The sequence below is a fragment of the Micromonospora sp. NPDC005254 genome, assembly GCF_042872525.1.
Lineage (GTDB): Bacteria > Actinomycetota > Actinomycetes > Mycobacteriales > Micromonosporaceae > Micromonospora.
Genome location: NZ_JBIAKM010000014.1, coordinates 1 through 57,671 on the forward strand (window position 1 = coordinate 1; position 57,671 = coordinate 57,671).

40 protein-coding genes, 1 pseudogene and 2 riboswitches (1 of these 43 running past the window's edge) are annotated in these 57,671 nt (G+C 71.7%); of the genes and pseudogenes, 23 read left to right on the forward strand and 18 right to left on the reverse strand.

The genetic code is table 11. The features are described from left to right. Nucleotides 1-154: 154 nt before the first annotated feature. Entirely contained in the window at nucleotides 155-1,081 is a 927-nt protein-coding gene (locus ACFYPR_RS30995) for an acetamidase/formamidase family protein (protein ID WP_387264115.1), read from the reverse strand. A gap of 127 nt (nucleotides 1,082-1,208) precedes the next feature. Continuing rightward, on the reverse strand, nucleotides 1,209-2,282 hold the full coding sequence (locus ACFYPR_RS31000; protein WP_355069219.1) for a hypothetical protein: 1,074 nt from the start codon (nucleotides 2,280-2,282) through the stop codon (nucleotides 1,209-1,211). A gap of 380 nt (nucleotides 2,283-2,662) precedes the next feature. Between ACFYPR_RS31000 and ACFYPR_RS31005 the strand changes: the two genes are divergently transcribed. Beyond that, complete coding sequence (locus ACFYPR_RS31005; protein ID WP_355069221.1) at nucleotides 2,663-3,403, forward strand: cellulose binding domain-containing protein; 741 nt, start codon at nucleotides 2,663-2,665, stop codon at nucleotides 3,401-3,403. 28 nt (nucleotides 3,404-3,431) lie between these two features. On the opposite strand, the gene ACFYPR_RS31010 is transcribed toward ACFYPR_RS31005, so the two are convergent. From ACFYPR_RS31010 to ACFYPR_RS31045, 8 genes are all read right to left on the reverse strand, one after another. Then, nucleotides 3,432-4,229, reverse strand: coding sequence for an SAM-dependent methyltransferase (locus tag ACFYPR_RS31010; RefSeq protein ID WP_355069223.1), 798 nt, complete (start codon nucleotides 4,227-4,229; stop codon nucleotides 3,432-3,434). Nucleotides 4,230-4,309: 80 nt separating this feature from the next. Then, a complete protein-coding gene (locus ACFYPR_RS31015) occupies nucleotides 4,310-4,690 on the reverse strand; it encodes a YccF domain-containing protein (RefSeq protein ID WP_354863332.1) in 381 nt (126 codons plus the stop codon). A 43-nt stretch (nucleotides 4,691-4,733) separates the two neighbouring features. Further along, nucleotides 4,734-5,435 (reverse strand): cellulose binding domain-containing protein, encoded by a 702-nt coding sequence (locus tag ACFYPR_RS31020; RefSeq protein ID WP_387264119.1) that lies wholly within the window; start codon nucleotides 5,433-5,435, stop codon nucleotides 4,734-4,736. A gap of 101 nt (nucleotides 5,436-5,536) precedes the next feature. After that, nucleotides 5,537-5,917, reverse strand: coding sequence for a DUF742 domain-containing protein (locus ACFYPR_RS31025; RefSeq protein ID WP_387264121.1), 381 nt, complete (start codon nucleotides 5,915-5,917; stop codon nucleotides 5,537-5,539). After that, nucleotides 5,895-6,344 carry a roadblock/LC7 domain-containing protein gene (locus tag ACFYPR_RS31030; RefSeq protein ID WP_387264123.1) on the reverse strand — a complete coding sequence of 150 codons (450 nt, stop codon included), beginning with the start codon at nucleotides 6,342-6,344 and terminating at the stop codon, nucleotides 5,895-5,897. The genes ACFYPR_RS31025 and ACFYPR_RS31030 overlap by 23 nt, the downstream gene beginning before the upstream one ends. Further along, nucleotides 6,341-8,371: a nitrate- and nitrite sensing domain-containing protein gene (locus tag ACFYPR_RS31035; protein ID WP_387264126.1), complete on the reverse strand. Its 2,031-nt coding sequence runs from the start codon at nucleotides 8,369-8,371 to the stop codon at nucleotides 6,341-6,343. The genes ACFYPR_RS31030 and ACFYPR_RS31035 overlap by 4 nt, the downstream gene beginning before the upstream one ends. Nucleotides 8,372-8,414: 43 nt before the next feature. After that, nucleotides 8,415-10,991 (reverse strand): LuxR C-terminal-related transcriptional regulator, encoded by a 2,577-nt coding sequence (locus ACFYPR_RS31040; RefSeq protein WP_387264128.1) that lies wholly within the window; start codon nucleotides 10,989-10,991, stop codon nucleotides 8,415-8,417. A 5-nt stretch (nucleotides 10,992-10,996) separates the two neighbouring features. Next, on the reverse strand, nucleotides 10,997-12,262 hold the full coding sequence (locus tag ACFYPR_RS31045) for an Hsp70 family protein (protein ID WP_387264131.1): 1,266 nt from the start codon (nucleotides 12,260-12,262) through the stop codon (nucleotides 10,997-10,999). Nucleotides 12,263-12,559: 297 nt separating this feature from the next. Here ACFYPR_RS31045 and ACFYPR_RS31050 point away from each other — a divergent pair, with 297 nt between their 5' ends. The 4 genes from ACFYPR_RS31050 to ACFYPR_RS31065 all read left to right on the forward strand — a co-directional run bounded on the left by ACFYPR_RS31050 (nucleotide 12,560) and on the right by ACFYPR_RS31065 (nucleotide 22,762). Then, nucleotides 12,560-13,447: an IniB N-terminal domain-containing protein gene (locus ACFYPR_RS31050; RefSeq protein WP_354859869.1), complete on the forward strand. Its 888-nt coding sequence runs from the start codon at nucleotides 12,560-12,562 to the stop codon at nucleotides 13,445-13,447. Nucleotides 13,448-13,562: 115 nt separating this feature from the next. After that, on the forward strand, nucleotides 13,563-15,425 hold the full coding sequence (locus ACFYPR_RS31055) for a dynamin family protein (RefSeq protein WP_387264223.1): 1,863 nt from the start codon (nucleotides 13,563-13,565) through the stop codon (nucleotides 15,423-15,425). Beyond that, nucleotides 15,422-16,882 carry a GTP-binding protein gene (locus ACFYPR_RS31060; protein ID WP_355068759.1) on the forward strand — a complete coding sequence of 487 codons (1,461 nt, stop codon included), beginning with the start codon at nucleotides 15,422-15,424 and terminating at the stop codon, nucleotides 16,880-16,882. The genes ACFYPR_RS31055 and ACFYPR_RS31060 overlap by 4 nt, the downstream gene beginning before the upstream one ends. Before the next feature lie 294 nt (nucleotides 16,883-17,176). After that, on the forward strand, nucleotides 17,177-22,762 hold the full coding sequence (locus ACFYPR_RS31065) for a GH92 family glycosyl hydrolase (RefSeq protein ID WP_387264135.1): 5,586 nt from the start codon (nucleotides 17,177-17,179) through the stop codon (nucleotides 22,760-22,762). 341 nt (nucleotides 22,763-23,103) lie between these two features. Here ACFYPR_RS31065 and ACFYPR_RS31070 read toward each other — a convergent pair whose 3' ends face one another. From ACFYPR_RS31070 to ACFYPR_RS31080, 3 genes are read right to left on the reverse strand one after another with little or no spacing between them, the layout of a single operon-like run. Next, nucleotides 23,104-23,706 carry a histidine phosphatase family protein gene (locus ACFYPR_RS31070; RefSeq protein WP_387264138.1) on the reverse strand — a complete coding sequence of 201 codons (603 nt, stop codon included), beginning with the start codon at nucleotides 23,704-23,706 and terminating at the stop codon, nucleotides 23,104-23,106. After that, a complete protein-coding gene (locus tag ACFYPR_RS31075) occupies nucleotides 23,703-24,473 on the reverse strand; it encodes a CbtA family protein (protein ID WP_387264141.1) in 771 nt (256 codons plus the stop codon). The genes ACFYPR_RS31070 and ACFYPR_RS31075 overlap by 4 nt, the downstream gene beginning before the upstream one ends. Continuing rightward, nucleotides 24,464-24,667 carry a CbtB domain-containing protein gene (locus ACFYPR_RS31080; RefSeq protein ID WP_039906051.1) on the reverse strand — a complete coding sequence of 68 codons (204 nt, stop codon included), beginning with the start codon at nucleotides 24,665-24,667 and terminating at the stop codon, nucleotides 24,464-24,466. Before ACFYPR_RS31080 ends, ACFYPR_RS31075 begins: the two co-directional genes overlap by 10 nt. Nucleotides 24,668-24,725: 58 nt before the next feature. Next, nucleotides 24,726-24,800, reverse strand: a riboswitch (cobalamin riboswitch). A 196-nt stretch (nucleotides 24,801-24,996) separates the two neighbouring features. Further along, nucleotides 24,997-25,217, forward strand: a riboswitch (cobalamin riboswitch). 178 nt (nucleotides 25,218-25,395) lie between these two features. On the opposite strand from ACFYPR_RS31080, the gene ACFYPR_RS31085 reads away from it, so the two are divergent. Both ACFYPR_RS31085 and ACFYPR_RS31090 read left to right on the forward strand, forming a co-directional pair. Continuing rightward, entirely contained in the window at nucleotides 25,396-27,744 is a 2,349-nt protein-coding gene (locus ACFYPR_RS31085) for a ribonucleoside-diphosphate reductase subunit alpha (RefSeq protein WP_387264226.1), read from the forward strand. A 38-nt stretch (nucleotides 27,745-27,782) separates the two neighbouring features. Continuing rightward, nucleotides 27,783-28,778 (forward strand): ribonucleotide-diphosphate reductase subunit beta, encoded by a 996-nt coding sequence (locus ACFYPR_RS31090; protein ID WP_354859910.1) that lies wholly within the window; start codon nucleotides 27,783-27,785, stop codon nucleotides 28,776-28,778. Nucleotides 28,779-28,924: 146 nt separating this feature from the next. Here ACFYPR_RS31090 and ACFYPR_RS31095 read toward each other — a convergent pair whose 3' ends face one another. After that, on the reverse strand, nucleotides 28,925-30,742 hold the full coding sequence (locus tag ACFYPR_RS31095) for a family 43 glycosylhydrolase (protein WP_387264144.1): 1,818 nt from the start codon (nucleotides 30,740-30,742) through the stop codon (nucleotides 28,925-28,927). A gap of 430 nt (nucleotides 30,743-31,172) precedes the next feature. After that, entirely contained in the window at nucleotides 31,173-31,943 is a 771-nt protein-coding gene (locus ACFYPR_RS31100; protein ID WP_387264147.1) for a FadR/GntR family transcriptional regulator, read from the reverse strand. 260 nt (nucleotides 31,944-32,203) lie between these two features. Between ACFYPR_RS31100 and ACFYPR_RS31105 the strand changes: the two genes are divergently transcribed. The 8 genes from ACFYPR_RS31105 (at nucleotide 32,204) to ACFYPR_RS31140 (ending at nucleotide 40,189) form a co-directional block, all read left to right on the forward strand. After that, nucleotides 32,204-33,364, forward strand: a complete 1,161-nt coding sequence (locus ACFYPR_RS31105) for an extracellular solute-binding protein (protein ID WP_355068747.1) — start codon at nucleotides 32,204-32,206, stop codon at nucleotides 33,362-33,364. A gap of 4 nt (nucleotides 33,365-33,368) precedes the next feature. Next, complete coding sequence (locus ACFYPR_RS31110; protein WP_387264150.1) at nucleotides 33,369-34,349, forward strand: carbohydrate ABC transporter permease; 981 nt, start codon at nucleotides 33,369-33,371, stop codon at nucleotides 34,347-34,349. Then, nucleotides 34,349-35,176: a carbohydrate ABC transporter permease gene (locus ACFYPR_RS31115; protein ID WP_355136680.1), complete on the forward strand. Its 828-nt coding sequence runs from the start codon at nucleotides 34,349-34,351 to the stop codon at nucleotides 35,174-35,176. Before ACFYPR_RS31110 ends, ACFYPR_RS31115 begins: the two co-directional genes overlap by 1 nt. Before the next feature lies 1 nt (nucleotide 35,177). Next, nucleotides 35,178-36,413 (forward strand): mandelate racemase/muconate lactonizing enzyme family protein, encoded by a 1,236-nt coding sequence (locus ACFYPR_RS31120; RefSeq protein WP_355136682.1) that lies wholly within the window; start codon nucleotides 35,178-35,180, stop codon nucleotides 36,411-36,413. A 218-nt stretch (nucleotides 36,414-36,631) separates the two neighbouring features. Then, a complete protein-coding gene (locus ACFYPR_RS31125; RefSeq protein ID WP_387264230.1) occupies nucleotides 36,632-37,582 on the forward strand; it encodes a zinc-binding dehydrogenase in 951 nt (316 codons plus the stop codon). Beyond that, nucleotides 37,579-38,340, forward strand: coding sequence for an SDR family NAD(P)-dependent oxidoreductase (locus ACFYPR_RS31130; protein WP_355068740.1), 762 nt, complete (start codon nucleotides 37,579-37,581; stop codon nucleotides 38,338-38,340). The genes ACFYPR_RS31125 and ACFYPR_RS31130 overlap by 4 nt, the downstream gene beginning before the upstream one ends. After that, nucleotides 38,337-39,218, forward strand: coding sequence for an amidohydrolase family protein (locus tag ACFYPR_RS31135; RefSeq protein WP_355068738.1), 882 nt, complete (start codon nucleotides 38,337-38,339; stop codon nucleotides 39,216-39,218). The genes ACFYPR_RS31130 and ACFYPR_RS31135 overlap by 4 nt, the downstream gene beginning before the upstream one ends. Next, a complete protein-coding gene (locus ACFYPR_RS31140) occupies nucleotides 39,215-40,189 on the forward strand; it encodes an aldo/keto reductase (RefSeq protein WP_354859905.1) in 975 nt (324 codons plus the stop codon). Before ACFYPR_RS31135 ends, ACFYPR_RS31140 begins: the two co-directional genes overlap by 4 nt. A gap of 87 nt (nucleotides 40,190-40,276) precedes the next feature. Here ACFYPR_RS31140 and ACFYPR_RS31145 read toward each other — a convergent pair whose 3' ends face one another. Further along, on the reverse strand, nucleotides 40,277-43,828 hold the full coding sequence (locus ACFYPR_RS31145; RefSeq protein ID WP_387264154.1) for a ThuA domain-containing protein: 3,552 nt from the start codon (nucleotides 43,826-43,828) through the stop codon (nucleotides 40,277-40,279). 523 nt (nucleotides 43,829-44,351) lie between these two features. Here ACFYPR_RS31145 and ACFYPR_RS31150 point away from each other — a divergent pair. The 8 genes and pseudogenes from ACFYPR_RS31150 (at nucleotide 44,352) to ACFYPR_RS31185 (ending at nucleotide 55,915) form a co-directional block, all read left to right on the forward strand. Further along, nucleotides 44,352-45,863, forward strand: a complete 1,512-nt coding sequence (locus tag ACFYPR_RS31150) for a sugar ABC transporter ATP-binding protein (RefSeq protein WP_387264157.1) — start codon at nucleotides 44,352-44,354, stop codon at nucleotides 45,861-45,863. 114 nt (nucleotides 45,864-45,977) lie between these two features. Next, nucleotides 45,978-46,952: an ABC transporter permease gene (locus ACFYPR_RS31155; protein ID WP_387264160.1), complete on the forward strand. Its 975-nt coding sequence runs from the start codon at nucleotides 45,978-45,980 to the stop codon at nucleotides 46,950-46,952. A gap of 2 nt (nucleotides 46,953-46,954) precedes the next feature. Further along, the gene (locus ACFYPR_RS31160; protein WP_354857244.1) at nucleotides 46,955-47,932 is read left to right on the forward strand and encodes an ABC transporter permease; all 978 of its coding nucleotides are present in this window, start codon (nucleotides 46,955-46,957) and stop codon (nucleotides 47,930-47,932) included. 10 nt (nucleotides 47,933-47,942) lie between these two features. Continuing rightward, nucleotides 47,943-49,127 carry a substrate-binding domain-containing protein gene (locus tag ACFYPR_RS31165; protein WP_354857243.1) on the forward strand — a complete coding sequence of 395 codons (1,185 nt, stop codon included), beginning with the start codon at nucleotides 47,943-47,945 and terminating at the stop codon, nucleotides 49,125-49,127. A gap of 7 nt (nucleotides 49,128-49,134) precedes the next feature. Next, the gene (locus tag ACFYPR_RS31170) at nucleotides 49,135-49,986 is read left to right on the forward strand and encodes a sugar phosphate isomerase/epimerase family protein (RefSeq protein WP_355136690.1); all 852 of its coding nucleotides are present in this window, start codon (nucleotides 49,135-49,137) and stop codon (nucleotides 49,984-49,986) included. A gap of 106 nt (nucleotides 49,987-50,092) precedes the next feature. After that, the gene (locus ACFYPR_RS31175) at nucleotides 50,093-52,489 is read left to right on the forward strand and encodes an RICIN domain-containing protein (RefSeq protein WP_355136692.1); all 2,397 of its coding nucleotides are present in this window, start codon (nucleotides 50,093-50,095) and stop codon (nucleotides 52,487-52,489) included. Nucleotides 52,490-52,661: 172 nt separating this feature from the next. Further along, a pseudogene (locus tag ACFYPR_RS31180) lies at nucleotides 52,662-54,032 on the forward strand (RICIN domain-containing protein); the annotation flags it as partial. A gap of 218 nt (nucleotides 54,033-54,250) precedes the next feature. Beyond that, the gene (locus ACFYPR_RS31185; protein WP_387264163.1) at nucleotides 54,251-55,915 is read left to right on the forward strand and encodes a glycoside hydrolase family 27 protein; all 1,665 of its coding nucleotides are present in this window, start codon (nucleotides 54,251-54,253) and stop codon (nucleotides 55,913-55,915) included. Nucleotides 55,916-56,033: 118 nt separating this feature from the next. Here ACFYPR_RS31185 and ACFYPR_RS31190 read toward each other — a convergent pair whose 3' ends face one another. After that, the gene (locus tag ACFYPR_RS31190; RefSeq protein WP_387264165.1) at nucleotides 56,034-57,134 is read right to left on the reverse strand and encodes a family 43 glycosylhydrolase; all 1,101 of its coding nucleotides are present in this window, start codon (nucleotides 57,132-57,134) and stop codon (nucleotides 56,034-56,036) included. Beyond that, nucleotides 57,061-57,671: the 3' portion of a LacI family DNA-binding transcriptional regulator gene (locus tag ACFYPR_RS31195; protein ID WP_387264168.1), read on the reverse strand. 415 nt of this gene lie beyond the right edge of the window; the window shows 611 of its 1,026 coding nt (coding positions 416-1,026); its start codon lies beyond the right edge, outside the window; its stop codon occupies nucleotides 57,061-57,063. The genes ACFYPR_RS31190 and ACFYPR_RS31195 overlap by 74 nt, the downstream gene beginning before the upstream one ends.

Here is a 57,671-nt window from a genome sequence, read left to right on the forward strand (position 1 = left end):
GGCCGGGCGGGCCGCCCGGGCGCCCCCGCGGGGGGGCCCGCCCCGGCGCCGCCGCGCGGCGGTCCGCCACGTCGCCGCCGCGCGGCGGTCCGCCACGTCGCCGCCGCGCGGCGGTCCGCCACGTCGCCGCCGCGCGGGCGGTCCGTTGTGCGGCTCAGCGCAGCGCGTCGTCGCGCAGCACCGCGTGCGCGCCGACGGTCTGGTTGACGATCTGGGTCACCCGCACGTCGACGACGACGCTGGCCAGCGCCACCGCGTCCGGTCGGCTGAGGCCGTGCAGCCGTTGCAGCAGGGTCAGCATCCCATCGAGGGCCATGAACGTCGCGTCGTCGAGGGACGCGCCCACGCCCAGCGTCAGCCAGGCGTCGGCGGTGCGGGCCACCGGGCCGGTGACCGGGAAGTCGTCGCGGACGTCGAGGGTCAGCGTCACCTCGTCCATCGGGCACTCGATCGCCGTACCGCCGACCTCACCGTCGCCCTGCGCGGCGTGCCCGTCCCCCACCGAGAACAGCGCCCCGTCGACCGGGATCGGCAGCAGCAGGGTGCTGCCGGCGGTCAGATCCTTGCAGTCCAGGTTGCCGCCCCAGGGCCGAGGCGGAATGGTGGAATGCTTTCCCGGCTCGGCGGGCGGCATGCCGAGCACCCCCATGAACGGGCGCAGCGCCACCGTGTGGCCATGCTGGTTGCGGCCGGTCAACGCCACCGGGTCCAGCTCCCAGGCGTGCACCACGCCGTCGGCCTCGACGCCGTAGCGCTGGTTGAACCCGCTCGCCCAACCGCCGGCCACCGTCGTTCCCCAGGTGGCGGGGACGATCGCGTCGATGCGTACCGCGAGGGTCTGGCCAGCCCGCGCACCGCGGACCGCGACCGGCCCGGTCAGCGCATGCCCGTGATCGGGCCGGTGCTGCGGGGCCCGGGGCCGGTCCCGGTTCGCCCCGCCGGGGTACGGGCCGGCCGACCACCAGCAGTCCAGGGTGCGGTAGGTGACGGTGTCGCCGGGGTCGATGGTGAGGGCCGGCGCGAGGTTGGGAGAGAAGTGACCGTGCAGGGTGTCGTCGCCGGGTGCGAGGGTGTGTCGCATCTGCGCAGGCTACGTGCCGACGCCGCGCGGCGCGACCGCTGCGGGGCGGCCGACCGCGCCCGACGGCGGCTCGTGAGCCGGTGCGCGGCCGGCCCGAGCCGGGCCGGCCGCGCACCTCGGCCGTCGGTCAGTCGACGGTCGGCGCTGCCGTTCTGGCTGCCTCGGCCAGCGCCGCGGCTGCGCCGGCGTACGGGTTGTAGCTGTAGCTGCGCGCCAGCCCGGCCGGGACCGTGAAGTACTCGGCGGACAGCTTCGCCGGGTCGCTGGCCAGCTCGCCGCGGGCGGGCACGTCGTTGCCGTCGTCCCAGCCCCAGGGGGCGTTCGCGGAGTTCGCCGAGCAGCTCCAGGTGCCGGAGCCGCAGTCGCCGGAGGTGTCGCCGGCGAACGTGCCGAGGCTGGCGAACAGGTTCGCGTTGGTCCGCTGCGCCCACAGCCCTCCGGCGGCGAAGATGTCGACGAGCTGGTACCGCACGTCGCGGTCGTTGCCGCTGCTCGGCGTCTCGGCGACCGTGGACGGGTAGTAGACCAGGCCGTCGCCGTTGATGACGTACTGCGGATATGCCTTCAGGCCGTGCCCCTGCGCCTCCTGCGCGGTCACCGGGTGCGTGAAGGAGTCGTGCGGTGAGGTCTGGAACTGCAGGGTGCCGTCGACGCTCTCGCGGCCGCTGGTCCAGGTGCTGCCGGCCGGCGTGTACGAGTAGAAGTCGCTGTGCGCGACAGTGACCGCGCCACGCAGGACGCCGTACGGGGAGCCGTCGCGCTCGATCGCGAAGAGGACCCCCTCGCCGTCGTTCTCGTGTTCGGTCTCGAAGAACGGGTGATCGGTCCAGTCCCGAGGGTGGAAGAACAGGTACGTGATGTACCAGTGCGTGCTCGTCTCCACGACGGAGTAGTACGCGTGCGCCGCGAGCGAGGTGCCGGACTGGCCGGCGCGGTCCCAGTTGTTGCGCCCGTTGAGGTCGCCGTCGAAGTCCACGGCGGTGACATAGTCGGACTGGCCGCCCAGGGCGTGGGCACCGGTGGCGTCGACGTCCTGGTAGTGGACGGGCGCCCAGCGCAGGGCCAACTCGGCCCGGCTGACGGCCGCGGTGGCGGGTGCCGGCGCCGTGAGCGGGGCGACGGTCAGCGCCGCTGCGGCGGCCGTCGCGGTCAGTGCCCTCGCCACCCGGGTTCGCCGGTTCGTGCTGCTTCTGTCGCGCATGGTGTGCTCCCGCATCGAATTGACAGGCCACGATGGATGATCGTCGGCGGAGGGGTCCGGCACGTGTCCCTGCGGCGAGGAGCAGGAAGCCGCTTCTCGACGGGCTCGCGTCCGACGACCCGGTGCCGCCGCCGCTCACCGGTTGGCCAGATTGTATTGATGCCCATCGAATGCGATGCTGGGGGTCGGTCGCGCTCGGGAGCCAGCGCGCCCGTTCTTCTCCGGATCCGGGGACGCGCGAGTGGCCACACCCCCCGCGCCGGGCAGTCCTCGTCAGCGGCCGCATGCCGATCGCCGTCGGGCGGCCGCCGTACGTCCGGCCCCGTAGGGTCGGTCGCCCATCCGCGATCGCGACGGCGACGGTTTCCCCGGAGGTACCGATGCTCCGCATCGTCCTGGCAGTCACGACCATGGCGCTGGCCGGCTGGGCCGGCACGACCGGCTCCGCCGAGGCAGCGCCGGCGCCGGCGGTCACGCCCACACCCACCCTGTCGCCGTCACCGACCCCGACCTGCCCGCCGGCCATCCCGATCAGCGCCTCGGTGACCGCGGTGACCACCACCAGCGTGACGTTGTCGTACTCGATCCTGTTCCGCCCGCCCTGCGGTTACGACCCGCCGATGACCGTCCGACTCTTCGCCAGCCGGGAGGACGCCCAACAGTGGCAGGCTCCGGTGGCGCAGGCCGTCACCGGGCCCGAGCGCAACGGGGTCGTGACCATCGGCCAGCTGACGCCCGACACCGAGTACTGGTACCGGTTCAGCGACGCCGAGGGCCGTCGGGACCCGTACCTGGTCGGACCGGCCCGGACCGCTCCGCTGACGGCGTGCCGGGCGACGGCCACCATCGACTCCCGCTGGGGCACCGGCTTCGTCGCCACGGTGACGGTGCGCAGCACCGGGACGCAGGCGCTGGACCGGTGGAGCGTCTCCTGGCGGTGGGCCGGCGACGAGCGTATCCAGACGGTCTGGGGCGGGGTCGTCGAGACGGTCGGCGCCGACGTCACGGTTCGCAACGCCTTCTACAACGGGACACTCGCGCCGGGCGGCGCGACGACGTTCGGCGTGCTCGTGACCACCAGCGCGGTCCCCGACGGGATGACGCTGGCCTGCGGCCGCTGACCGGTCACCCGGCCGTGGCCCGCGCCCGTCAGGGTTTGCGGGCCACGGCGCCGTAGGCGTCGATCCCCTCGGCGTCGGCGTCGTCCGGGCGCCACAGCGGGATCGGCACGAGGCCGGGCTCCACCATCGTCAGCCCGGAGAAGCAACTGGCGAGATCCTCCGGGCTGCGCAGGATGTACGGCACACCACCGTTCTCGGCCAACCGCTGCGCGCCGGAGACCACCGCCGGGCTGGTGTTGGTGCCGTCCCAGAGCACCAGGTGGCTGCCGGACGCGGTCGCGTCCATCGTCCGCCCGACGATCGAACGCACCACGTCCAGGTCCGGCTCGTACCCCAGCACACCCATGAACATGACCGCGATCGGCTGGTCGAAGTCCAGCGTCCGCGCCGCCTCGGCGAGGATCCTCTCCGGGTCGTGGTAGTCGGCCGGAACGTACCTGGTGACGCCCTGCGGGGTCGTGCTGGCCAGCAACGCGCGGGCGTGCACGAGGACCATCGGGTCGTTGTCGACGTAGACGATCCGCGAGTCGGGCGTGACGTCCTGGGCGACCGCGTGGGTGTTCTGCATGGTGGGCAGGCCCGTGCCGATGTCCAGGAACTGCCGGATGCCCGCCTCGGCGGCCAGATGCCGTACGGCCCGCACCAGGAACCGGCGGGACTGCTGCGCCATCACGACGATCTCCGGGTAGACCTCGGCGACCGCGTCACCGGCCGCCCGGTCGGACTGGAAGTTGTCCTTCCCGCCCATCCAGTAGTTCCAGATCCGCGCCGCGTGCGGCACGTCGGGCTGAAGCGTCGTGGTGAGTTCGGCATCCGGGCCGGCCATGCCAGGCTCCTATCGAGGGTTTCGTCGGGGTGGGTGGCACTCCGGATTGTCCATGATCGACGGTGCCGGCCCGGACCGGGTCACGGCGCGTCCACGACCTCCCGGCCCAGCGGCCAGAACGCCGCGGGGACGAGCTTGAAGTTGGCGACGCCGAAGGGGATTCCGATGATCGTGACGCAGAGCGCGATGCCCGCGAGGATGTGGGACAGGGCGAGCCACCAGCCTGCCAGCACCACCCACAGCACATTCGCCAGCCCGGAGCCGACGCCCGCGCCCGGCTTGGGCACCAGGGTGCGGCCGAAGGGCCACAACGAGTAGACAGCGAGGCGCAACGAGGCGACGCCGAACGGGATGGTGATGACCAGGACGAAGCAGACCAGCGCGGCGAAGCCGTAGCCGATCGCCAGCACGAGGCCACCACCGAAGACGAGCCACAGGACGTTCAGGACGAAGCGAATCACCCCTTCAGCATGAGCGACGCGCGCCACCGGGGCCCGGCCGCCGTCAGTCCGGCAGCCCGCCGCAGGCGACACCGTCGATCGTGCACGCCGTGGGCGTCGCGCCGACCGCCGCGCCGTTGACCCGGAACGTCACACGGACCGAGGCGCTGCCCGGCACCTGCCCGACGCTTCCGTCCGGCACGAACGTCCACACCGCGCCGTCCTGCGTGGCCCGCGCGCCCTGGACCGCGCTGACGCGCAGCGACTCCCGGGGCAGCGTGATGGCCAGCGTCCACTGCGTCACCGGAGCCGGCCCCGGATTGCTGACGGTCACGGCGGCGCCGTAGCTGAGCAGGGCCTGGTCCTCGATGGCGAAGTCGGCGCCGAGAGCGGCCGGGGTCGGCGACGCCGACGAGGGGGTCACGGCCGGCGCGCTGGTCGGCGGCTCGACGGGCGGCGGGGCCGCGTTGACCGAAGGCGGCGCGGACGTGGGCGGGCTGCTGGCCGCCGGCTTCGCCTGCCCCCGGGGTGTACCGGCCCCGGGGGTGCCCAACTGGTCCACCGACGGGGGCGGATCGAGGGTCACCGGCGCCAACTGCTCCGGCGTGCGCACCACACCGATGATGGAGATCACCGTCGCCACCACCACACCGAGCGCCGCGAGCACGGCGATCCAGGTGGCCCGTGACACATCGCCCCGGCCGGTGACCACCCGCCGTACGGCTGCGGCGGCGGCCACGATCCGGTCCAGCAGAATGATCGCCACAGTACGCCGTGGCTGCGGCGGTGTTGCCGGCACTGCCTCTCCCCTTCACTTCATTCCCGGACGCCAACCCGCGACCGCTGGGTCGCGGTGGCACCCGGCCGTCACAGGGCGCGCAACCCGACAAGTATCGACTCGAGCAGCTCCTGCGACGGCAGCTCCGACAGCGTCGGTGGTTCGTGCGTCTCGACCAGACCCGCTCCGAGCAGGTCACCGAGGAGGACCCGGACGGTGCCCAGGGGCAGATCCAGCTCGGCGCTGACCTCGGCCACCGACACTGGATGGTGACACAGCTCGACGATCCGCGCCTGTTCGGGGAAGAGTGCCGTGGGCGGTGTGGCCTGCCGCCGCGCGACGACCAGCGAGATGAGGTCGAAGCCGCCCCGCTCGGGTGCGGTGCGCCCACCGGTCATCGTGTACGGACGGGCCACCGGGCCGGCGTCGTCGTCGTACCACGCCTCGTCAGCGGAGCCGGCGCTGTGCACCAGAGTCCCCGCTTCTCGCTGCGGAGGCCGGGCCCAGGGTGATCGGCAGGTGCCGTTCGGCCTGCCCCACGAAGAGCGCGACCTCGTACGCCATGTCACCCACCTCGGTCTCGTCGCCGGCGATCCGGACGGTGAGGATCGTCCCGTTCGGAATGGTGGCGACGAACAGGAACGCCCGCGACATCTGCACGACGATCTGGCGCAGCCCGCCCGCGTCGCAGGTCCGGGTGGCGGCCAGCCCCAACGCCAGCAGACCGGCGACCACGCCGGAGATCTGTTCGGCCAGCTTCGGCTCCACCCGTCGGGAAGCGCCGAGCGGGAGCCCGTCCGGGGAGAGCACGACGGCGAACTCCGCCCCGCGTACCCGGTCGACCAGACGGTCCAGCGCGCCGGTCAGGCTGTCCGCGGTGACCACTGCATGCGTCATCGATGTCTCCTCGTTGCTCTCGTGACCGGCAGCTCGACGGTGTCGGGGCCGGTACTGCCGGGTTCGGGCCCGGTCGGCCCGGATTCGGGCCCGGCGGCCCGGGACTGGCGGACCCGCATCGGCAACTCGCCGGCACCGCCGGCACCGCCCGCCCGGCCCGCGTCGGGCGCGTGGGGCCCGCTGTGACCCGGCCGACGCGCGGGCCCGGGGACCGCCACGGCAGGTGCGCCGGTCACCGTGACCAGCTCCGCCGGCAGGTGCACGATCGCTGCCGTCCCGCCGCGCCGGCTGGGCCGTAACGTGACCCGGGCACCGCAGCGGGCGGCCAGCAGGGCGACGGTGTGCAACCCCGTGGCGTCGGCGGGCGGGTGGGTCGGCGGGTTCGTGAGCAGGTGGTTGGCCTCGCTCAGCGCTGTCGCGTCGAGGCCGGGACCGTCGTCGACCACCACGACCGCGCAGCCGTGCGGCCGGTGCTCACCAGCGATCCGGACGGTGGTGTCCGGGGCCGAGTAGGCCAGGGCGTTCTCGATCAGCTCGGCCAGCAGGTGTACGACGTCCGTGACGGCCGGCCCGGCGAGCGACCACGGCCAGTGCGGCGCGACCAGGACGCGGTGGTACTCCGGCACCTCGGCGACCGCGCCGCGCGTGACGTCGAGCAGGGGGACCGGGCGCCGCCAGCGGCGGGCCGGGGTCGCGCCGGCGAGGGTGATCACCTTCTCCACGTTGCGGCGGATCCGGGTGGTGAGGTGGTCGAGCTGGAACAGCTCGTCGGCCTCCTCGGCGCTGTGCTCCCGCCGCTGCATCGCGTCCAGCAGGTCGAGCTGATCGCGGAGCAGGACCTGGTTGCGCCGGGTGACCCGTAGGAACAGCTCCCCGGCGCGACGGTCCTCGACCGGCCGGCTGCCGGCCTGCCCGCTGCCGGCCTGACCGCTGCCGGTCTGGCCGGCGGGCGGCTGGTCGTCGGCGGGTGGGACCGGGACCGGCTCGGGCCGGCTCGGGTCGGTGCCCGAGCGGGCCCGCTCGTCGGTCAGGCGGCGCACGGTGGCGGCCCAGCCGAGCAGCACCGCCAGCACGGCGATCAGCCCGAGCCCCACCACCGCGCCGGTCCGCCCGACGATCACCGCGGCGCCCGGCGTGGCCCGTTCGACGCTCCCGCGGGCGGTGGTCGTCACCAGCTCGTGCAGAGCGCCGAGGGCCGCGTCCGCCGCCGCCCGCCAGTCCGCCGCGCTGATCCCGCGCAGCGCGTCGACCCGGTCCGTCCGCAGCAGCGCGTCCTCCACGGCGAGCAGACCCGCGAACTCCGGGCTCGCCGCGAGACGCTGGTGCGCGCCCCGGCCGCCGGCCGGCAGGTCGGCCGCCGCCTCGGTGCGGGCGTACCGCTGGGTGGTCACCAGCTCGACAAGCCGGCGCCGCTCCTCGGCGTTGATCCGACCGCTCAGGACGGCCGCGCTGACCAGGGTGTCCTCCCGGGCGAGCAGCTCGCGGGCGCGGGCCAGCGCGATCACCGCGCGGGTCTCGACCGCCAGCCTGCTCTCGTACGCGCCCCACTCCGGTCCGTACACGTCGAAGGCGGCGTCGACGAGTTGGTCGTACCCGTCGATCGCCCCGGTGCGGTCGAGGTACCCGGCGTCCACCTGGGACCGGACGGCGCCCAGCCCGTTCAACCGCCGGACGAGCGCCTCGGCCCGGTCGCGTACCGCCCCGGCGCTGAGCAGGCGCAGATCGCGGCCGGTCGGAAACGCCCGGACGTCCGCCGCCGCCCGATCGGTCACCTCGCGGGCGCCGGCCAGCGCGGTCCGCGCCGGCGCCGACCCGGCCAGCGACTCGGCGGTCACCCGGCGCTCGGCCTGCAGGCCGAGGATCAGCCGGTCGATGGGCTGGCCCAGGGTGTCGGCCAGGGTCCGCACCCGCAGCAGGTCGACCGCGTCCTGACCGGTCAGGTAGGCCGCGTACGACCAGAGCGTGAGCAGCACCGCCGCCGCGGCGACGAGCCGGACCCGCAGTCGCCGTTCGGGGGTGCGCGTCACGTCGCGCTCCGTCCGGTCCGCGGTGACCCGTGGCGCGTCCGGCTCATCGCGCCGACCGCTGCGGCCAGGGCTGCCCGGCGGCGTCGCTGGCCCGGTCGGCGACGACGGTCCGCAGCAGCGCCAGCAGCTCCGCACGGTTGGCGCAGTTCAGCCGGTTGCGCATGCGGGCCACGTGGTGCTCCACGGTCTTCGCCGAGATGAAGAGCCGATCACCGATCTCCCGGTAGGTCAGTCCGGCCAGCACCAACTCGGCCACCTCGTACTCCCGGTCGCTGAGCCCTTGCTGGGTGGGGGCGGCGATGGCGCCCGCCGCCGGGGTGGCGCTCTCGCCGGCCGCCGGTCGCGGCCCACCGGTGGCGGCGGCCGGCCGGCCCTGGAGCACCCGGGCGCATTCCAGCAGGGTGGTCATCGCCCGCCGGTCGGAGGTGCGGATCGCCGCCTGCCCGGCGAGGCGCGCGCCGTCCCAGCACAGTCCGGTGTCGTGCAGGCCACGGGCGGCGGCCTCCACCCGCACCGGGTCGACCACGCCCCGCAGCACCTCGACCCAGCTCTCGGCGGCCGCGGCGACCACTGCGGCGTAGCGGCTGTGGTCCGCGGCGGCCAGCAGGGCGGTGACGTGGTCGTCGGCGGCCGCCGGCTCGCCGCTCAGGATGGCCGCGTGCAACCCGCTCCAGTGCAGCGGGACGCTCCACAGTGTCGGGGCGCCGAGCCGGTCGAGCAGCGCCCGGCCCTCCCGCAGGTACGGCGCCAACCGGGCCACGTCGCCCAGCCGTGCGCCCGCGATGGCCAGTTCGCCCAGCGGCAGCAGCGTGAACAGGTCGACGGGATGGCGGACCACCGCCTCCAGGGCCTGGCCCCACCCCCGCTTGAGCGCACCGAGGTCGCTGGTGCGCCGGCCGATGCCCATCCGCAGCGCGGCGGCGAAGAGCAGGTCCCGGGACTCCAACGGCCGCTCGTCGGCGGTCACCGTGGCGAGGCGTTCGGCCGCCGCGAGCGTCTGGCCCCGGACCATGAGGATCCAGGCCTGCAACAGCCGGTGCCGGCGGGCCATCAGCGGACCGCCGACTCCGGCCGCCTGCGCCCGGTGCAGCACCTGCTCGGCGATGTCCAGCTCGCCGGAGTGCACGGCGGTCAGGGCGGCCAGCGCGGCGGGACTGTCCGGCAGGAGCGCCGCCCGGCCGTCCGGCTCCAGCAGCGCGGCGGCCTGGACGAGAGCGGAGAGCGCCGCGCTCGGCGTGCCGGTGACGCTCTCGCGTACGCCCTGGGCCATCAGCCGGGCGGCGCTGGCGTGCAGGGTGGGCGGTTCGACGGCCGACCCGTCCACCGGCGGCCCGGCGGCGGTCAGATCGCCGGTGGCGAGCCCGCCGACGGTGGCGTACGCCAGCGACGAGGCGGTGCCCGACCACCGGTACAGCTCGACGCTGCGGCCGGTGTGGCCGCGGTGCGCCAGAGCGGTCGCGGCCACCACGGCCGCCTCGGCGCGGTCCGTCGGATCGGTCGCGGCCAGCAGCCGGTCCGCCAGGCGCAGCGCGTCGTCGAGGTTGCCGGCGAGCGCGGCGGCGAGAGCCTGCCGGGCGCTCGTCGGGTGCCCGGCCGCGGTGGCGGCGGCGAACAGGTCGGCGGCGAAGGCCGGCTCGTCGGCCAGCGCCTCCTGCGCCGCCGCGGCCAGCGTCGGGGCCGGGCAGTCGCCGAGCACGCCCACCGCGAGCAGCGAGCGCACCAGCGGCAGCACCGGGCCGCCCCGGGCGAGCTGCAACTCGGTGAGGCGACGCCAGACCGCGCTGCGCTCGGTGGCCGGGCTGAGCGTGGTGACGGCCCGCCGGACGATCGGCGTGAGCCGGCCGTCGGCGCCGATCAGCCCGGCCGCCCGGGTCGTGGCGATCAGCTCGTCGACCGCCTCCGGCTCCTGGTCGAGCAGCGGGCCGAGCATGGTCACCGGCAGCGGTACGCCGGCCGCGACCGCGAGCAGCAGCCGTCGTACGGCGGTGGGCTGGATCTCCAGCTCCGGTGCGAATTCGAGGACGACGGACCGGGGTGGTTCGGCCGGGGCGCTGGTCAGGCCCGGGACTGTGCGCAGGCCACGGGTCAGCCGCTCGACGTCGCGGGGGACGCCACCGGTCTGCGTGTGCACGAAGTCGACCAGGTCGCCACGGTGGGCCAGCTCGGGCGCGGCGGCGGCGAGGTGGGCCGCGGTCTGCTCCCGAGCGTACGGGCCGAGCAGCACGGCCTGCCCTTCGCGGCGCAGCGCGTCGGTCAGCTCGGAGAGGGCCGCCGACCGGGGCCAGGGCCGGTGGGCGACGACCAGTCGGTGTCGACGGGTGGCGACCAGGCCCAGCAGCACGCCGATCCGCTCGTCGTCGAGCAGGTGCGCGTCGTCGACCAGCAGCAGCTCGGCCGGGTCGACGGGATCGCCCGGCTGCGGGACGCCCGTCCGCACGGTGACCCCGGCCCGTTGCTGGCTGCGCGTCAGCTCGGCGAGCAGCGCGGTCTTGCCGTGACCGGCGGGGCCGGCCAGCCCGACCAGGAGCGGGCCGGTCGGATCGTCGGCGACCCGGTTTAGCAGGGCCCGGGGTGCTCTGCCGAGCACCAGTCGGGACTCGACGACGTCATTCATGATCATTGTGGTCATCCTTCGCGTCCCCGGCTGAGCGTCAGTGCCAGGCGGGACGCCTTCGGCAGGTCGAGGGGGAGGATCCGGACCGGAGGGCGGGGTGGCGGCTCGCCCGGATCGGTGGCGTGGTCCCGGGGTCTCCGCAGGGCCGGGATGGTGGCCCGGCCGGAGCCGGCGACCGGTGCCGGATCGCGGACCGGAGTGGGGTGCCGGGGGCGGGGTGACACCACCTGGCAGGCCGCGCTCGCCGCCCCGGTGGCGGCGGTGAGCTGCGCGTCCGGCTCCACCTCGACCGGGACCGGAAGCGCCGCGGTGATCAGCTCGGTGACCAGCGGGATGCGGGCCGAGCCGCCGGCCAGCAGGACGCCGTCGAGCTGCGTCGGCGTCAGGCCGGCGCCGTGCACGGTGCGCAGCAGGAGGTCCACTGTGGCCTGCACGGTCGGGCGGATCATGGCCTCGAACTGCGCGCGGGTCACCGGTATCCGCGCCGGGCCGGTCGGCAGGCTCAGCACCACGTCGGCGGCCAGCTCGACGGTCAGCGCCCGCTTGACCCGGTCGCACTCGGCCGGCAGCCCGCGCAGGGCGGCGTGGTGCTCCCGACGGCCGGTGGCGGCCAGCTCCCGCGACAGCACGGTGCGTACGTGGCTGGCCAGTAGTTCGTCGAAGTCGGCCCCGCCGATCGGGTCGAGACCCTGCGGGGTGCCGAAGCTCTCGTAGGTGCCGCGCGGGGTGCGCCGCACCAGGGCCGCCTCGAAACTGGCGCCGCCCAACGCGTAGACGGCGGCCGTGGTGCCCGCGAACCCGCGGGCCGCGTGGCTCTCGGCGACCGTGACCGTACGCGGCAGCAGCGTGACGGTGCGCAGCCCGAGGTCGACGAGCGCCCGGTGCAGCAGCTCCCGCCGGTACGGCCGCCAGGCCGCCGGGTGGCTGAGCACGACCGCCTCGGCCGGGCCGCCCTCCGCGGCGTGCACCTGCTCCACCACCCACGCGGCCAGTTCCGCGGTGAGCGTCTGCGGTGCGCACGGCTCGCCGCCCAGCAGCAGGGGCACGTCGTCGCCGATGCGGCGGACGAAGTCCCTGGTGGTGCGGCTGCCGTCGTCGGTGACGGGCCCGCCGATGTGCAGGGCGCCGTCCTCGGCCAGGTGCAGCACCGACGGCACCAGGGGCGAGCCGGCGTTGAGCGGAACAGCCTCCGGGCGCGTCCAGGTCCGGCCGTCGCGCCGTGCGACGGCAGCGGCGGTGTTGGTGCTTCCGATGTCGATCCCCAGGACGTACGGCATCCGTCTCTTCTCTTTCCGCGAGTTGGCCGGCTGATGGCGATGGCGTCGGCGCTGCCCGGCGACCCACCCCCGGCGAAACCCGCGGGCTCCTACGTTCGTACCAGAGATCGCTCCCCGGTCGGGACCCTAATCTGCCCGGGACGGTTTCCCCCAGTCCCCCTAACGGTGGAGCCGATCAAGGCCCTAACGCGGCCGGATCGGATGCGGGCCGAGCCCCGATGTCCGGGATCGGCCCCCGCAATAACGTCACTGTCGACGAACGACGGTCGCCGACGCCAATCCGAGGAGAACCGGCACATGGACTCGCAACAGACCCTCCACGACTTCGTGCTCGACCTGCTGACCAACCCCGACGCGCGGTCGGCCTTCGACCTCGACCCGGAGGGCGCGCTGCACTCCGCAGGGCTCAGTGACATCACCGCCGCCGACGTGCAGGACGTGGTGCCGCTCGTGGTCGACTACGCGCCGGGACAGGGCCTCGCGCCGATGGTTCCGGCCGTCGGGCAGCTCGGGTTCGACCCGCTGGTGACCGACACCACCGACGTGGTCGGCCAGCTGCAGAGCGTGGCGCAGCAGATCAGCATCACCAGCTCGCCCGCCGGGGTGGACGTCAAGGCCGGAGTGCTCGGCGCCATCGCCGTGGACCCGACGACCGTCGCCGCCGGGGTGACCGTGCTTCCGGGTCTCGGCCTGGGCGTCGGCCCGAGCGGCCTCGACACCGACCTGACCGGCGTGGCCGACGTGGCGCACACCCTCGACGCGGACGTGGTGCAGCCGGTCGACGGCATCGCCGACCCGGTGCTGGGCGGCGTGACCGGCACCGTCGGGGACCCGACCGGTGTACTCGGCGTCACCGACCCGGTGCTCGGCGGCGACGTGACCGGCGGTGTCCTCTCCGGCGTGCACGGTCAGGTCGACGGCATCGTCGGCTCCCTCGGTGTCCACGACACCCTGGGTGGCCTGGGCCTCGGGCACGGCGCCGTCGGCGGTGTGGTGCCGCCGGTAGACGTCCCGTCCGTGGTGGGCGGCGTCACGCACCACGTGGACAGTCTCCTCCCCGGTGTCACCGGCACGGTCGGTGACGTGACCGGAGGGGTCACCGACGGTGTGACCGGCGACCTGCACGACGGGGGGCCCGCCTCGTCGGACCACGGGCTGCTGGGCATCACCGGCGGTCTGCTCTGACGGGGATTCCCGTCGGAAGCGGGAGGCCGGGTCGCCTCGGGCGGCCCGGCTCTCTCCGGTTTCCTTTCCGGTCCCTCTTGATAATTGAGCCGAAATCCGCACACTTGGTGCGGTGATGGCGGGGATCTGGTTGGACGTACTGGACGAGATCGCCCGGACGTGCAACACACACGGTCGCGGCGACCTGCTCCAGACGGTCCGACAGAAGCGTGCCCAACTGCTGGACCCGAAGCTGCGCGTCCTGGTCGTCGGCGAGCCGAACCAGGGCAAGAGTCAGCTCATCAACGCGATCATCAACGCGCCGGCCTGCCCGGTCGGTGACGGACGTACCACCGTCCTGCCGACCGTGGTGCAGCACGCCGAGGCCGCCTCCGCGGCCGTGGTCCAGGCGCCGCCGTTGTCGGGACGGCCCGCCGGCGCCGCGGGTGCCCCGGCCGCGACGCTCGTCGAGCGGACCCCCTTGGCGCTCGACCAGATCGCGGCCGGGGTGTCCGGCACGCTCGGGCGGCAGCCGGGCGGCGGTCCGGCGTACGTCGAGATCGGGTTGCCCCGCGCGTTGCTCGCCGCCGGACTGGTGCTGGTGGACACTCCCGGCACCGACCAGGTCGCGGCGCTCGGTGGGGCCGCGGAGGTCGCCGCCTCCACCCGCGCCGACGCCGTGCTGCTGGTCTCGGACTCGACCCGGGAACTCTCGGTCGCCGAGCTGGACATGCTGCTGCACGTCACGCGCTCGCAGCCGAACGTGGTGGTGGTGCAGAGCAAGACCGATCTCGTGGCGGACTGGCGTGCGGTGGCCGAGCGCAACCGGCAGCACCTCGCCGACGCCGGTGTCGCGGCGCCGCTGATTCCGGTGTCGGCGACCCTGCGGCTGCGCGCGGCGACGACCGACGATCGCGGTCTCAACGCCGAGTCCGGCTTTCCGGCGCTGATCGCCCGCCTGCAACGGGACCTGACCGGCAAGGCCGATCACCTGGCGCGGGCGTCGGTGCAGGCGGTGGCCCGTACGGTGGTGGAGCAACTGGCCGCGCCGCTGCGCGCCGAGCTGGCGACGCAGGAGGCCGAGGAGCAGTCCGGGCCGATCTCCCGGCTGCACGCCGCCCAGCGGGAGGTCGACGAGCTGCGCCGCTGCTCCACCCGGTGGCAGAACACGCTCGCCGACGAGATGACCGACCTGCTCTCCGACATCGAGTACGACCTGCGCGACCGCACCCGCCAGATCCTGCGGGCCGTGGACGAGGCGTTCGACGCGGCGGACCCCCTCGTCGCCTGGGACACCTTCGCCGAGTGGCTGGAGCGCAGTCTCGTCGAGGCCGCGGAAGCCAACCACGAGTGGCTGATCCAGCGCTGCGACTGGATCGCGCGTCGGGTGGCGGCCAACTTCAACCGGTACGGCTACGACGTGCTGCCGCCCTGGTCGATGACGATGCCGGCGGATCTCGGCGACCGGCTGCCGGACCTGGAGCGACCGAGGATCGACAAGTTCACCACCGGCCAGAAGTTGTTCACCGGCATGAAGGGCTCGTACGGCGGCATGCTGATGTTCGGCCTCGCGACGACCCTGGCCGGAATGCCGATGATCAACCCGGTCTCGGTCGGCATCGGCGCGCTCTTCGGCGGCAAGAGCATCCGCGACGAGGGCAAGCAGTTGCTGCGCCGCCGCCAGGCGACCGTCAAAACGGCCATCCAGCGGCATGTCGACGAGTTCTTCGTCCGGATGGTTCGGGACTGCCGCGACGCCACCCGCCAGGTGCAGCGGATGCTGCGCGATCACTTCACGGGGCTGACCGAGGAGTTGCAGGAGGCCATCGTGCAGTCGTTCCGCAGCGCGAAGCAGGAGGCCGACACCGATGTCGCAGTGCGCGAGCAGCGGCAACGGGAGATCCGGCTGAAGATGACCCGCCTGGCCGCGCTCTACGAGCAGTCCCAGCAGTTGACCGGCGCCCGGTCCACCCCGGTGCTGCTGGAGCCCCGGGCATGACGGTCGGGGTGCGGTTGGACGAGGCGGCGTGGGGGCTGCTGCACCAGGCCATGGACGTCTACCAGCACGACGCGCGGGCCGTCGGGCGGTTGCGGCACCAGGTGGCGCGGTTGGAGCAGCCGCTGCGGATCGCGGTGGCCGGCCCCTGGCGGGCCGGCAAGTCGACGGTGCTCAACGCGTTGATGGGGGAGGAGGTCGCGCCGGTCGAGGGCGCGGACGGCGTCTTCACCTGGTACGAGGACGGCGCTTCGCCACGCGCCACCGCCTACCCGGTGGGCCAGCCTCCCCAGGAGCTGACGGTGGTCAAGTCGGCGACCGGGATGCGGGTGGATCTCGGCTGGCGGGTCGGGGAGGTGCGCGACATCGTGGTGCGGTGGCCGACGCGGGCGTTGCGGCAGGTGACGCTGATCGACACCCCGGCGCTCGCGGCGGTCGACGAGCAGGGCCACGCGCCGGTGCTGGATCGCGTCCTGCGGGACTCGGACGCGGTGCTGTTCCTGACCCGCGACGGCCGCGACAGTGATCTGCGGGTGTTGGAGTCCGCTCGGGACAGTGTCGTCGGGCAGGCCGCCCCGGTGAACGTGATCATGGTGTTGTCCCGGGCGGACGAGGTGGGCGGCGGCCGGATCGACGGGCTGCTCACCGCCCGTCAGCTGGCCCGACGGCACCACCGGGATCCCCGGGTGGGCGCGCTGGCGGTGAACGTGGTGGCGTGCAGCGGGGCGATCGGCCTCGCGGGCCGGATGCTGAGCGAGTCCGACTTCGCCGCGCTCGCGGCGCTGGCCGGGGCGTCCCGCGCCGAGCTGGAGGCCCACCTGCTCTCCGCCGACCGTTTCGTCCGGGGCGAGCTTCCGGTGCACCTGGACTCCGAGGTGCGCGGCGGTCTGCTGGATCGGTTCGGGCTCTTCGGGATCCGGCTCGCGACGACCCTGGTGCGCGGTGGGTTCGACACCCGGGTGGCGTTGTCGGCCGAGCTGATCCGGCGCAGTGGGCTCACCGAGCTGCGGGAGTCGATGACCCGCTGTTTCGTCGATCGTCGCGACACGCTCAAGGCGCGCTCGGCACTGGCCGCGGTGGAGGCCCTGGTCCGGGCCGAGCCGGTGCGCGGGGCCGACGAGTTGGTCGGCGCCATCGAGCAGATCCTGGCGGGTGCGCACGAGTTCCGGGAGCTGCGCCTGCTGGTGGCGCTGCGCAACGCCCGTCTCGGTTTCGACGCCGAGTTGGCGGCCGAGGCGCAGCGGCTGGTGGGCGGCGAGGGGGTTGGTCTGGCCGCGCGGCTCGGTGTGGAGCACGAGGCGACAGTGCAGCGGCTCTGGGAGGTCGCCGCCGACGCCCAGTGGCGGTGGCGGGACCGGGCGGAGGATCCTTCGCTCCCGCTGGCCCAGCGCCGGGGCGCCGAGGTCGTGGTCCGCAGTTGCGAGGGGATGCTGGCCGAGCTGGCCGCGGGCGGTCGCTGAGCGCCGCCGGCCCTGGGCGCCCACCCCGGACGCCCCGGTCGGCGTGTTTCCTTCCGGTCAACCCATTGACAGGGCCGTGGTCGCGCGGAAGCATCTGCCCAACATCCACGGTTCTGCCCTCGCTTGTCACGCACGTCCGATGACAACGATGTCAGGTCCGACCCGTCCGTCCACGATCGACAGCAGCAGCCACCGTCCCCTTCCGCCCAGACGTACGACGTACTCGACCGGATCGAGTCGAAAGGCCCCGCCCCCATGCCGTATCTCCCTCGTGCGCGCACCGTGTCCCTCCGGATGGCAGCCGCGACCACCGCCGCCCTGCTGCCGCTGGGGCTGGTCGTCGCCGCGCCCCTGGCCAACGCCGCGCCCAGTGCCGCCCCACCGGGCTCCTTCAGCTCCTCGTTCGAGTCGGCCGACCCGCAACCCGCCACCAGCACCGTCGAGGTCGACAGCTCGGGCCGGCCCGTGCAGGGCAACCTGAGCGGATCGAGCAGCGCGAACCTGCCCGGCAGCCTGCTCGGCCAGGTCGATGCCGTGACCGCGAGCGCCCAGAACCCGCCGAACGAGATCGCGGCGAACCTCGCCGACGGCAACCCGTCGACCAAGTGGCTGGCGTTCGAACCGACCGGCTGGGTGACGTACCGGCTGGCGAAGCCGGCGGTCGTGGCGCGGTACGCGCTGACCTCTGCGGATGACGAACCGACCCGCGACCCCCGCGACTTCACCCTGCAGGGGTCCACCGACGGCAACACCTGGACGGACCTGGACCGGCAGACGCAGCAGCGCTTCGCCAAGCGGTTCGCCACCAACACGTACCGCGTCACCAACACGACCGCGTACGGCTGGTACCGGCTGTCCATCTCCGCGAACTCCGGTAACTCCCTGACCCAGCTCGCCGGCTGGGACATCAGCGACGGCTCGGACGTCCGCCCGCCCGCCACGCCCATGGTCACCGGCGTCGGCCCCGGGCCGGTCGGCGGCTACACGACGAAGCCGAGCGCCGGCTTCACCGGGCTGGCCGCGCTGCGCTACTCCGGCGGCGCGGAGGCCGACGGCCGCTCGTACGCGACGAACAGGCTGTTCGACGTCGACATCCCGGTCGGGCCGGACACCCGCCTGTCCTACCGGATCTTCCCCGAGTTCACCGGCCAGGACGCCCGGTACCCGTCCACCTACGCGGCCGTCGACCTGCACTTCACCGACGGCAGCTACCTGAGTGGGCGCACTCCCGTCGACCAGCACGGTTACGCGCTGACGCCGGCCGGCCAGGGCGCGTCCAAGGTGCTCTACGCCGACCAGTGGAACGCGGTGCGCGCCGACATCGGCGCCGTCGCCCGGGGCAAGACGATCGACCGCATCCTGCTCGCCTACGACAACCCGCAGGCGACCGGGGAGACCCGGTTCCAGGGCTGGCTCGACGACGTCGAGGTGACCGGTTCGCCGGCGGCGATCGACGGCTCCCGGCTGACCAACTACGTCGACACCCGGCGCGGGACCAACTCGACGGGCGGGTTCTCGCGCGGCAACAACCTGCCGATCACCGCGGTGCCGAACGGTTTCAACTTCTTCACCCCGGTGACCGACGCGACCTCCGACTCCTGGGAGTACGAGTACCACCGGGCCAACAACGCGGCCAACCTGCCCACGTTGCAGGGCCTCGCGATCTCCCACGAGCCCAGCCCGTGGATGGGTGACCGCAACCAGATGTCGGTGATGCCGGTGGCCGGCGACGGCCCCCTCACCGGGTCACCCGCCAGCCGTGCGCTCGCCTTCCGGCACGACGACGAGACGGCACAGCCGGACCTCTACCGGGTCACGACGCAGAGCGGTCTGGTGGCGGAGATGTCACCCACCGACCACGCCGGGATCATGCGGTTCACCTTCGGCCCCGGCCCGGCGACCGGAAGTCTCGTCTTCGCCAAGGGCACGTTCACCATCGGCGCCGACGGCACCTTCACCGGCTGGGTCGACAACGGAAGCGGCCTGTCCGCCGGGCGCAGCCGCATGTTCGTCTCCGGCGCCTTCGACCGCGCGCCGACGACGTCCACCGCGACGTCCGCCACCTTCGACGTCTCCGCCGAGCGGCAGGTGACGATGCGGATCGCCACCTCGTTCCTCTCCGTCGACCAGGCCCGCCGCAACCTCGACCTGGAGGTGACCGGCCGGAGCTTCGATGCGATCCGCGACGCCGCCACCGCCGCGTGGAAGGACCGCCTCGGCCGGGTCGAGCTGCGGGGCGCGACCGAGACCCAGCTGGTCACCATGTACTCGAACCTGTACCGGCTGAACCTGTACCCGAACTCCCAGTCGGAGAACACCGGCACCGCCGCCGCACCCCACTGGCAGTACGCCAGCCCGGTGTCCGCGCCGACCGGCACGTCGACCGCCACCCGGACCGGCGCGAAGATCGTCGACGGCCAGATCTACGTCAACAACGGCTTCTGGGACACCTACCGCACCGTATGGCCCGCCTACTCGCTGCTCTACCCGGACGTCGCCGCCAGGATCTCCGACGGTTTCGTCCAGCACTACCGTGACGGCGGCTGGATCGCCCGCTGGTCGTCGCCCGGTTACGCCGACCTGATGACCGGCACCAGCGCGAACGTGGCTCTCGCTCAGGCGTACCTCACCGGGGTCAAGCTGCCCGACCCGCTCGCGGCGTACGACGCGGCCGTCAAGGACGCGACCGTCGCGTCCGGGCGCGGCGCGGTCGGCCGCAAGGGCATCGAGACCTCGCTGTTCCTCGGCTACACGCCGACCTCCACGGGGGAGTCGGTGTCGTGGGCGCTGGAGGGCTACATCAACGACTACGGCATCGGCAACATGGCCGCCGCCCTGGCGAAGGACCCGGCCACGCCGAAGTCGCGGCGGGACCAGCTCAAGGAGGAGTCGCGGTACTTCCTGGAGCGTGCCCGCAACTACGTCCACCTCTTCGATGAGAAGACGAAGCTCTTCCAGGGCCGCGACGCCTCCGGCACGTTCCTCGCCGGTGACCCGCTGGACTGGGGTGGCGTCTACACCGAGACCAACGGGTGGAACTTCGCGTTCACCGCACAGCAGGACCCGCAGGGCCTGATCAACCTGTACGGCGGGCAGAAGGCCCTGCGCGACAAGCTCGACACCTTCTTCGCCACCCCGGAGAACGCCGACCGCCCCGGCGGCTACGGCGGAATCATCCACGAGATGCTCGAGGCTCGCGCGGTGCGCCTGGGTCAGCTCGGCATGAGCAACCAGCCGTCGCACCACATTCCGTACCTGTACGACATCGCCGGCGCGCCGGCGAAGACGCAGGCGATCGTGCGCGAGATCATGCAGCGCCTCTACGTCGGAAGCGAGATCGGCCAGGGCTACCTGGGCGACGAGGACAACGGGGAGATGTCGGCCTGGTACGTCCTCAGCTCGCTGGGCATCTACCCGTTGCAGGCGGGCTCGACCCACTGGGCCATCGGCTCGCCGCAGTTCACCAGGATGACCGTCCACCGCCCGACCGGCGACATCGTGGTCAACGCCGCGAACAACAGCACCCGCAACGTGTACGTGCAGAGCGTCAAGGTCAACGGCAAGAAGCAGCGCGAGGTGTCCGTCGACGTGTCCGCGCTCGCCAAGGGCGGCACGATCGACTTCCAGATGGGACCGAACCCGTCGTCCTGGGGCACCGGCCGCAACGACGGGCCGCCGTCGCTGACGAAGGGTGACGCGGCACCCGAGCCGTTGCAGGACGTCACCGGGCCCGGCCTGGGCACCGCCACCGCCAGTGGCGGCCAGGACGCGTCGAAGCTGTTCGACGACTCGTCGACCACGCAGCTGACCGCGTCGTCGGGCACGCCGCAGATCAGCTGGGCCTCCCGTGGCGGCCGCCAGAAGCCGACGTACTACACCCTCACCTCCGGCGCGGGCGCCGGTGACGCGGCGGACTGGCGGCTGCAGGGCTCCACCGACGGTCTCACCTGGAGCACCCTGGACTCCCGCGCGGGCGAGGTGTTCCGCTGGCGCAACCAGACCCGGCCGTTCCGGATCGACAAGCCGGGGCGGTACTCCCAGTTCCGCCTCGTCGTGACGAAGACCGTCGGCGCCGCGCAGCCGACCCTCGCCGAGATCGAGCTGCTCGCCGGCGGCGACCTCGACCTGGGCGGCGGCGACATCACGGTGACCGCCACGGACGGCGCGCACGCGCTCTCCGGCGCACCCGCGACGGTGGCGCTGGCCACGGTCACCGGCGGCGCCGCCGACGACTACCGGGCGACGATCGACTGGGGTGACGGCTCACCGGCCACCGAGGGCACCCTGACGCTGAACTCGCGGGCGGTCTACCGCGTCAGCGGCGAACACACCTACGCCACGCCCGGCTACCACCAGGCGAACGTGACGGTGACCGACGGCACCAGCCAGGGCTCGGTGACGGTCGGCGTCGACGCCGCGTACGCGCCACAGAGCGGTCTCGCCGCGGCGTTCGACACCGTGTGCGTCGGCGACGAGGGCACCCTCGCGGCGGACTGCGACGCGAAGTCGTGGGCGTACTCGCGGGCCGCCCTGGCCGCGGCCGGCGTGACCCAGGGTCAGCGGCAGCAGGTGCCGGGCACGGCGCTGGGCTTCACCCTGCCGCAGATCCCGGCCGGGCAACCGGACAACGCCACCGGCAACGGCGCGACGATCGCTCTGCACCTGCCGTCCGACGCCCGGAACATCTCGTTCATCGGCGCCGGCACGCAGGGCAACCAGAGCACCGCCGCCACGGTGACGTTCAGCGACGGCAGCACCGCCAGCATCCCGATCCAGTTCAGTGACTGGACGCTGGGCGGCAACGCCAACGGCACCCCGTCGTACGGCAACATCGTGGTCGCGAAATCCGCGTACCGGCTGAGCGGCACGAGCCGCGACGGCGCGCAGCCGTTCCTGTTCGCCACCACGCCGTACCAGATCCCGGCGGGTAAGACGCTGGTCTCGGTGACCCTGCCGACGCAGACCGGCGATCCCCGCTCGGCGGGCCGGATCCACGTGTTCGCCGTCGCCGACGACGGCACGCCGGCCGCCGCGCTGGCGACCACCGCCCCCGCCGACCAGAGCGTCGACGCCGGGCAGGTCCTCGCGGCGAACCTCGGGTCGGTGACCGGCGGTGTCCCCGGCGCGACCGGCTACCGCGCCCGCGTCCAGTGGGGCGACGGCACGGTTCCGGACGACGTCACGGTCGGCGCGGCCGGCGCGCTGAGCGGCCAGCACACCTACGCGCGGGAGGGCACCTACACGGTGCACGTCACGGCGTGGGACACGCTGTCGAGCAGCACCACCACCTTCACCGTTACCGTCCGGCGTGCCGGGCCGCAGCCGACGCTCGCGGTGTCCGGGGCTCAGCCGGTCGTCGCCGGTGACGCGGTCACGGTCGACGGCAGCGGGTTCGCCGCCGGCGAGCGGGTGACGGTGGTTCTGGCCGCCGGCACGACGCGGAGCGTGACGGTCTCGGCGTCCGCGACGGGCACGGTCCGCGCCTCCGTCGCGACGTCGGGGGACACGACCCCGGGCCGGTACGCCGTCAGCGCCACCGGCGCGTCCTCGGGTACGCCGGCGACGGCCACCGTCCAGGTGACCGCGCGTCCGGCGGGCCCGGCCTACCAGCCGCGGGTGTCGCTGCCCACGACGTCCGGACCGCGCGGTATGTCGATCACGGTCGACGGTTCCGGGTTCGCGCCGAACGAGGCGATCACGGTCAGCGTCGGCGACGGTCGTGCGGTCGGCACGGTACGCGCGAACGGCGACGGCGTGGTCTCCGGCGCGACCGTCACCGTTCCGGATTCGGCGCAGCCGGGCGTGACCAGTGTGACGCTGTCCGGCGCCACGTCGGCGACGGCGGTGTCCCGACCGTTCACGGTCACCGGCGCGAAGTAAGCCGGGAACAACACAGTCGGGCGGGCCGTGCTTCACGGCCCGCCCGACACCCGTTCTGGGCCCGCCCGATCTCGATCCCCAGACCCGCGCGTGCGTCACGCGTCGTGGTCGTGGGTCGCGCTTCGTGCGTCGCGGGTCATGTGGCCGCCGGTCTTGCGTGGCCTTGTCGCCCCGCGCGGCGGGCGAGGGCGTGTCGCCCGTGAGGCACATACCTCAGAGTCATATTCATACCTCTGCGGTATGTCGCTCACCGGTCTGTACGCCTGCCGGCAGCCCGACCCCACCGCTTCCATGCCGCCCCGAATCTGGGGCAGCTCTACAGGGGCCGTGGTCGACAGTCGTCACCCGCTCGCGGGTGACGGTGGCGCGCTCAGGCGGAGCCGCCACCGTGGGCCCTGGCCGGTGAGCCGGACGACCGCCAACGGCTCGACGTCCAGTTGCCGGTACGTCGCCAGCGGTAGTCCCAGGGCGTGCACGACCGCGACCCGGATCACGAGCGGATGGGTGACGGCCGTGACCCGTCGGCCGAGGCCGCGCTGTTGGTCCAGCCAGCGGCCGACGCGCTCGCGTAGGGCGGCGACGGACTCGCCCCCGTGCGGCGCGGCGTCCGGGGTGGACAGCCACTCGTGCAGCGCGTCGGGCTGCGCGGCGCCGACCTCCTCCAGCGACCGGCCGGTCCAGTCGCCGTAGTCGCAGTCGGCCAGCGCCGTCTCCACAGCGGGCGCGAGACCGAGGGCGTACGCGGTCTGGACGGCCGCCGCCGCGGGGCTGGACAGGCAGGCGTCCGTGTCGCCCGGTGATGCCCGTCGGCCCAGCACGGTGGGGGATAGGGCGAGGGCGGCGCTGCGGCCACCCTCGTCCAGTGTGTCGTCCCCGCCGAACCGGGCCCGCCGCAGGGCGGCGGTGTGACCGTGGGCGACCAGCCGCAGGCTGGTGGCGTTCACCCGGCCAGTCGTGCGTCGGTGACCGCGCGCTGCCGGTGCATCAGGGCGGCGAAGAGCAGGCCGATCCCGGTCCACAGCACCACCTGGGTGCCGAGGGAGGCGAGCCGGAAGCTCCACAGCAGCGTGGCGGGGAAGTCGCCCGGGACCTCCTGGAACGACGGCAGCACCATGTAGGCCACGCCGGTGACCAGCAGGAAACCGCCGACCGCCGCGGCGGCGCGCAGCCACACCGGCGCCCGCTCGCCGACCGACCGGTAGCCCAGCGAACCGGACCAGACCGCCACCAGGCCGAGGACCACCAGCAGCAGGTAGGTGACCGTGCGCTGGTTGATGGTGGCCGGGTCGCCGACGGCCGGCGGGTTCGGCGGGTACTTGAGGAACGGCACGATCACCGCGCCGAGCAGCGCGCCGCCGGCCAGCAGCAGGCCGGACCACCCGTCGTCAACCGTGCGCCGCCGCCGGTTCAGCAGGACGTACGCGGTGGCCAGCAGGCCACCCATCGCGGCCCCGAACAGGGCGGTGGCCAGGAACAGCCCGCCGCGCTGGCCGTTCCTGCTGACCAGAGCGTCCTCGTCGTGCTGGTGCCCCCCGGTGGCGGGTTCGGCGTGTGCCGCCGCCTCCTCGATGGCGATGGCCGCCTCGACGTGGGGTTCGCCGACGACGTAGGCGAACGTTCCGGCGAGCAGGCCGGCCACCAGGCCGGCGAGCAGCCCGCGCAGGAGAACCGTGACGAACGTGGGTGCGGTGCCGGTGCCGCTCAGTGGCACGGGACACCGAGCAGGTGCCGGCCGTCGTGCATCAGCTCGTGCAGGTACGTCCCGCTGCGCGAGACCGCGCCCTGGTCGAAGGCGACGAGATAGGCCAGCAGGGTGAGCACGGCGACGGTGGCCAGGACCGTCCACAGGAGACGGGTCGGGGCAGCGGGGTGCACCAGCGGCTGGCTGGACGTGGAACTGGACATGCGTGCACGAACCTCCTCGGGGATGACGCGTCCCCATCGCAAGGCTGCGGACGACCGAGCGTCCTGGCTCGCGGCCCCCGGGGTCGGGGACCGCTCACAGTGGCGCGACCGCGCCGGATTCTCACCGGCTTCCCTCGCGTCGCCGCAGATAGTGGGTCGACCGTATCGGTGCCGGTTCGGTCGGTCAAGCCGACGGCGGTGTCCGAACGCGACCCCGCCGGATGCTCGCGTGTCTGCCGTCGCCGACGGATCGACGACGGCCGTCAGCGGCGACCGCGACACGCCCGGACCCGACATGTGGGGTGTGACAAACCCAGTCGCCCCTATATATGGTGTCGACCGCAGCTGGTTCGGCCACACATTCCAGGATGGTCGAGGCAAGAGGGAACCCGGTGGAATTCCGGGACTGCCCCGCAGCGGTGAGTGGGAACGACAGCCGTCATCAGCACTGGGCCGCCACCTGGCCTGGGAAGCGACGGCCAGTAGGGGACCGGGTTAACCCCGGTCGTGCCCGCGAGTCCGAAGACCTGCCAGCGCGCCGCGTACCCGCATCCGGGTGGGCGGTGGTCCGAGGCCGCGTGGGACGGCCGACGCCTTTCGGATCCGCGCCGCCGGCGTGGCGTCCGCCGGTGTCGGTCTCCTCGTGCCGAGGGCCATCAGGTCCTCAAGCTCGCGAGGAGTGAGTGGTGACAGTTACCGAGGTAGCCGCGGCCGGCGGCGAGACGGCCCTGCGGCGTACGCCGGGGCAGGTCCGCGAACGCGGCGGCGCCAGCGAGCCGGTGGACGTGCGCAGGCTCGTCGCCGAGGTCGAGCGCTGGGCCGACGACCTGCCCGACGTCGACCCGCTGCGGGTGGCGACCCGCACGATCAGCGGCCTGTACGACGGCGCGACGACAGCCGAGCTGGACCGGCTGACCATCCAGACCGCTGCCGAGATGATCGGTACGGAGCCGCAGTACTCGCGCCTCGCCGCCCGGCTGCTGGCCAGCCACATCGACCGGGAGGTACGCCGACAGGGCGTCACCTCGTTCAGCGCGGCGATCCGGACCGGCCACGCGCAGGGGCTGATCGGAGACGAGACCGCCGCGTTCGTCGCCGCGCATGGCAGCACGCTCGACGACGCCGTCGACGCCGACGGCGACCGCCGCTTCGAGTACTTCGGGCTGCGTACGGTCTACGACCGGTACCTGCTGCGCCACCCCACCAGCCGGCTGGTGCTGGAGAGCCCGCAGTACTGGCTGCTGCGGGTGGCCTGCGGCCTGTCCCGTACGCCGGACGAGGCGGTCGACTTCTACCGGCTGATGTCCAGCCTGGCCTACCTGCCCAGCTCACCCACGCTGTTCAACTCCGGCACCCGGCACACGCAGATGTCCTCGTGCTACCTCGTCGACTCGCCGCGCGACGAGTTGGACTCGATCTACCAGCGCTACGCCCAGGTCGCGAACCTGTCCAAGTTCGCCGGTGGCATCGGCATCGCGTACTCCCGGGTCCGGTCCCGGGGCGCGCTGATCCGCGGCACGAACGGGCAGTCCAACGGGATCGTGCCGTGGCTGCGTACGCTCGACGCGAGCGTCGCCGCGGTCAACCAGGGCGGCCGGCGCAAGGGCGCGGCCTGCGTCTACCTGGAGCCGTGGCATCCGGACATCGAGGAGTTCCTGCAACTGCGGGACAACACCGGCGAGGATGCCCGGCGTACCCACAACCTGAACCTCGCCAACTGGATCCCGGACGAGTTCATGCGCCGGGTCGAGGCCGACGAGGTGTGGTCGCTGTTCGACCCGGACGAGGTTCCCGAGCTGCCCGACCTGTGGGGGGAGCGCTTCGACGCCGCGTACCGGGCGGCCGAGGCGCAGGGCCGCTACGTGCGGCAGGTGCCGGCGCGGGAGCTGTACGGGAAGATGATGCGCACCCTGGCCCAGACCGGCAACGGCTGGATGACCTTCAAGGACGCGGCCAACCGGCTGTGCAACCAGACGGCCGAGCCGGGCAACGTGGTGCACCTGTCCAACCTGTGCACCGAGATCATCGAGGTGTCCAGCGACGCCGAGACCGCGGTGTGCAACCTCGGCTCGGTGAACGTCGCCGCCCACCTGACCGGGAGCGGCATCGACTGGCCGCGACTGCGCGCCACGGTCCGGACCGCGGTGACGTTCCTCGACCGGGTCATCGACATCAACTACTACCCGACATCGCAGGCGGCGGCGAGCAACCCCCGTTGGCGGCCGGTCGGGCTCGGGCTGATGGGCCTGCAGGACGTGTTCTTCGCACTGCGGCTGCCGTTCGACTCGCCGGCCGCGCGGAAGCTGTCCACCCGGATCAGCGAGGAGCTGTACCTGACCGCGCTGGAGACCTCCGCCGACCTGGCGCGTGAGTTCGGCGCCCATCCGGCGTACGCCCAGACCCGGGCCGCGCGGGGCCAGCTCCAACCCGACCTGTGGGGTGTCGAGGGTACGCAGACCGCGCGCTGGGCCGCGCTGCGCAAGCGGGTCGGGGAGTACGGGCTGCGCAACTCGCTGCTGGTGGCTGTCGCGCCGACCGCGACCATCGCCTCGATCGCCGGGTGTTACGAGTGCATCGAGCCGCAGGTCTCGAACCTGTTCAAGCGCGAGACCCTGTCCGGGGAGTTCCTCCAGGTCAACACGGCCCTGGTCCGCGAGCTGAAGGCGCGTGGCCTGTGGACCGAGCAGATCCGGTCGGCGATCCGGCGCGCGGAGGGGTCGGTGCAGGACGTCGTGGAACTCCCGGCCGACGTGCGGGAGCTGTTCCGCACCGCGTGGGAGCTGCCGCAGCGGGCGCTGATCGACCTGGCCGCCGCCCGCGCCCCGTTCATCGACCAGTCCCAGTCGCTGAACCTGTTCCTGGCCTCGCCCACCATCGGCAAGCTCTCCTCGATGTACCTGTACGCCTGGAAGACCGGGCTGAAGACCACCTACTACCTGCGCTCCCGTCCCGCCACGCGCATCCAGCAGGCCACCGTCACGCCCGCCGCCGTCGCCCTCGTCACGCCGTCGACGAGTGACGCCGAGGCGCTGGCCTGCTCGCTGGAGAACCCCGAGTCGTGCGAGGCGTGCCAGTGACCGTCTCCGACACCGCCGCCGACGCGAGGACCACGCACATGCTGCTCGACCCCGGGATGGATCTCACTCTCCGCCCGATGCGCTACCCGCACTTCTTCGACCGGTTCCGCGCCGCCATCCGCAACACCTGGACGGTCGAGGAGGTCGACCTGCACGCCGACCTCGCCGATCTGGACAGGCTGTCGCCGGCCGAGCGGCACCTGGTCAGCCGCCTCGTCGCGTTCTTCGCCACCGGCGACACGATCGTCGCCAACAACCTCGTGCTCAACCTGTACCAGCACGTCAACAGCCCGGAAGGCCGCCTCTACCTGTCGCGGCAGCTGTTCGAGGAGGCCGTGCACGTCCAGTTCTACCTCAACCTGCTCGACACGTACGTGCCCGACGAGACCGAGCGGTTCGCCGCCTTCGCCGCCATCGAGAACATCCCCTCGATCCGCCGCAAGGCCGAGTTCTGCTTCCGCTGGATCGACTCGCTGGGGGAGTTGCGCGAGCTGCGGACCCGGGACGACCGGCGCGCGTTCCTGCTCAACCTCATCTGCTTCGCCGCCTGCATCGAGGGATTGTTCTTCTACGGCGCGTTCGCGTACGTCTACTTCCTGCGCTCCCGCGGCCTGCTGCACGGCCTGGCCTCCGGCACCAACTGGGTCTTCCGCGACGAGTCGATGCACATGGCGTTCGCGTTCGACGTGGTGGACACCGTGCGTGCCGAGGAGCCCGACCTGTTCGACGACGATCTCGCCGACCAGGTTCGCCAGATGCTCACCGAGGCCGTCGAGTGCGAGGTCCAGTTCGCCGAGGACCTGGTGGGTCAGGGCGTGCCCGGTCTCACCCGGGCGGACATGCGGGAGTATCTCCAGCACGTCGCCGACCGCCGTCTCGTCCAGCTCGGGATCGCCCCGCACTACGGGTCCGCCAACCCGTTCGCCTTCATGGAGTTGCAGGACGTCCAGGAGCTGTCCAACTTCTTCGAGCGGCGGGTGTCGGCGTACCAGGTGGGGGTGACCGGGACGGTGGCCTTCGACGACGACTTCTAGGACCCCCACCCCACCCCCTCCCCACCCCGTCGACCAGGAAGTTGCTGCTCCCCTATCGGCGTGTCAGGGGCACCAAATTCATGATCAACGTCGGCGGCGGGCGAGGTGGGGATGGGGTGGGGGTGTTCTTGGGGGTGGAGTGACCCTCAGGCGGGGGAGCAGGTCGGGGTGATGGTCGGCGGACTGGTGGTGGCGCTCGTGCTGAGGTAGCCCGCGGTGGTTGACGTTCCCGGCGCGAGCTGCCCGTTGTAGGCGGCGTTCGCGACGGTCACCTGGTTGCCCGTCTGGGTGAGGGTGCCGTTCCAGACCTGTGACACCGTCTGCCCACTGGGGAGGGTGAAGGTGACCCGCCACCCGGCGAGCGACGAGGCCCCGGCGTTGGTGACCGTCAGCCGTCCTTCGAATCCGCCCTGCCACGTGTTGACCACGGTGTTGGTCACCGCGCAGGACTGCCCAGCCGGGACCGTCGGCGTCGGCGTCGGCGTGGGAGTGGGCGTCGGGGTGGGGGTCGGAGTCGGCGTCGGAGTCGGCGTCGGCGTCGCGGTGGGGGTCGGGGTGGGCGTCGTGGTGCCGCCGGCCTGGAACTGCCACCAGTTGAGGTTGAACAGGTTGCCGCTGCCGCCGGTGAAGCGCAGGTACAGGTCCTGGGTCCCGGTCGCGCCGCTGACCGGGCAGGAGACGGTCTGCCAGGTCTGCCACCCGCCGGTGCCCGGCACCGCGCAGCTGCCCACCCGGGTGCCGGTGGGGCTACCGAGGCGCAGTTCGATCGTGCCACCGGACGTGGCCGAGGCGACCCGGGCGGAGAAGGACGTCGCGCCCGTACCGAAGCCCACGCCCTTGACCTTGATGTAGTCCCCGTTCTCGATCCACCCGACGTTCATCCCGCCCTCGCTGGCCGGCTCGGTCTCGATGCCGGAGCCCCAGGCGATGGTCTCGGCCTCCTGCCGCCCGTACGGGTTCAGGGTGCCGATCTGGGGTGCGCCCGTCGTGGTCATGTTGATCGTCGGGATGGTGCCGTTGGTGTTGTAGGTGAACTTCTCCACGGCCACCGAGCGGGTGTAGCCGCCGCCGCCGGGCAACGCTCCGTTGTGGTAGAAGAAGTACGAGCCGCCGTTGAAGTCGATGACTCCCGGGTGGTTGGTGAAGCTCGCGCCCTGGCGGGGCATGACCGTCCCGCGGTAGGTCCAGGGGCCGGTCGGGCCGGTCGCGGTCGAGTAACCGATGAACTCGGAGCAGCACTCCGCCGCGAACACGTTGTAGTAGATACCGTTGCGCTTGTAGACCCACGGGCCCTCTTCGTAGAGGGTCGGCCGGCTCGCGTTCCCCGTCCGGGTGCCGAACCCGGCGGTGGTGAGCGGAATCTTGGTGGCGCTGCCGCTGTAGGAGATCATGTCCGCGTTCAGCCGGACGTACCACAGGTTCGGGTTGCCCCAGTACAGGTACGCCTGGCCGTCGTCGTCGATGAAGACGGTGGGGTCGATCTCGCCGTTGCCCACCAGAGGACGGCCGATGGCGTCCCGGAACGGCCCGGTGGGGCTGTCGGCGACCGCGACGCCGATGGCCATCGAGTTGGTCGACCGGGCGGTCACCGGCACGTACCAGTAGAACTTGCCGTTGCGGGCGACGACCTGGCCGGCCCACGCGTTCGCGCTCGCCCAGCTGAAGGTGCTCAGGCTCAGGGGCGAGCCGTGGTCGGTCCAGTTGACCATGTCGGCCGACGACCACACCCGCCAGTCCTTCATGGTGAAGTACGTGGAGCCGTCCTCGTCGTGGCCGGTGTAGAGGTAGACCCGTCCGTTGTGCACCAGGGGAGCCGGGTCGGCGGTGTAGATGTGCTGGACGATGGGGTTGTCCGCGTGGGCGGCCGTGGCCGGCGTCAGCGTCGAGATGAGCAGCAGGCTCACGAGCCAGGCGACGCCGCGCCGGAGCCGGTTCTTCGTCCGTGGTGGCGGTGTGGGGTGCATCGGTACCTCCAGGATGGGTCACGACGGGCGGGCACGGTTCGCCGCTCTCGCTGGCGGGTGCCGCGTGTCGTCGCGGGTCGCTTCGGGACCTCGGTGGTGGCCGTGCCGCGAGAGCGGCAGGAGGGATCGGGGGTCCACCATGGCTCCCGCGCGCGGCGTCCCGCCGTTGTCAACGGCGGTGGTCAACGTCCCTGAGGGAGGCCCGGACACCCACCAGCGGGCGTTGGTCATGCGCGACTCCATCGACCTCGACGGATCGAGTGGAGCGGTGAAGCGTGCCCTTCGCCTCTGCGGCCCGAGGGTAGTCTGTTATCGCTAACATTCTCAAGCGATGGATGAATCTGGATTTCCGCGCCGCCGTCACGGGCGGGTCGGACCGGGGTCGCCAACGTCCGGCGACCGGGTCGTCAGCGCTGCGGCGACCGGGTCGTCAGCGCTGCAGCCGCGTCGGGCTGCCCGGCCCGCTGCGCCGGACGAGCCACGCCTCGGTGATGTGCGTGAACATCGCCTGCGCGGCGCCGTCGGGGTCGTGGGCGGCGATGCGCTCGTAGATGCGCCGGTGCCCCTGGTTCGACGCCACGCACATGGCCCGCTCCGGCTGGCCCATGTAGCGCGCGGTGTTGACGACCTGGCTCTCCAGGGACCGGACGACGCCCCGGGCGATGCGGTTGCCCGACGCCTGCATGACCGTGTCGTGGAAGGCGCGGTCGTGCTCCTGGTAGGTGACGTGGTCGTCCACCAGCTCGTCCATCCGGTCCACCAGGGCCCGCAGCCGGTCGACGGTCTCCTCGTCGGCGAGCCGCGCGGCCACGTTGGCCATGTCGGACTCCAGCACCCGCCGGGTGACCACCAGGTCGTCGAGGATCGCCAGGGTGTCGTCCTCGACGATGGTCGCCGCGAGGACGAGTTCGTCGAGCATGTCCCACGCCGAGGGCGGGGTGACCAGCGTGCCGCTGCCCTGGCGGACCTGCACGAGCCCCTTCTCCTGCAGGATCTTCACCGCTTCCCGGATGACCGTCCGGCTCACCGAGAAGGTCTCGCAGAGCACCGGCTCGGGGGGCAGCGGTGTGCCCGAGGGGTGAACGCCCTGGACGATCCGGGTCACCAGCTCGGCGGTGATCGCCTGAGCCAGGTTGGCCGGGCGACGGGCCCAGGTCGGTGCCGCCGCGCCGTTGACGGTCGACTGGTTCGATGTCGTCACGTTCACCTCCGCGTAGCCGCGGGAGCGGGCCCACGAGTCCGCCCCCAGTGTACGGGCAACCGTTGACGTCAGACGTCATACGAGTTACGTTCTCGTCAATCTTGCATCGACGGCCGGTCCCTCGGCCACTCCCCATATGAAGGTGAGCAACGATGAAGCAACGAGCAGTGTGGTCCGCGGTCCTCGTTGCAGGGCTGGCCCTGACTGGCTGTGGAAGCGCGACAGGTTCGGGTTCATCGTCCGGAGGCTCGGACAAGAAGTTGGTCGTCTGGGACTGGAAGTCCGGCGAGGCCAGCTCCGCGCAGTACGTGGAGAAGGCCAAGGCCGACTTCGCCAAGAAGCACAAGGACGTCAAGGTCGAGTTCGTGGCCCAGCCGTTCGATCAGTACTACACGCTGCTGGGCGCGGCCATCCAGTCGGGCAAGGGGCCGGACGTCATCCTGTTCAACGGTGGCGGCCAGATCCGCGACCGGGTGGACTCGCTCCAGCCGCTCGACGAGTACGTGAGCGAGGACCGGCAGCGGCTGGCCGGTTGGGAGGCGTTCGCCAAGGACGGCAAGACCTACGCCGCTCCGGTGACGCTGCAGGGTCATCCGATCTACTACAACAAGACGCTCTACGAGAAGGCCGGCCTCGACCCTGCGAAGCCGGCCACGACGTGGTCGGAGTTCATCGCCAACTGCGCCACCATCACCAAGGCCACCGGCGCCAAGTGCTTCGCCGTCGGCAACAAGGAGGGCATCGGCATCCAGTTCTTCCTGTCGGCCCTGGCGTCGGGCGTCCTCACCCCGCAGGAGTACGACAACTGGATCGCCGGCAAGCGCGACTGGAACTCGCCGAACGTGAAGCGGATCTTCGAGCTGTGGAAGGAGACCGGCACCGCGAAGCTGAACAACGACGGGGCCAACTCCACCGCGATGTTCAACGACGCCTTCGCCGTCTTCCAGTCCGGTAAGGCCGCCCACATCATCGGTCTGATGTCGGACATCGGGCACTGGAAGGACTTCAACGAGTTCATCACGCCGGAGAAGCTCGGCGTCATGATGGCCCCGACCGTGACCAGTGGCGCGACCCCGAGCCTGCCGTACGACGGCGGTATCGGTTACGCGGTCGCCAAGTGGACCAAGGACCCGAAGGTGGCCGCCGACCTGGTGCGCTCGCTGACCTCCACCGACGCCCTGAAGGCGTTCTACGCCAACGCCGGCGCGATCACGGCCGACACGACCATCGACGTGTCGCAGGCTGGGCCGGCCGTCACCACGATCGTCGGCGCGCTCAAGACCGGCAAGCCGGCGCCGCACGTGGCGCTCTCCTCGAAGGCGCTCGACCTGATGGGCAGGCTCTCCCAGCAGCTGCTCAGCGGGTCGATCAGTGTCGACGAGGTCGTGAAGCAGATGGCCGCCGTGGACACGGCGGGCTGATCTCGTGTCGATCGGTAAGTCGCTCTCGTCGGTCCGTTCGGCCTCGGCCGAGCGGGCCGGCGGGTTCCCGCCCTCCGCGCCGCCGTCTCGTGGCCGCCCCGTTTCCCGGCACGCCGCCAGCGGCCGTCGCGCCGAACAACTGGCGCCCTTCGTGCTGGTCGCCCCGGCCGTCCTGATCCTCGTGCTGCTGCGGCTGTGGCCGCTGCTACTCGGCGTCAACTTCTCCTTCACCGGCGACGGCGACCGCGACGGGGCGATGGTCGGCTTCGACAACTACGTCGACCTGCTCCACGATCCGCTGTTCCAACAGGCGCTGCGCAACGTGGGGCTGCTGGTGCTGCTCCTGCCGGTGGCGGTGGCCATCCCGGGCCTGCTCGCCACGTTCATCTACCTGCGCGTGCCGGGGCACCGGTTCTACCGCAGCGTCTACTTCTTCCCGGCCGTGCTGTCTCCGGTCATCGTCGGCGCGATCTTCAACCTGCTGCTCTCGTTTGACGGTCCTGTCAACGTTGTCCTGTCCTCGGTGGGCATCGGGCCGGTGGACTGGCTCGGTGATCCGGACGTCGCCATGTTCGCGGTCGTCGGCGTACACGTGTGGGCGACCTTCGGCATGGCCCTGGTCGTGTTCCTCGCGGGCTTCGCGACCCTGGACTCCGCGCTGCTGGACGCCGCGCGGGTGGACGGCGCGTCACTGGCCCAGGTCATCTGGCACGTGATCATCCCCAGCCTCTCCCGCACCATCCAGTTCGTCTTCGTGACCACGATGATCGGGATGCTGACGTCCATGTTCGGCCTGCTCTACGTCATGACCAGTGGCGGCCCGGAGGGCTCGACGTACCTGCCGGAGTACTACATCTGGATCCAGCAGGGGCAGATGAACCGGCCGGCGCTCGCGTCGGCCGCGTCCACCGTCCTCTTCGTCATCATGCTCGTCGTCGGGCTGGTGCAACTCAAGCTGCTCCGACGAGCGGGGAGGGAAGACTGATGTCCCGCGTCCGACTGGGCAGATGGTTGCTCGTGATCCCGATGGGGCTCCTCGCGCTCGCGACGATCTACCCGCTGCTGTTCACCGCGAACGTCGCCATGAAGACCCGCCGGGAGTACATTCTCGACCGGTTCTCCCTGGCGGACGCGCTGCGCTTCGAGAACATCACCACCGCGTGGACCAGCGTCGGCATGGGCCGCTACGCCGCCAACTCGGTCCTCGTGGTGGCCTGCTCGGTGTTCCTGCTGCTGCTGTTCGGGTCGATGGCCGGCTTCGCGCTGAGCCAACTGCGCTTCCGGGGCTCGACGGCGCTGTTCATCGGCTGCCTCGCGGCGCTCTTCATCCCCTTCCAGGTGATCATGGTGCCGCTGGCCCGGGTCATGGCGGACAGCGGTCTCGTCGACACGTACCCGGGGCTGATCCTCGCGTACGTCGCGCAGTTCCTGCCCTTCACGGTCTTCCTGATGACCAGCTACTACAAGACCATCCCGGCGGAGATCGTCGACGCGGCCCGGATCGACGGCAACACCGTGTACGGCGTCTACCGGCGGATCATGCTGCCGCTGGGCGCTCCGGCGCTGCTCTCGGTCGGCATCCTCAACACGCTGTTCTGCTGGAACGACGTGCTCATCTCGCTGCTGCTGATGCCGTCGGCCGACCACCGCACCCTCATGGTCGGGGTGACCTCGCTGCGGGGGCAGTACTCCGAGGACATTCCGACGTTCGCCTCCGGGGTGCTCATCGCCGCGATCCCCGTCCTGGCGGTCTACCTGTTCCTTCAGCGCCAGATCGCCGACGGCGTCTCCGCTGGTTCCACGAAAGGCTGACATGCGCATCACCGGGTATCGAACCCTGACGACGGTCCAGGAGTGGGGCCGGCCCGTCGGCGACGCCAACGGCGTGTTCCCCGACGGCGTCACGACGGTGCCGATCACCATCGTCGAGACCGACGGGGGGATCAGCGGCGTCGGCCTGGGCCCGCACGTGGAGATCGACAAGATCTTCCCGGCCATCGAGGGGGAAGATCCCCGCGCGGTGACCAGCCTGTACGACCGGATGCTCCGGCACACCTTCAAGGCCGGTCACGGCGGGCTGGTGTTCGGGACGATCGGCGCACTGGACACGGCCCTGTGGGACATCAAGGCGCAGCTCGCCGGTGAGCCGCTCTGGCGGCTGCTCGGCGGGCGGGACCGACGCGTCCCGGCCTACGCGTCCGGCCTCGACATCGGTCTGACCGACGACGAGCTGGTCGCGGAGTACGAGGTCTACGCGGAGTACGGCCTGCGTGCCGCGAAGCTCAAGGGCGGCCTCGACATCGAGCGGGACCGGCACCGGCTCGCGCTGGTGCGGGAGGTGCTGACCGAGGCGGGCCACGGCCGGCGGCCCGGTCTGATGCTCGACGTCAACGAGGCGTGGTCGCGCAAGCAGGCCGTCCGGCACGTGGCCGAGCTGGAACGCACCCTCGATCTGATCTGGATCGAGGAGCCGGTCCGCCGCTGGGACGCCGAGGGTCTGGCCGCCGTCGGCCGGGGCGTCCGAGCGTCGATCGCCACCGGCGAGAACCTCACCGGGCTGGAGCAGTACCGCCCGCTGATCGGGGCGGGCGCGGTCGACATCGTCCAGATGGCCGCCGTCTGGGGTGTCACCCACTTCCTGCGGGTGGCGGCCCTGGCGCATGCCCATGACCTGCCGGTCAGCCCCATCGGCAACATCCCGGTCGGGCTGCTGCACGCCGCTACCTCGGTGCCGAACCACCTGGTCAGCGAACTACAGGATCTGCGGCCGCCGGCGGGCATCGGCCTCGACCTGCACGTCGAGGACGGCGCCTTCATTCTCGGCGACACACCGGGCCTGGGCATCCGGGTCGACGAGGCGGCGATCGCGGCGGCCGGACAGCGGACCGGTAGCCCGGCCGCCGGCAGCCCGAACGTCCGACCGGAGCGGGCCGGCAAGCGCCTGTTGTCGGTGGCCGAGCAGATGCCCACCGTCGGGCCGGTCCCGGTCGAGGCCCTGCTCGCCGATGCCGTCGGGTCCCAGAACGACGTGGCACCCCTGCGGCACTGAGCCGGCCCGCCCGCAAGCGACCACTGGACCAGGATTGGTCGGATGATTACCGTGTCGATGGCGCCGACACGACGGATGCGGATCTGGCCGCCCCTGGCATACGCACCCGTACGAACCAACGACGTGGAGACGGAGCAGCAGTGAAAGCAGTTGTCTACCGGGGTGCGCGTGATCTCGGGATCGAAGACCGTGCCCCAGAACCGCCGGGCCCCGGCCAGGTGCGGATCGCGGTGGCGTACACCGGGATCTGCGGCACGGACCTGCACATCTTCCACGGCGACATGGACGCCCGGGTGGGCGCGTCGGCGGTGCTTGGACACGAGATGTCGGGCCGGGTCGCCGCGCTGGGCGACGGCGTCACCGGGCTGACCGTCGGGCAGCCCGTCACCGTGATGCCGACCCGTGCCTGCGGGCAGTGTGCGGCGTGCCGCCGCGGCAATTCGCACATCTGCCACGCGATGGACTTCCTCGGCATCGACTCGCCCGGCGCGATGCAGTCGTCGTGGACGGTGCCGGCCGAGTTGGTGCTTCCACTCCCCGACGATCTGCCGCTGGACCACGCGGCGCTCGTCGAGCCGGTCGCGGTGGCGGTGCACGACGTCGGACGGGCGAAGGTGGCGTCCGGAGAGCACGTGGTCGTCGTCGGCGGCGGTCCGGTGGGCGTCCTCATCGCGGCCGTCGCCCGGGCGCGTGGGGCCCAGGTCCTGCTCGTCGAACCGGACGGCTTCCGGCGCGGGGTCGCGTCGGGGATCGGGATCGAGGCCGTGGATCCGGGGCCGACCGATGTGGTGGCGCTCGTCAACGAGCGGACCGGGGGCGCGGGCGCGGACGTCGCGTTCGAGGTGTCCGGTTCCGCCGCCGGGGTCGGCACGGCCGTGGATGTGCTGACCACCCGGGGCCGGCTGGTGATGGTGGCGATCCACCCGCAGCCGCGTCCGGTGAACCTGCACCGGTTCTTCTGGCGCGAGCTGGAGCTGCTGGGCGCGCGGCTGTACCAGCGCGAGGACGTGGTGGAGGCGATCCGGCTGGTCGCGGCGGGCGTCATCCCGGCCCGGGAGCTGATCTCCCGGGTGCTGCCCGTGGCCGGTGTCACGGACGCGTTCACGGCCCTGGAGGGTGGCGGCGGCGTCATGAAGGTGCTGCTCGACTGGCGGGAGGAGGGCCGATGAGCGCCCTGTTCGACCTGACGGGACGTACCGCGTTGGTGACCGGCGCCCGGCGGGGGATCGGCCTGGCGATGGCGGAGGCCCTGGCGGTGGCCGGCGCGGACATCATCGGGGTGTCGGCGCAGTTGGAGTCCGAGGGCAGTGCGGTGCAGCAACGGGTCGAGGCGGCCGGTCGCCGGTTCACCGGCATCCGGACGGACCTGGGCGACCGGGCCGCGGTGTACCGGTTGGCCGAGGAGGCCGCGGCGGTGGCGCCGGTGGACATCCTGGTGAACAACGGCGGCACGATCGCCCGAGCGCCGGCCGCCGAGCACCCCGACGAGATGTGGGACCGGGTGTTGCAGGTGAACCTGTCCAGCCAGTTCGTGTTGAGCCGGGAGATCGGTCGGCGGATGGTCGACCGGGGCCGCGGAAAGATCATTTTTACCGCCTCGCTGCTGAGCTTCCAGGGCGGCATCAACGTCGCGAGCTACACCGCGGCGAAGTCCGGCCTCGCCGGGCTGACCAGAGCCCTGTCCAACGAGTGGGCGGGCCGAGGGGTGAACGTCAACGCGATCGCGCCCGGCTACATCGCTACCGACAACACCCAGGCGCTCCGCGACGACCCCGCGCGCAACGACGCGATCGTGGGCCGGATCCCGGCCGGCCGGTGGGGACGCGCCGACGACCTGGCCGGCGCCACCGTGTTCCTGGCCGCCGCGGCCTCGGACTACGTGCACGGCACCGTCCTGCCCGTCGACGGCGGGTGGTTGGGCCGATGACGCAGCAGACCTCGCCGGCCGGCCGCCCCGGCATCGTCGACGCGCACCACCACCTCTGGGTCCGTGCGCGACACCCGCAGCCCTGGATCGACCCGGACACGATGGCGGCGATCGACAACGACTTCACCCCGGCGGATCTCGCCCCGGCGGCGCGGGCCGCGGGCGTCACCGAGACCGTCGTCGTGCAGTCCATCGCCTCCGTGACGGAGACGGAGCACCTGCTGGGCATCGCGGCCGACGACCCGCTCATCAGCGGGGTCGTCGGCTGGGTCAACCTCACCGCCGACGACATCGACGAGCGCCTCGACCGGCTCCGCACGGCACGCGGCGGAGAGCGGTTGGTCGGCATCCGGCACCTGGTCCAGTCCGAACCCGACCCGGCGTACCTCGACCGACACGACGTCCGGCGGGGCATCGCGGCGGTCGGCGCGGCCGGTCTCGCCTACGATCTGCTGGTCCGCGACCACCAACTGCCGGCGGCCACCCGGCTCGTCCGCGACCTGCCCGAGGTGTCGTTCGTCCTGGACCACCTCGCCAAACCGGCGCTCGGCACGGGGAGCCTCGGCGACTGGCCGGCCAACCTGCGGGCGCTCGCCGCCCAACCGAACGTCACCGCGAAGCTCTCCGGTCTGGTGACCGAGGTGGACGGATCATCCTGGACGGCCGACGACCTGCGGCCCGCCGTCGACCACGCGCTCGACGCGTTCGGACCGGCCCGGCTCATGTTCGGCTCGGACTGGCCGGTGTGCCTGCTCGCCAGCTCCTACACCCGGTGGGTCGCCGTGCTCGCCGACCTGGTGGCACCACTCGGTGACGAGGAGCAGGCGGCGATCTGGCGGGAGACCGCCCACCGCGCGTACCGGCTGGAGGCGTCATGACGGACCGAGCGCTGCCCCGCCGGCCGGCGATCCGCCTCACCACGCTGGGCTTCGGCGCGGCGCAGGGCGGCAACCTGTTCCGGGCGACGTCCGACGACGAGTTCGCCGCGGCCGTCGACACCGCCTGGGCCGCCGGCATCCGGTACTTCGACACCGCGCCGCACTACGGCCTCGGCCTGTCCGAACGGCGGCTGGGCGCCGCGCTGCGGTCCCGGCCGCGCGACGAGTACGTGGTCTCGACGAAGGTCGGGCGGCTGCTCGTACCCTCGCCGGAGACCGCGGGGGAGCGTGATTCGCAGGGCTTCGACGTGCCGGCCGACCTGCGGCGGGTCTGGGACTTCAGCCGCGACGGCGTACGCCGGTCGTTGGAGGCCAGCCTGGAACGCACCGGCCTGGACCGCGTGGACGTGGTGTACCTGCACGACCCGGACGAGCACTGGGAGCAGGCCGCGTCCGAGGCGGTACCCGCGCTGGTGGAGCTGCGCGACCAGGGCGTCATCGGCGCGATCGGGGCCGGCATGAACCAGTCGGCGATGCTGGCCCGGTTCGTCGCGGAGACCGACATCGACGTGGTCATGTGCGCCGGCCGGTACACCCTTCTCGAACAGGGCGCGCTCGACGACCTGCTGCCCGCCGCGCAGGCCCGTGGGGTCGGCGTGGTCATCGCCGGGGTCTACAACTCGGGGCTGCTGGCCCGCGACCAGCCACCGGCCGACGCGGTCTACAACTATCAGCAGGCGCCGCCGGAGCTGATCGAGCGGGCGCGGCGGATCGCGGCGGTCTGTCAGGCGTACGGCGTCACCCTGCCGCAGGCGGCGTTGGCGTTCGTCCGCCGGCATCCGGCCGTGGTCTCGACCGTGGTCGGCCTGCGCGACGCAGCCCAGGTGACCGAGACCCTGCGCCGGTCGGACGCGGACGTGCCGGAGCAGCTCTGGGCGGCGCTGCGCGACGCCGGGCTGCTCGGCGGGTGACGACCCACAGTTGAACGCGGTGCGCCGGCCACCCGATCCGAGGATCGGGTGGCCGGCGCCCTGTCGCAGCTACCTACCGTCCGGTCGTTAGACCGCGCTGAACCGCCACTGCTGGTTGGTGGCGCTGTGGCAGCCCCACTGCAGCAGCCGGGCCCCGTCGGCCGTCGAGGCGCCGTTGACGTCCAGGCAGAGCCCGCTCAGCGCGCTCTTGACCGTGTAGATCCCGGCGGTGCCGGTCGCCGTCACGGTGAACTTCTGCTGGTTGGCGTTGGTGCAGGTGCTGTGTTGCAGGAAGGCGCCCTGTGCGGTGGACCCGCCGGTGACGTCCAGGCACTTGCCGCTGTGCACCGCCTTGAGGTAGACGGCGCCGCCACCAGCGTCCACCGCCTGCCACTTCTGGTTGTTACCGCCGGTGGCCGCCCACTGCACGACCTGGGCGCCGTCGGCGGTGGAGTTGCCACTGACGTCCATCAGCTTGCCGCTGTGCTGCGCCGTGAGGGTCCAGGTGCGGCCGGCGATCCCTCCGCCGTCGGTGCCGGGGACCCCCACGCCGTTGCCACCGAAGGTGAACGCGTCGAGGTCGAACCAGTTGGACGAGCTGCCCTTGAACACCATGTAGAGCGTGTGCGTCCCGGACAGGGCCGCGACGCTCACCGCCGGCGTGGACTGGTAGTTGTCCCAGCCGCCGGTGCTGGGCACCGTCGTGGTGGCCAGCAGCGTGCCGGTCGGCGAGTCGGCCCGCAGCTCGATGGAACCCCCACCGCTCGGTGACGAGAGCCGGTAGCTGACGGTGCTGATGCCCGACAGGCTCATCGGGTTGAACGCCACCCAGTCGTTGTTGGAGATGTCACCGACGCGCTTGCCGCTCTCCGCGGCGGCCTGGTCGACGATCCGCACGCCGGACTGGCTGCTGAAGTACTCGGCCTGCTTGTGCTTGGGTTGCAGGATCGCCTGCGCGTAGCCGGTCAGCGGCGCCGCGCCACCCGAGCCACCGTTGTCGGTGTAGCGGGCGTTGAGCACGTAGTACAGGTTCGCGCCCTCGGGGTGCCCACCGAGCAGGTCGGTGGAGATGGTGCCCGAACAGCCCGGGTACTCGGTGGTCTCGTGCGCGTGGTCGTCGTGACCGAGTGCCGGGTTGACGAACACCTTGGTGCAGTCGATGGCCGCGCCGCCGGGGTCGGAGACACTGACCGTGTACGAGACCTTGTCGCCGAAGTTCAGCATGCCGCCGTTGGGCGGCACCGTGATGGTGACGACCGGGGCGGTGTTGCCGACGGTGATCTGCACATTGGCGAAGCCGGTCTTGCCGGTGTTGTCGGTGACCTTCAGCTGCGCGGTGTAGTTGCCGTTGGTGGTGTAGGTGTGTGCCGGGTTGGCTGCCGTGGACGTGCCGCCGTCACCGAAGGTCCACTGGTAGCTGAGGGTGTTACCGGCGTCCGGGTCCGCCGTGCCGGCGCTGCTGAACTGGACGGTCAGCGGGGCGCTACCGCTGGTGGGCGTGCCGACGGCCTTCGCGATCGGTGAGCGTCCACCCTGGATGTAGTCGATGCGGTAGAGCCCGGAGTCGTTGTTGCCGCCGCCGAAGTTGGAGCCCCACTCCAGCAGGTACAGCGAGCCGTCCGGGCCGAACTCCATGTCCATCGGCTTGTTGAAGTTGCCGCCGGGCATGAACGAGTTGGTCCGGGTGACCGCCGTCGACGAGTCGAAGTGCGTCTCCTTGATGTAGTTGCGCGACCACTCGTAGAAGAAGTGCACGCCGTCGTAGTAGGCCGGGAACTTCGTCGCCGAGGGGTTCGCCGCGTTGTAGCGGTAGACCGGCCCACCCATCGGCGCCGACCCGCCGGAGCCCAGCTCCGGGAAGGTCGTCGAGGCGGGGTAGCCGTACCACATGTTGGGCGCGACGATCGGCTTGAGGTTGACCAGGCCGGTGTTGTTGGGCGAGTTGTTGACCGGGGCGTTGCAGTTGAACTTCGACCCGACGACGCCGGTGTCCGGGTTGAACGGCGCGTACGGCTGGTTGTCGCCGTGGCAGAAGGGCCAGCCGTAGTTGCCGGCGGCCTTGATCACGTTGAGCTCGACGAGCCCTTCGGGGCCCCGGTTGGTCGTCGGAGGGTTGCGGTCGGGGCCGTAGTCCGCCAGGTAGACCCAGCCGGTGGACGGGTCGATCGAGAAGCGGAACGGGTTGCGGAAGCCCATGGCGTAGACCTCGGGTCGGGTCTGCGCCGTGCCCTGGGGGTAGAGGTTGCCCGTCGGGATGGTGTAGCCACCGCTGGCCGACGGCCGGATGCGCAGCAGCTTGCCGCGCAGGTCGTTGGTGTTGCCGGCGGATCGGGCGGCGTCCAGGTTGGCCTTGCCCGACCGCCAGTCCAGCGGGGCGTAGCCCTGCCAGTTGGGGTCGAGGTTGGGCGGGGTGTCGTCGCCGGTGCCGATGTAGAGGTTGCCGTCCGGGCCGAACTCGATGTAGCCGCCCGTGTGGCCGGGCTCGGCGAAGGTCCGGTCGCGGGTCGCCGGGATGTCGATGATCCGGGCCTCGCTGGCCAGGTTCAGGGTGTCACCGGTGAGCGTGTAGCGGGAGACCCGGTTGACGTCGGTCGTGCTGCTCGCCGGCGAATGGTAGACGTACACGTACCCGTTGCTGGCGAATGCCGGATCCAGCGCGACGCCGGTGAGGCCGTCCTCACCGCCGGTGTAGACGCTCAGCGTGGCGGCGGTGACGGTGCTGTTCGTGCTCGGCTTGAAGAGCTTGACCTGTCCGCCGCGCTGGACGTAGAGCACGCGGCCGTCGGGCAGCACCGCCAGCGCCATCGGGTCGGCGGTGTTGTCGTCCAGGGTGCGCTTCTCGAAGTTGCTCCAGACGGTGCCGCCGCAGTCCCCGGGCTGGTTGCCGGCGGCCCACTTGACGCCACCGAGGACGTGGTTGCGGAAGTTCGTCTCGCTGTACGACTCGATCGCGTGGCCCATCGCGGTGGCCCACACCCGGCCGCCACCGGCGTTGCGACACCACGAGATCGGGTGGTCCGGGCCCATGGCCCGGGAGCCCGGGTTGTACGTGCGCTCGTCGGCGGTCACCAGGACGTGCACGTTGCCACGCGGGTTGGAGTCGAAGTTGTACCACTCCTCGCTGCGGTTCCAGCGGTCCGGCAGGCCGACCGTCGACGGGTGCTGCTTGTCGGCGACGATGGCGGTGCCGGGGAGCACGCCGGGGGAGTGCTCGGGCATGTGGGCGCCGCCGTTGAGGGTCTGGTCCCACCAGGGGTACTCACCCTCGATGCCCATGTCCAGGGCGTTGTGGATGCCCACGATGCCCTTGCCGCTGGCCAGGTAACCCTCCACGGCCTGGCGCTGGGCTGCCGAGGTCCAGACCATGCCGGAGGTCTGGAACATGATGATGACGTCGAAGGTGGCGAGGTTGGCGGGCGTGAAGACACTCGCGTCCTCGGTCGCCACCAGCTCGAAGTTGTTCGCGGCCGCCTGCTGCTGAAACATGGAGATTCCGGCCGGGATCGAGTCGTGCCGGTAGCCGACGGTCTTGGTGAACAACAGGGCGCGGAAGGCCGGGGCGGCCGACGCCGGCGGGGCCAGGCCGAGGGCCAGTAACAGGCCGACGATCATTCCTATGATCATTGTGGGGCGACGCATGCCGTCTCCTAGGTCTGGGCGGGCAACTCCGTTTGCGCGCACGGGTCCGGCGCGCGTCAGGTTGTGCCTGGGCGCGCGTGGGCCACGAATGTGCTGGTCGCGGTCGTCGTGCCGTCCGCCGAAACGGCAGTCAGCCCCGCAGGACGTCACACAGCGTGACGTGGGCTGTGTGTGCGTCCCTGGTCTGCGAGGTCAGGATGGGCTATCCACTGATGGGTGTCAATGTAACGTCGAGCGTCTGATGTTACCTCCGAGTAGGAGTGGTCGGGTCTGAGCCGCCTGAGCCGGCAGTCGAGCCGATCGAGTGCCGGGCCTGGCAGTCGCCGCAGATCGAGGATTGCGGACCCGCATCCAAACATCTATCTTCATACGTGTGATGTTTCCTCGATGTCAAGGAAATGTTTGCACCATAAAAACGCAAGTTCTGCAGCAGCCTGCGAAAGTGCGTCGCTCAGCGCATCGAACGGCCTACCGGCCGCTGTGCCGACCTCGTCGATGACTACTATCTGTAAGGGCTATCGGGATGTCAGACCCACCACCGGCACCGCTGCTGGCCCTGCGGGGCATCGGCAAGTCCTTCCTCGGCGTGCGCGTCCTCGACGGTGTCGACCTTGACGTGGCGCCGGGCGAGGTGCATGCGGTCGTCGGTGAGAACGGCGCCGGAAAGTCGACGCTCATGAAGATCATTTCTGGTGCGTACGCCCCGGACGAGGGCACCGTCGAGTTCGCCGGCCAACCGCGCGCGTTCCACGGCCCCCGCGACGCGCAGCGGGCCGGCGTCGGCATCATCCACCAGGAGTTCAACCTCCTGCCCGAGCGCACCGTCGCGGAGAACGTCTATCTGGGCCACGAGCCGGTCCGGCGCGGGCTGGTCGACCGCCGCGAGATGCTCGACCGCACCCGGCGCCTGCTCACCTCGATCGGGGAGACCGCGCTGCCAGCCGACTCCCGGGTGGGGCGGCTCGGCGTCGCCCAGCAACAGGTCGTCGAGATCGCCAAGGCGCTCGCCCTGGACGCGCGGCTGCTCATCATGGACGAGCCGACCGCGGCGTTGGCAGACCAGGAGGTCGAGCTGCTCTACGGGCTGGTCCGCCGGCTCCAGGAACGCGGCATCGGCCTGCTGTACGTCTCGCACCGGCTCACCGAGGTCTTCGACCTGTCCAGCCGGATCACGGTCCTCAAGGACGGCCGCCGGGTGACCACCGTGGACACCGAGCGGACCAACACGGACGAGCTGGTGCGACACATGGTCGGCCGCGAGCTGTCCAGCTACTACCCGCCGCGGGCCGACACCGGCGACCGCGGGCCGGTGCGACTCACCGTCCGCGGCGGGGGCAACCGGAAGCTGCGGGGGGTGGACCTCGAGTTGCGCGCCGGCGAGGTGCTCGGCGTCGGCGGTCTGCAGGGTTCCGGACGATCGGCGCTGGCCCGTGCGCTCTTCGGGGTGGCCCCGTTCACGACCGGCGACGTCGAGCTGGACGGCGAGCCGGTGCGGCTGCGCTCGCCGCGTGCCGCGATGCGGGCGGGCATCGCGTACGTCACCGAGGACCGCAAGGGTGAGGGCATCGTGGCCCGGCAGTCGGTGCTGGACAACGCGCTGCTCGCCAGCCGGGCCGTGTTCGCCGCGAGGTCCGGTCGCGCCGCCCGGACCGCACGCGTGCGTGAGCTGCTCGACGCCGTGGAGGTCCGTGCCGCCGGTGACGACCAGGAGATCCGCTTCCTCTCCGGCGGCAACCAGCAGAAGGTCGTCCTGGCCCGATGGCTCGCGTTGACACCACGGATCCTGCTCTTCGACGAGCCGACCCGGGGCATCGACGTGGGCGCGAAGTCGGCCATCCACGATCTCGTCCGCCGCCTCGCGACTGGCGGCGCGGCGGTTCTGATGATCTCGTCGGAGTTACCGGAGCTGCTCGGCATGAGCGACCGGATCGTCGTCCTGCGGGACGGCCGGATCGCGGGCGAGCTGCCCGCCGGCGCGACCGAGGAGGACGTCGTCGCCCTCGCGGTCGGCGCCGTCCGGGAGGCCGCCGCGTGAGCGCGAGGAGTGAGCCGGGTGTGCGAGCCCCGCAGTCGCGAATGGAGACGGCCCGATGAGCGCGAGGAGTGAGCCGGCTTTGCGAGCCCCGCAGTCGCGAATGGAGATCGCTCTGTGACCGCCCTGTCGCTTCGTCCGGCTCGACGTGCCGTGCCGGGCGTGTTCGTGGCCCTGGCCCTCACCCTGGTCATCGGCTGGCTGGTCGTCATGCTCGACGGCGGCCAGCTCTTCAACCAGTCGACGACGGTGAGTCTGCTGCACGTCGCGGCCGGCCTCGGGCTCGTCGCCGTCGGGCAGACCCTGGTCATCCTCGGCGGTTCGCTCGACCTCTCGGTGGCGTTCGTGATCAGCCTGAGCACCCTCGTGGCGGCCGAGGCGATGAACGGCAGCGACGGCGCGTTGCTCCCGGCGATCGGGCTGGCGCTCGCGGTCAGCGCCGCCGTCGGGCTGCTCAACGGTGTGCTCGTCACCAAGCTGCGGATCAACGCGTTCATCGCGACCCTCGGCGTCGGGTTGCTGCTCAAGGGCTATCTCGACAACGGTTACGACGGCCCGGCCGGCGAGAGCGCCCCGGCTCTCGTGCGGACTCTCGGGTACCAGCGGATCGGGCCGGTCCCGGTGTCCTTCCTGCTGCTGCTCGCCGTGACCGCGGTGGCCTGGTTCGCGCTGGCGCGTACCCGCTTCGGCCATCACCTCGTCGCCGTCGGCGGCGATCCGGAGGTCGCCCGGCTCTCCGGCGTCCGCAACGACCGGGTCCTCATCACCGCCCACGTGCTGTGCTCCCTCTGCGCTGGCCTGGCCGGCGTCTACCTGGCCAGCCGACTCGGCTCCGGCGCCCCACGGGTGGGCACCGAGGGGCTGTACGACCTGGAGTCGATCGCCGCGGTGGTCCTCGGCGGCACCGCCCTCGCGGGCGGGCGCGGGGGAGTCCTCGGCACGGTCGGCGGCGTGCTGCTGCTCGCCAGCATCGACGCGGTGTTCAACCAACTCGAGGTCGACGCGTTCTTCAAGCAGGTGATCCGCGGCGTGATCATCATCGCCGCGGTCGCCGTCTACGCCCGACGGGCCATGCGAAAGGCGGGGTCCTGACCATGCGGGTCGCCGAACGTCGTCCGCTGCCACTGCGGATCCGCACCGACGGGATCGCGCCGATCGTCGCGCTCCTGGCGGTTCTGCTGATCCTCGTCGCGTTCGTCCAGCCCGACTTCCTCGCGCCGTCGTCGCTGATGTCGTTCCTCGGGCGCTCCGCGCCGATCATCCTGCTCGCCGCCGGTCAGTACTTCGTGATCGTCTGCGGAGAGTTCGACCTCTCGGTCGGCTCCCTGGTCACGGCGCAGGTCGTCGTCGCCGCCCGGCTCATCGACAGCGATCCGTCGCGCACCTGGCCGGTGGTCCTGCTGCTGCTCGCCGGCGGCGCGCTCGTCGGGCTGGTCAACGGTCTGGTCACGACGGTGCTGCGGGTGCCGTCCTTCATCACCACCCTCGGCATGTTCCTGATCCTCGTCGGCGCCGTGTACCTGTGGTCCGACGGCGCTCCGAAGGGCGGGCTCTCCGAGGAGTTCCGCCGCTTCGGCCGACGGTCCATCGAGGACGTGCCGCTGCTGGGCCGGATCCCGTACGCGCTGCTCGTCCTGGTGGTCGTCGCCGCGATCGCCGTCGTGCTGACGCGCTCCGACTTCGGTCGTACGCTGGTCGCCGTCGGCGACAATCCGCGCACCGCCGAGCTGAGCGGCGTACGGGTCGCGCGCACCAAGACGATCGCGTTCATGCTCAGCGGCCTCGCGGCGGCGGTCGCGGCGATCCTCCTGGGCGGGTACAGCGGTGTGTCGTTCCAGGCCGGCGTCGGGCTGGAGTTCGGCGCGATCACCGCGGTCGTGCTGGGTGGGGTCGCCCTCGGCGGCGGCCGCGGCTCGGTCGTCGGGGCGATGCTCGGTGCCCTGACCCTCGAGACGCTCTTCGCGCTGATGAACTTCACCGGCGTCTCCGGTGCCCTCAGATCGACCGTCCAGGGCGTGATCATCCTGCTCGCCGTGGCGGTCTCGTCCCTGCGTTCCTCCTCCTCCAGATAAAGGTGATTCGATGAGACGAACCATGACCGCCCTGGCCGCGGCGAGTGTCCTGGTGCTCGCGGGATGCGCCACCGACGAGCCGACGGCGTCACCCTCGGGCACCGCCTCCGCGGCGGCCGGGTCGGGCACCGGGGAGCAGTCCAAGTTCTTCGTGCAGGCCGACTACGACAACGAGTTGGCCCTGCTCGACGCCGCCCCGACGGGCCCGGCCGACAAGCCGTGGGAGCAGGTGCTCAACCCGAAGATGGTGGACACCGCGAAGTTCAAGAAGCCCGGCAAGCACAAGATCTGCTTCTCCAACGCGGCGCTGAACAACCCCTGGCGGCAGGTCGGGTTCAAGACCATGCAGGCCGAGGTCGAGGCGCAGCGGAGCCGGATCAGCGAGTTCGTGCACGTCGACGCCGAGGGCAAGGACCAGAAGCAGATCGCCGACATCAACGATCTGCTCGGCAAGAAGTGCGACGCCCTCATCGTCTCGCCGAACACCACCGCCACGCTCACCCCGGCCGTCGAGGCCGCCTGCCAGGCGGGCCTTCCGGTGGTCGTCTTCGACCGGGGGGTCAACACCACCTGCCCGGTGACCTTCATCAACCCGGTGGGCGGCTACGGCTTCGGCCACGTGGGCGCGGAGTTCGTCAGTCAGAAGATGAAGCCCGGCGGCAAGCTGCTGGCCCTGCGCATCCTGCCCGGCGTCGACGTGCTGGAGACCCGTTGGTCGGCCGCGAAGATCGCCCTGGACAAGGCGAAGGTCGACGTCGTCGGGGTCGAGTTCACCGACGGCGACCCGGCCAAGACCAAGAAGATCGTGAACGACTACATCCAGCGGTACGGCACGATCGACGGGGTCTGGATGGACGCCGGAGCGGTAGCCGTGGCGGCGGTCGAGGCGTTCCAGGACGCTGGCAAGCCCGTACCGCCGATGAACGGCGAGGATCAGCTCGACTTCCTGAAGCTGTGGAAGGACAAGAAGCTCACCGCCATCGCGCCGACCTACCCGACGTACCAGTGGCGGACGCCGATCATCGCCGCGCTGAGCATTCTCGACGGAACCCAGGTCTCCAACCCGTGGAAGCTGCCGCAGCCCACGATCACCCAGGACAACCTGGACCAGTACCTCGACGCGAGCATGCCGCCGCTGCACTACGCGATGTGCGGCTGCCGCGACCTGCCGGGCTACCCCCAGCGCTGGAAGTAGGTTCGCGGTGTACGCCATCGGCGTCAACCCCTGGGTGTGGGCCTCGCCGGTCGACGACGAGGCCCTCGCCCGGCTGATCCCGCGGATCGCCTCCTTCGGGTTCGACGCGGTCGAACTGCCGATCGAGCAGCCCGGCGACTGGGATCCGGTCCGCACGCGGGACCTGCTGGCCGCGCACGGCCTCGTCGCGGCCGGGGTCTGCGCGGTGACCCCGCCCGGGCGGGACCTGGTGGATGCCACGCCGGCCGTCGTCGAGTCGACCGTCGCGTACCTCATGGGGTGTGTGGCGAGCGCGGCGGCGGTCGGCGCGCCCTGCGTCGGCGGCCCGGTGTACGCGGCGGTCGGACGCACCTGGCGGATGTCGGCGGCGGCCCGGGCGGACTGCTACGCCGACTTCCGGCGGGCTCTCGCGCCGGTGGCCGACCGGGCCGGCGAGTGCGGCGTGAGCATCGGCGTCGAGGCGCTGAACCGCTACGAGACGAGCGTGGTCAACACCGTCGAGCAGACGATCGAGCTGATCGACGGCCTGCCCCCGAGCGTCGGCATCATGATCGACACGTATCACATGAACATCGAGGAGGCCGACCCCTACGCCGCCCTCGCGCTGGCCGGTCCGCACATCAAGCACGTCCAGGTCAGCGGCACCGACCGGGGCGCGCCCGGCGCGGATCACTTCGACTGGCCCCGCTTCTTCTCCGTCCTGCGGGGCACCGGTTACCGGGGCGCGGTCTGCATCGAGTCGTTCACGGCAGACAACGCGACAATCGCCACCGCGGCGTCGATCTGGCGGCCCCTGGCCCCCTCCCAGGACCGCCTCGCCGTCGACGGCCTGCACCACCTACGGAAGGTCGTCGCCTGACCTGGCGTCGGCACGCCCACGTTGTTAGCGCTAACCACCACCCGCCACCCTCCGAACCCGCCTCGTCGAGGCGTCCCCCACCCCCACCACCACAGGAGACCGTCCCGTGTCCCTCTCATCCATCTCCGTGGCGCGCAGGCTCTTCGCCGGCGCCGCCACGGCGGCACTGACCGCTCTGGTCGCCGTGACCGCCTCGGCCACACCGGCCTCCGCGGCGACCACCACCCTCTACGCGTCCCCGTCCGGCAGCGGCAGCACCTGCTCCGCCAGCCAGCCGTGTTCGCTGGCCGGCGCGCAGGCAGCGGTACGGACGCTCAACAGCTCCATGTCCGGCGACATCGTCGTGGAACTGGCCGACGGCGTGTACCGGCTCACCTCGCCGATGCGGCTGACCGCCGCCGACTCCGGCACCAACGGCTACCAGGTGATCTGGCGGGCGGCGGCCTCGGCCCGCCCGACGATCAGCGGCGCGCGGGCGGTCACCGGGTGGTCGCTCGTCGACTCCGGAAAGAACATCTGGCGGGCCAGCGTCCCCGCCGGGCTCGACAGCCGCCAGCTCTACGTCAACGGCGCCGTCGCCACCCGGGCGCGGACGGCCGTGAACCGCGCCGACTTCACCTTCACCACGTCGGGCATGCGGTTCAGCAACAGCGCGCTGAACTACCTCAACAACCTCGGCAACCAGAACCGGGTCGAGGTGGAGAGCGTCGGCTCGTTCACCGACCGGTACTCGCCGGTGCAGAGCATCAGCGGCAACTTCCTGACCATGCAGCAGCCGGCCTGGAACAACAACACGTTCGGCTTCGACACCCTGTCCCGCCCGCACCGGGCCGGCCCGTTCTACCTGGCCAACGCGTACGAGTTCCTCGACTCGCCGGGCGAGTGGTATCTCAACCCCGGCAGCGGCCAGCTCAACTACATCCCGCTGGCCGGGCAGAGCATGAGCTCCGTCAGCGTGGAACTGCCGCAGCTGCAGTCCCTGGTCAACGTCGGCGGCACCTACGACGCGCCCGCGCACCACATCTCGTTCAGCGGTATCACCTTCACCGGCACCAGCTGGCTCGGCCCGAGCAGCAGCAACGGTTTCGCCGACCAGCAGACCGGCGCGCACATCGTCGGCACCTGGGCCCGCCCGTCCGACGCGTTGACCTCCTGCCAGGAGGGTTGCCCGCTGTTCGAGGCCACCCGCCCGAGCTGGGCCCAGATGCCGGCCGCCGTGCAGGTCTCGGCCGCCAACACCATCGCCTTCAGCGACTCCCAGTTCGTCAACCTGGGGCAGACGGCCATCGGTATCGGCAATGACGCCAACGCCCACGCCAGCGGCGTCGGCCTGGGCGCCAGCAACATCACTGTCACCCGTTCCGAGATCGCCCGCAACTCGGCCGGCGGCATCGTGGTCGGCGGCGTGCGCGCCGACGCCCACCACCCCAGCGACCAGCGGATGGTCAACCGGAACATCACCATCAGCAACAACCGGGTGCACGACCTCGGCCTGGAGTACCGCGGCGTGGTCTCGATCCTGACCACCTACGTGAACACCGCGCTGGTCTCGCACAACGAGGTCTACAACATGCCGTACACCGGCCTCTCGGTCGGGTACGGCTGGGGCGCCAACGACGCCGGCGGCAGCAACCACTACGCCAACCGGGGTCTCTACAACTACCAGCCCCGCTACTCCACGGCGACCACCGCCGCCAACAACCAGGTCATCGGCAACTACATCCACGACGTGATGCAGCAGATGACCGACGGCGGCTGCATCTACACGCTGTCGGCGAACCAGGGCGGGACCATCAACGAGAACTACTGCCTGCGGACCAACGGCTGGTTCGGGCTCTACTTCGACGAGGGCTCGCGCTACTACACCGCCCGCAACAACGTGTTCTCCTCCACCGGCACCTGGGCCACCGCCAACTACTACTACGCCGAGAACATGGGCAACTTCACGGTCACCAACAACTGGTCGACCAACGGCAGCACGAACGTGACCAACGGCGACCGCGGCAACGTCGTCAACGGCAACGTCACGGTCTCGAACGGCAGTTGGCCGTCCGGCGCGCAGACGGTGATCAACGCCGCCGGCGTGCAGAGCGGCGGCAGCACCAACCCGCAGAACGTGCAGCTTGTCGGCGTCCAGTCGGGTCGCTGCGCCGAGATCGGCAACTCCAGCACCACCAACGGGACGCAGGCCCAGCTCTGGGACTGCATCAGCGGCGCCGCCAACCAGCGGTGGACCCACACCGCGAGCCGGCAGCTCATGGTGTACGGCACCAAGTGCCTGGACGCTTCGGGTCAGGGCACCACCAACGGCACCGCCGTGGTGATCTGGGACTGCAACGGCCAGGCCAACCAGCAGTGGAACGTCAACGCCAACGGCACGATCACCGGCGCGCAGTCGGGTCTGTGCCTGGACGCCAACGGCGCCGGGACGGCGAACGGCACGAAGCTCATCCTCTGGGCGTGCAACGGCGGCACCAACCAGCAGTGGCAGCTGCGTAGCTGACATCTGGTTCGCCCCGGCCGGCCGCACCCCGGCCGGGGCGCCCCGGCAGCAGGCCGCCGGCAGATCGGGGCCCGCCATTTGCTGCCGGTCATCGACCAGCAGAAGTGTTAACGCTAACCCAAAACAGGTATCGCCCGCCCCCGCGGGCGTACCCCAGCATGGGAGTGAATTCATGGAAACCAACGGTGCGCTTCATCCCGCCGCTCCACCGAAGCGTCGCTGGCGGTCGGGGCTGGCCGCGGTGGCGGCGACCCTGCTCGCCGCCGGCGCCCTCGTCGGGGTGAACGCGGCGCCCGCGGCGGCGGCGACGGTGGACACCAACGCCTGGTACGTCCTGGTCAACCGCACCAGCGGCAAGGCGATGGACGTGTACGGCCAGGCCACCAACGACGGCGCGCGGATCACCCAGTGGACGCGCAACAACGGCAGCAACCAGCAGTGGCAGTTCGTGGATTCCGGCGGCGGCTTCTACCGGTTGAAGTCGCGCCTCTCCGGCAAGGTCCTCGACGTCAGCGGCGCGTCGACCGCCGACGGGGCGGCGATCGTGCAGTGGACCGACAACAACGCGGCCAACCAACAGTTCCGGCTGGCCGACTCCGACGCCGGAAACGTCCGGCTGATCGGTCGGCAGAGCGGCAAGGCCGTGGAGGTCCAGGGCGCCTCGACCGCCGATGGCGCCAACGTCGTCCAGTACGCCGACCTCAACGGCGCCAACCAGCAGTGGCAGCTGGCCAGGGTGTCGGGTGACACCGGGACCGGTGGGGGATGCGGCAAGAGCCCCACGCTGGCCAACGGCACCCACACGATCCAGAGCAACGGCAAGAGCCGCAGCTTCATCCTGCGGCTTCCCGCCAACTACTCCAGCAGCACCCGCTATCGGTTGATCTTCGCGTTCCACTGGCGGGGCGGCACCGCGGCCGAGGTCAACTCGGGCGGAACGAGTGGGACGCCGTGGTCCTACTACGGGCAGCAGGAGCAGTCGAACAACACCGCGATCCTCGTCGCGCCGCAGGGCCTCGGCAACGGCTGGGCCAACTCCGGCGGCGAGGACATCACCTTCGTCGACGACATGATCCGGTTGATCGAGGGCGACCTCTGCGTCAACACGGCGCAGCGTTTCGCGCTCGGTTTCAGCTACGGCGGTGGCATGAGCTACGCGCTGGCGTGTGCGCGGGCGAACGTGTTCCGGGCGGTGGCGGTGTTCAGCGGCGCCCAGCTCAGCGGGTGCAGCGGCGGCACCCAGCCCATCGCGTACTTCGGTCTGCACGGCATCACCGACTCGGTGCTTCCCATCTCCTCGGGGCGGTCGTTGCGGGACACGTTCGTCCGCACCAACGGCTGCGCCGCGCAGAGCCCGCGGGAGCCGGCCTCGGGCAGCCGTACGCACATCACCACCGCCTACTCCGGGTGCCGGGCCGGATATCCGGTGCAGTGGGCGGCGTTCGACAACGGCCACATGCCGGGGCCGGTGGACGGCACGTACGCCGAGAGCGGCATCACGACCTGGACCAAGGGCGAGGTGTGGCGGTTCTTCGCGCAGTTCTAGCGGTCCCGCTCGGCGACCGCGACACTGTCGCGTCGACGCCTGGACGTCGACGGGCGGCACGTCGAAACATGGAAGTAGTTGAATTCGATGAAACGGCTCCGTAATATGGCCGGCGTCTGCTGTTAACGCTAACAGTGGGCGCGTAGACATTCATGATGCCCGCCTCATCCGGGCGGCTGTCCCTGAAGGACGGCATCACGAAAGGATGCTTCCGCATGAAGCGAATCGTCCGAGCCCGGCACTGGGGGCGGGCAGCGGCGGCCGGGCTGCTCCTGGCCGCCGTCCTCGTGGGCCTGCGCGCCCCGGTGGCCCAGGCACTGGAGAACGGCGTCGCCCGGACACCCCCGATGGGGTGGAACAGCTGGAACTCGTTCGGTTGCAACATCAACGAGGGGCTGATCCGGCAGACGGCCGATGCGATGGTCAGCAACGGCATGCGCGATCTGGGCTACCAGTACGTCGTGGTCGACGACTGCTGGTTCAACCCGAACCGCGACAGCTCCGGCAACCTGCAGGGCGACCCGACCCGCTTCCCCAGCGGGATGAAGGCGCTCGGCGACTACCTGCACGCCCGAGGGCTGAAGTTCGGCCTCTACCAGGTGCCGGTCGACAAGACCTGCGCCCAGTACTTCAACAGCTACCCGGGCGCGACCGGCAGTCAGGGCCACGAGGCGCAGGACGCCCGGCAGTTCGCCGCCTGGGGCGTCGACTACCTCAAGTACGACTGGTGCTCCCCCAACGGCAGCATCAACGATCAGGTCACCACGTTCGCGAAGATGCGTGACGCGCTGGCCGCGACCGGCCGGCCGATCGTCTACAGCATCAACCCCAACAGCATCCACGCCAAGACCGGTCCGCAGCGCAACTGGGGCGACGTGGCGAACATCTGGCGGACCACCGAGGACATCACCAACGCGTGGGACACCGGGCAGACCAACGGCTACCCGATGGGCATCCAGAACATCATCAACGTCAACGTCCCCCTGGCGCCCTACGCGCGACCGGGTGCGTTCACCGACCCGGACATGATGGAGGTCGGCCGGGGCGGCATGAACGACACCGAGATGCGCAGCCACTTCGCGATGTGGGCCGTCATGGCGTCGCCGCTGATCGCCGGCAACGACGTGCGCAGCATGAACTCGGCGACGCAGACCATCCTCAAGAATCCGAACCTGATCGCCATCAACCAGGACTCCCTCGGGTTGCAGGCCAGCCAGGTCTCGTTCGACGGCACCCGCCGCGTGCTCGCCAAGCGGCTGGCCAACGGTGACGTCGCCGTCGCCCTGTTCAACCAGGGCGGCTCGACGACGACGATCTCCACCACGGCCGCCGCCGTCGGCAAGTCCGGCAGCTCCTTCACCCTGGTGGACGCCTGGAGCAACGCCACCACCACCAGCACGGGCAGCATCTCCGCCAGCGTCCCGGCGCACGGCACTGTGGTGTACCGGGTCAGCGGCGGCGGCACCAGCACCCCGCCGCCGACCACGCCCCCGCCCGGGACCACCTCCTTCGCGCTGGCCAGCGTCGCCTCGGGCCGCTGCCTGGACATCCCGCAGAGCAACACCACAAATGGCACCCAGCCGGTGATCTGGGACTGCAACGGGGCCGCCAACCAGCGCTGGACGGCCAACGGGCAGACCCTCCAGTCGCTCGGCAAGTGCCTGGACGCGCCCACCAACGCCACGGCGGGCAGCAAGGTCCAGATCTGGGACTGCAACGGCGGGGCCAACCAGCGGTGGACCCTCAACGCGAACGGCACGATCAGCGGGGCGCAGTCCGGCCTGTGCCTCGACGTCAACAACAACGGGACCGCCAACGGCACCACGGTGCTCCTCTGGTCCTGCACCGGGGCCGCCAACCAACGCTGGACCCAGCGCTGACGGCAGTACCGACAGGTCCGGGCCGGGGCGGCGGCGCCCCGGCCCGGACCTGCGTCGTCGCAGGTCGCCCGCCCGTCCGCCGCGACCGGGCCCGGGCGTGGCCAGGTGGCCCTCCGGATCAGGTCGCGGCGACCGTCCCCGCCGCCTGGATGGTCAGCCCGGTCGACGCGTCGTAGCGCACCGGAATGGGGTCGGTGAGTTCACCGACGAACGACCCGTCGACGTGGTCGAGGAAGCCGATGAGCGACCAGTCGTCGGCCGGTCCGGGGACCAGCCGGGGCGCGTACAGGTGCGGGTGGGTGACCGGCCGGGCGGCCGCGATGTCCCACGGGCCGCGGACGCTCCGCCCGGTCGCCACCCAGATCCGGTGGTCGTCGCGTCGGGCGCTGGCGGTCGCGTCGGTGGAGAACAGCAGCAGGGGCTGCCCGTCGACGACCGCGACCTGGGGCACCTCCAGGTGACCGAACCCCGCCGGCGTCGACAGCGGCGGTCGGACGGTCCAGGTGAGCAGGTCGGGGGAGGTGGCGTGGCCGACGACGCCCCGCGTGTCCGCCGTTCCCGTGTTGGCGCGTGCCGTGATGAGCATGTGCCAGCCGTCGCCGTCCGGGTCGGGAAACACCCAGGGGTCGCGCCACGCCTGCTCGTACCACAGGTCGGTGTCGAGCAGTTCGTACCACATCGGGTCGGCCTGCACGACCGGACCGGAACCGTGACGATGCCAGGTGATCAGGTCGTCGGAGACGGCCAGACCGATCCGTTGGACGAGCCCGTCCTCGGCGCGGGAGACCCCGGTGTAGTAGAGGTACCACCGCCCGTCCGGGCCGCGGACGGTGCACCCGGTCCAGGTCGCGAGGTCGTCCCAGGCCGGCGCGTCGGCGGGGACCACGGCGTCGGCGACCAGACGCCACGTGTGCAGGTCCGTCGAGACGGCGTGGCCGATCGAGGCGCGGCGGTGGCGGCGGTGCGGGTCGTGCAGGGCGCGGGACGCGCGCAGGAAGAACACGTGCCAGAGGCCGTTGTCGTCCCGCGCGTACCAGCTGTCCCACACCCAGTGGTCGGCTAGACGAAGCATGGCCGGAAACGTAGCACTAAACCGGTTTAGCTGACGAAGGCGTCGACCCCGCCGACGTCGTAGGGCGCTCGGGTCAGCCGGCGGGGGGCGCGAGGGACCGCCGTCGGCGCAGCGGCATCGCGACGAGTGACGGCTCGGCGGGGCCACCGTCGAGGAGCAGCTCGACCGCGCGCCGCCCCATCTGCTCGTGGGGCAGCGCCGTGGTGGCCAGGCTGGGGCGCAGCCAGGCGGCTATCGGGTCGTCGTCGAACGAGATCACCGAGATGTCGTCCGGGACGCTCAGGCCCGCCTCGCCGAGCGCCTGGTAGGCGCCGAAGGCCAGCCGGTCGTTCATGCAGATGACCGCGCTGGGTCGCGACGGCCTGCTCAGGAGCCCGCGCATGGCGGCGTAGCCGTGCTCGGGCAGCCACTCGGTGCAGAAGCACTCCGCGAGGAGGCTGACGCCCGCGTCGCCCAGCGCCTGCTGGATGCCGCGCAGGCGGGCCCGGGCGGCGAGGGAGATCTCCGGGTCGCCCTCCTTGAGCCGGTTGCGGCCGATCAGCGCGATGGCGTCGCGGTGGCCGTGCTCCAACAGGGCGGTGGCGACGGAGCGACCGGCCCGGTCGTCGTCGGGAAGGACGCAGGGCAGGCCGTCGGCGCTGGTGGCGTTGAGCAGCACCACCGGGCCGCCGAGGATGGCCGGGG

Bases quoted from the DNA above. Each gene is read 5' to 3' on its own strand.
- ACFYPR_RS30995 (WP_387264115.1), bottom strand. From the start codon at position 1,081: ATGCGACACACCCTCGCACCCGGCGACGACACCCTGCACGGTCACTTC.
- ACFYPR_RS31000 (WP_355069219.1), bottom strand. From the start codon at position 2,282: ATGCGCGACAGAAGCAGCACGAACCGGCGAACCCGGGTGGCGAGGGCA.
- ACFYPR_RS31005 (WP_355069221.1), top strand. From the start codon at position 2,663: ATGCTCCGCATCGTCCTGGCAGTCACGACCATGGCGCTGGCCGGCTGG.
- ACFYPR_RS31010 (WP_355069223.1), bottom strand. From the start codon at position 4,229: ATGGCCGGCCCGGATGCCGAACTCACCACGACGCTTCAGCCCGACGTG.
- ACFYPR_RS31030 (WP_387264123.1), bottom strand. From the start codon at position 6,344: ATGACGCATGCAGTGGTCACCGCGGACAGCCTGACCGGCGCGCTGGAC.
- ACFYPR_RS31040 (WP_387264128.1), bottom strand. From the start codon at position 10,991: ATGATCATGAATGACGTCGTCGAGTCCCGACTGGTGCTCGGCAGAGCA.
- ACFYPR_RS31045 (WP_387264131.1), bottom strand. From the start codon at position 12,262: ATGCCGTACGTCCTGGGGATCGACATCGGAAGCACCAACACCGCCGCT.
- ACFYPR_RS31050 (WP_354859869.1), top strand. From the start codon at position 12,560: ATGGACTCGCAACAGACCCTCCACGACTTCGTGCTCGACCTGCTGACC.
- ACFYPR_RS31055 (WP_387264223.1), top strand. From the start codon at position 13,563: ATGGCGGGGATCTGGTTGGACGTACTGGACGAGATCGCCCGGACGTGC.
- ACFYPR_RS31060 (WP_355068759.1), top strand. From the start codon at position 15,422: ATGACGGTCGGGGTGCGGTTGGACGAGGCGGCGTGGGGGCTGCTGCAC.
- ACFYPR_RS31065 (WP_387264135.1), top strand. From the start codon at position 17,177: ATGGCAGCCGCGACCACCGCCGCCCTGCTGCCGCTGGGGCTGGTCGTC.
- ACFYPR_RS31080 (WP_039906051.1), bottom strand. From the start codon at position 24,667: ATGTCCAGTTCCACGTCCAGCCAGCCGCTGGTGCACCCCGCTGCCCCG.
- ACFYPR_RS31090 (WP_354859910.1), top strand. From the start codon at position 27,783: ATGCTGCTCGACCCCGGGATGGATCTCACTCTCCGCCCGATGCGCTAC.
- ACFYPR_RS31095 (WP_387264144.1), bottom strand. From the start codon at position 30,742: ATGCACCCCACACCGCCACCACGGACGAAGAACCGGCTCCGGCGCGGC.
- ACFYPR_RS31115 (WP_355136680.1), top strand. From the start codon at position 34,349: ATGTCCCGCGTCCGACTGGGCAGATGGTTGCTCGTGATCCCGATGGGG.
- ACFYPR_RS31120 (WP_355136682.1), top strand. From the start codon at position 35,178: ATGCGCATCACCGGGTATCGAACCCTGACGACGGTCCAGGAGTGGGGC.
- ACFYPR_RS31130 (WP_355068740.1), top strand. From the start codon at position 37,579: ATGAGCGCCCTGTTCGACCTGACGGGACGTACCGCGTTGGTGACCGGC.
- ACFYPR_RS31135 (WP_355068738.1), top strand. From the start codon at position 38,337: ATGACGCAGCAGACCTCGCCGGCCGGCCGCCCCGGCATCGTCGACGCG.
- ACFYPR_RS31140 (WP_354859905.1), top strand. From the start codon at position 39,215: ATGACGGACCGAGCGCTGCCCCGCCGGCCGGCGATCCGCCTCACCACG.
- ACFYPR_RS31145 (WP_387264154.1), bottom strand. From the start codon at position 43,828: ATGCGTCGCCCCACAATGATCATAGGAATGATCGTCGGCCTGTTACTG.
- ACFYPR_RS31150 (WP_387264157.1), top strand. From the start codon at position 44,352: ATGTCAGACCCACCACCGGCACCGCTGCTGGCCCTGCGGGGCATCGGC.
- ACFYPR_RS31160 (WP_354857244.1), top strand. From the start codon at position 46,955: ATGCGGGTCGCCGAACGTCGTCCGCTGCCACTGCGGATCCGCACCGAC.
- ACFYPR_RS31165 (WP_354857243.1), top strand. From the start codon at position 47,943: ATGAGACGAACCATGACCGCCCTGGCCGCGGCGAGTGTCCTGGTGCTC.
- ACFYPR_RS31185 (WP_387264163.1), top strand. From the start codon at position 54,251: ATGAAGCGAATCGTCCGAGCCCGGCACTGGGGGCGGGCAGCGGCGGCC.